Source organism: Wolbachia endosymbiont (group A) of Eristalinus aeneus (genome assembly GCF_964026915.1).
In the GTDB taxonomy this organism is placed as follows: Bacteria; Pseudomonadota; Alphaproteobacteria; order Rickettsiales; family Anaplasmataceae; genus Wolbachia; species Wolbachia pipientis.
Genome location: NZ_OZ034712.1, coordinates 1,095,756 through 1,153,426, shown reverse-complemented (window position 1 = coordinate 1,153,426; position 57,671 = coordinate 1,095,756). Strand labels below are relative to the sequence as shown.

Below are 57,671 nucleotides of genomic sequence, written 5' to 3'. Positions count from 1 at the left end.
CTCCAAGTTCATGAAACAGCTTCTTTTATGTTGGGAACTACACTTGGACATGGTTTTCTGTGTATTTTAACGTATAAAACTTTCCATTCCTCTTCAGCTAATAAGGTAGTACATGGTAATGTTGGGTTAGCTCTTGCAATTGATGTAATAAAGAAGATCCTCCAAGCAATAATACTCATAACTGTTAGATATCTCATTAGTCTTTCTGCTATTCCAAGCCTACATTCTTCAACTTTGAGACCGAATTTAAAATTTTATGTAATATCTCTATTTTCCATCTAAGGCAATTGTAAGTTAAAAACGTGATATAAAAGAGATAAGAGAGAAAGATAACCCTGCTCACTAGGAATAGCGGGCGTGCGCGACCGAAAGGAAATTGGTATTACAACCGTTGGTATCAAGGTACGCTAGCCCTATCTCTCGATACGTTTGAATAGTTGCTTGGGACATATATATGCACCCGTTTACAATCTTAAATTAACTAAAACTATCGAGGTTTATTATGGTTACATCTTATCAAAATTTTATTGGCATTGACATCGGAAAATTTAAAAATGTCGTTGCAATTCACAAACAGAAGAATGCTGTCGAATTTGATAATAATGCTTCTGGTTGGCAACAATTATTTCAAGAGTTTTCAGATATTCTACCTAATGCTTTAGTGACTTTAGAAAATACAGGGAAATATGAGCTTGGCTTATCACATTTTCTTACCGACAAAAATATTGCCGTGCATCGAGCTAATACTCGTAAAGTAAAAAGCTTTATTTTATCTCACGGAACTTTAGCAAAGTCTAGATGCAAGAGCTCTTGCTCAATATGGATTTGAACGCCATAGAACTATCTCTCTATTTGTACCTACCTCTACAGAACAATCAACTTTGGCTGCACTTTGTCAACGTCGTGATGATATTACGCAAATGAGAACTCAAGAAAAATGCAGACTTGAAGCACCGGAAAATGATCATATAAAAGAAAGCTGTCAAAAGACCATTGAGTTTTTCGATAGTCAAATAAACGAACTCAATGATACTATACAAAAGATTATTGATGAAAGCCGCGAATTACAACAACGCCAAAAAATTCTTAAAACAGTTCCTGGAATAGGTAAAAAGTTATCACAAGATTTTTTGTGTTTAATGCCAGAGCTTGGTTACTTAAACAGAAAAGAAGTAGCAAGTCTTGCCGGAGTTGCACCGCATCCAAAAGAAAGTGGTAAAGCTGTTGGTTACCGAAGGATTACAGGTGGTAGAAGTAACGTTCGTTCAAAGCTCTTTACAGCCGCTATGGCTGCTACAAGGTCGAAATCTATACTTGGCGCCTTTTATTCTAAGCTTGTTGAAAGTGGTAAGAAGAAGATGGTGGCTATAACAGCCCTAATGCGTAAAATTATAGTAATTGCTAATACAAGACTTAAAGAAGCAATTAATTTGCATACTTAAAAATCTTCACAACGGTAACTGAAATTGGCTAATGAATATGTGCGTCCACACAGACTTAAAGCACATATTCATTAGCTTAAGCAGAAATTGCTGTGGTAGCTGTTTGATATAAAATTCTATTTCTATGACAAACGGGTTTTTATTGCCCATATAATTTGCAAAATTACACAAATAAAAAAATTTTTAAAAAACATAGTTGATACCATTAATTATTAAAAATGCAATTGATGTGAAGGATACTAAAAGAACTCCTAAGAGATTTGAATAAGAAGAATATTTTACATAAGCAGTTACATTATTGTTAATTGACTGCTGCTTATTATAGAGTTTATTTCTGCACTTATCATCTAAGTATTTTTGCAATTCTTCATAACTGCGACTCCACAACTTACCGCGTAATTCTTTTATTAAATTATTTCTTTTATTGAGACCTTTCTCCAATGGCTCTATTATAAATTCTTCAAAAAATGGCTTATTTAATGCAATAACCTTAAATTTCTCCTTCGCTTCTTTATTGTTTGGGTTTTTATCTGAGTGATATTTTAACGATAATTTACGGTATTGTTGACTAAGCTTTTTCTTAATATTCTTAATGTCAGAATTTACCACATCCTCCTTTTGAATATTAAATGTTAAAAACAACTGCTTTAAAGCGTGGTACTCATTTTCATTCAAAACATTTCTAGCCACATTACACCTACAAATTAACTAAGAGGTTGTCCGGAAATAAGTAAAAGGCTATAATATCTGAAATTTTAGTACGGGGTAAAGATGAGAAAAAAGTATCCAACAGATCTAAGCGAAAGGGAATGGGCAAGAATAGAAAAACACTTCAGAGTATCATACAAGAAAGGAGGAAGGCCGCCAAAGTATAGCAAAAGAGAAATATTAGAAGCAATTTTCTATGTATTGCGTACAGGGTGTCAATGGCGGTATTTACCAAATGATTTTCCGCTATGGAAGACTGTGTATGAGCAGTTCAGGCAATGGAAGAAGCAGGGAATTTTTGAGAAAATGAATTATGAAATTACAAAATATAGTAGAAGAAAAATAGGAAGGAATGAGCAGCCGAGTGCCTGTATAGTAGATAGTCAATCTGTAAAGACTACAGAAAAGGGGGGATCAAAGGCTATGATGGAAGTAAAAAAGTAAAGGGTAGAAAAAGGCATATAATTACAGACACTCAGGGTTTTATACTAGGTTGTTACGTAGGCGCTGCTAACGAAAATGATAGAGATGGTATTAAAATAGCATTAAACAATATGAGAACAAAATATACTAAAGTTAAAAAAATGTGGGCTGACATGGGATACCAAGGAAGAAATTTAAAGAATCACATAAAGGAAGAATATGACATAGATATTGAAATTGTTAAAAGGCCTCCATGTAGATTTTGGGTGCACAAAGATACGCCACCTGAGCTACTACCAACAAGAGAACAAGGGTTTAAAGTACAGCCAAGAAGATGGGTTGTAGAAAGGACTTTTGCTTGGGTTAATAGGAATAGAAGGCTATCGAAGGAGTATGATTTACTCACAACATCCACTGAGAATTTCATATACCTAGCTATGAGTAGGGTTATGTTAAAGAGGGAATATGCTTGAATTTACTAGTTTCCGGACAACCTCTAACGCACAAAGTAGCAGACTAGATGGAGAAAGTTATCAATACACCACAAGAGACTATATGACAATTTACTTTAATAACACACTAGCAAGTTTCAGTAGATCATTGAGAGAATTTAAAGAAAAAGCGTATGGATTTATGTATGATATCGGAACTTGGTTGAAAGAAACATATGAAAATCTCACTGAACGACCTGCAACGCATAATCGCTATACCCCAAAAGAAAAACCCCTTGTTGAAGTTGAAGAAATAGAAATGAAGGAACTAAACCGTACATATAAGCCATTCCAAACTCCACTTATCCACCCAACAAGCAGAAGTTCTGGTGCCAATACCTCAAATCAAGTTGTTGTTACTCGACATACACCTGAAACTACTAAAACAAAATAGATGTAAAACCTACGTTTAAATATGTAGTACTTGAGTGAAGCATTCTTTAACTGTTCTATTCAATAAAACCTTTACAATATTTCAATCATAGGTTTAACTTTACGAAGTTATAATCTATAGGGCTACGATGAACGATTATCTCTCACTGCTAAATCCAGAACAACAATCAGCTGTAACTAACATAGATGGACCGGTTTTAATATTGGCAGGAGCCGGAACCGGAAAAACAAGAACGATTACTTCAAGAATAGCACACATAATTAGAAATGGTCACGCTTATTCTGATGAAATATTAGCTGTTACATTCACAAATAAAGCAGCAAATGAGATGGTATCAAGGGTACTTGAGCTAACGGGCACAAACATACCATGGCTTGGCACTTTCCATGCAATTGCAGCAAAAATTTTGCGCCTGCACGCAGAAATTGTGGGCTTAAACCCCAATTTTACAATCATTGGTGTGGATGACCAATTACAGGTAATAAAAAATATTATCAATGAAATAAGCCCTGATTACCTATCAGAAAAATGTAAGACCATTATGAATATTATTCAGCAATGGAAAGAGAAGTGCTTATTGCCATCTGAAGTGGAAGATATTCAATCATTTAGGCCAGTGTACGTAACTGCACTCAAAGTCTATCACCAGTATCAGGAAAGGTTGAGATTCCTTAACTCTGTCGATTTTGGTGACTTATTGCTATATAACATACAACTCTTTAATCAAAAGACCGAAGTTCTGTCCTACTACCAAAACAAGTTTAAATATGTCATGGTAGATGAATATCAAGATACAAATGCGATACAATATCTTTGGCTAAAATACCTTGCAAAAGAGCACTCAAATATTTGCTGTGTAGGAGATGATGACCAGTCGATATATAGTTGGCGTGGTGCAGAAGTTGAAAATATTTTGAAGTTTTCTGATGATTTTAAAAATGCAAAAACCGTTAAACTAGAGTGTAACTACAGGTCAACATCCCACATACTTGCAACTGCGTCATATGTTATCAATCACAATAAGACTCGCTTAGAAAAAAAATTGTGGACAACAAACATTGAAGGGGAAAAGGTAAATCTAATAAAATTATGGGACGGAAAAGCTGAAGCAAGGTTCATAAGCGAACAGATATTAAAGCTCAATAAATACAGATTTAGTGACATTGCAGTGCTGGTAAGGGCCACTTTTCAAACTAGAGTTCTCGAAGAGTATTTTATAAAATATTCAATTCCCTACAAGATTATAAGTGGCGTAAAATTCTACGAACGTCAGGAAGTCAGGGATATAATTGCATATTTAAGACTCGTTACAAACAATAACGATGACTTAGCTTTCGAAAGGATCGTAAACCGGCCAAAAAGAAGCATAGGAGCTACAACTCTAAAGAAAATATACACGACTGCTCAGGATAACAAAATTTCTTTTTTTGAGGCAGCAAAAATATTAGTTAATAGTAATCAAGTAACCGAAAGAATTAAACTCTCACTAAATGATTTTTTAAATAAAATTAAAGCTTGGGAAGAAATAGTAAGCGTAAAACCACTGCATGAATTCGTTAAAATCGTAGCAAACCAATCAGGGTATATTGAAATGCTTGAAAATGAGGAGGTAACAGGCTTAGCACGAATAGAAAATGTCAAGGAGCTCATCTCATCTTTAAAAAATTTCGATAATGCCACAACTTTCTTGGAGCACATAAGTTTGGTGATGGAAGTGGATAATATGAATAACGATGACACCGTATATGTTATGACTCTTCATGCAGCCAAAGGACTTGAATTCCCGTGCGTGTTTCTACCTGGTTGGGAAGAGGGATTATTTCCTCATCAAAGATCTTTTGATGACAAAAGTGGTAAAGCTTTAGAAGAAGAAAGGAGACTCGCATATGTTGGCATAACCAGAGCCAAAGAAAGGTTAATCATTTCATGTGCAGATAGGAGGGAAATTAACAACCAGTGGCAACCGATGCGCACTTCTCGGTTCATTAAAGAATTGCCAAGAGAAAATGTTGAGGTAATTAAAAGCAACATTGCCTACTGTTGAAGCTATAATTGCAGATAAACATATCTTACAAATCTGAATTACTTTAACTATATGTTTCTCCTGGCAAAAATTCTGTAACCGTTCACACTTAATTCTTCAATCTCATACCAATTTCTATTACATAACAAACAAATAGACAATAGAAGTGAGAAGGTTATACTAAGGCAGTATAATGATGGAGTTTTGGAATGGCATTGGTATCAGGTTGCAATTTTAGCTTACATTGTGCCAATCTTTCTTCAATTGCTGCTCGCATAAATTCTGCCTGTCTTTTAGTTCTGCAGTGCACTATCGCATCATCCACATATCTTTCAAATGGTACTGTTGGGTGATTTTGTTTCATCCATATATCAAATGCATGGTGCATAAATATGTTTGAAATGATTGGGCTTATTGAACCTCCTTGCGGAACTCCTTTTTTCCCTAACTACCTTACTGCCATCTGCTTGCTGAATAGGGGATTTCATCCACCTTTCAACATACAGTATGACCCATTTGCAGTCTGTGTGCTTCTTGATAGCCTGCAGTGCTAAATTGTGGTCCAGATTGTCGAAAAATCCTGTAACATCAACAGCTTTCTTGGTAATCGTATCCTGTCTCCAATAAACAGCGGTTTTGCTATGTATCCTTGATCAGCAAAAACTTACGTAAAGTTGGAGCCTTGTATTTAGCTTGAGTGAAAAGATTTAGAGCACCATCACGATCTTGAACACTTGCACTATGAACATCAGCCGCAATAATTAAGCCCACTGTATCTACAACAATATGACGTTTTCTACCCTTTATTTTTTTTTCAGCATCATATCCTCTGGATCCCCTTTTTGAGTGGTTTTTACTGATTGACTGTCAATTATTCCTACTGAAGGTGTTTCATTTTTACCAAACATTTTTCTTACCTCTTTTACTAGCATATTATGTATTTTTTCCAATTTGCCATTACTACGTCACCTGAGAAAATAGTCATACACCGTCTTCCATGGAGGAAAATCTTTCGGCAGCATTCTCCATTGACAACCACCTCTCATTATATACCTTATTGCATTAATAATTGTTCTGATATTGTGCTTTCTTGGCCTCCCTATCTTTCCTTGTGCAACATGTGGCTCCAAAATTTCCCATTTCTTATCACTTATATCACTTGGATACAATTTTCCCTCCTATTTTTTACTTACACTATCATATTTTTTTCCTCATTCCTTTTCAAGACATACTCTTAGACAACTGGACGTCAAGCCTATCCTAGTGCTGCATATCAAGCTCATACTCAGTATGTAAATCTTTGACTAAAGCTACAGCGCATTCTTTTTGAACAATTATACTGATTTTGATTTCAGATGTTGTGATAGCAAGTATTTCTATCTTTTTTTCGCTTAAAACCTTGAGTGTGCGGTGCATCACTTCAGTGTTAGACATAACACCAATACCAATTATTGAAATTTTAGCTACATTATCGTTTATAGCATAATTTTCATTCTTATTCAGTAACTTTTCCATTAAATCAATATCAAATTTGGAGATAACAAAACTTGACCCATGTATCATATCAATTTTAACGTTTGCTCCTGCTATATCTCTTAAAGTACGCAAGTTATTTGCAAGGTTAGTGAAAGTTACAAGAGCTTCATTAGTGCTATAAGTTATTCCAGTAATTAAGTATCTCTCTAGTACATCCCTTTTGTGTAGCACTGTGGTGCCTTCTACTTCCTTAAAAGTGGATAGCACTTGCACTTTAATGTTATGTTTCATTGCAAGTTGTACTGAACGATTATGCAGTATTTTAGCACCAGATGACGACATTTCCAACATTTCATCGTAAGAGATAAATTTGAGCTTGCGTGCCTTTGGAACAATTCTCGGGTCTGCTGTATATATTCCATCAATATCAGTAAAAATTTCGCAAATTCTAACACCAAAGGCTACCGCGAAGGCAACTGCTGATATATCAGAGCCTCCTCTTCCAAAAGTAGTGATTCTATCATCATTTATACCCTGAAAACCAGCAATGATCGCAGCAGTATAACCCTCAGCAAAAGATCTTTTCACACGGTCAATCTTTATTGTTTTTATTTTAGACTCAGAATAAAAATCATCAGTTACAATTGGTAACTGCCAGGCAAGCCACGATTTAGCATTAACTCCGATCGATTGGAGAGTGATAGCTAATAGACCGCAAGAGATTTGTTCTCCTGCTGAAAGCATAACGTCATACTCTGATAACTCTTGTCTGCAACTTAAATTTGAGATTTGCCTAGCCTGAAAAGCCATTTGGTCAGTAAATCCTGCAACAGCAGATACAACAACGATTACATTACAACCTTTCTCAATATCGTTTTTTATCAAATTTGCAACTCGGTTTAAATCAGTTAGCGAAGTCCCACCAAATTTTTTTATGATTATTTTGTCCATAGTTACAATATAACTCTCTTCTGAAGAAAAACATAGTTTTTGTAGAGATAGCAGCTTGCAAGCCATTCAGAAAAGGGAAGATAAAACTATAAAAAACCATAGGCGCCAGTTGGTTTTTAGCTAAAGTCAAGTGTCTGGAATTTTAGGCATAGAATCCCCCATATGAACAAGATTCAGAAAAAATGCAACGCACATTGGGCAGAGATTAAGTATGCGTGTGCACCCACATACACTGAAGAAGATACGCCACATTTTTAACTGAAATTTAAATGAAAAGTCTGCAGACGGAGACAAATTTTGAGCTCGAGAAACATCTCTAATTGTCATTATAATGAGGTTTCAAGTATGCGGAAGTAATTTTTTTAGCTAAAGTCAAAATTTTCTACCATGACATGAGCCCACCACTAAGCAGCAGGAGACCTTGCATGACCTCCAAAAAATGCTTTTACTCTTTCAAGATAAGTAGGTGGTTCTGCAGGGATTTCTATATTATACATTGAATAATACACTGCTTCCTTTATACTATCATCTGTAACTAATTCCCTTAATTTTTGCTTTATGGCACCTCTTTGAATACTTTTTCCATACTCTTCGTAAAATTTTATGTAAAGCTCTTTAAAGACAAATTCTCTTATTTCTATTATTGATTGGTTAATGTTGCTCTTCACCTCATCGCTTATATTATTTTTATCCGCATAATCTTCGGAGTAAAAATCTTCAAACTTGTCTACCAAAATTTTTAATTTTTTATAATTGCAATATTCTTTTAAAAATCTTTCAGTAAATTTAGGTGTTAATACGTTCACTGCTCCATTTATTTGAACCAAGAAATTATTTTTCGCTTCAAGACAACTAAGCGAATAAATAATACGATCGAACATTCCCAGAGTACATAAACCAAGTCCATCCTTTAAATTCATTAGTAATAGTGAATTCACATCTGATTTTTGATTCTTAGCAGCAGTTGAAACTAAGTTTGCAGCTTGTGTGAGAGTTAGTCCAGTTTTTGATTCTTGCCAAGCTGCTTCATTGGAACCATTAAAGTTAAGATAAAGTTTTAATTGCTCTTTTTGCTCAGTTGTAAGCTCATCTGAATTATTTATGTAGTCTTCAAACTCTTTATTGAGTACATTTGGTTGAGTTCCAAATTTCTGTTTTAGTTCTTCAGCGCAGTTTATGACACTTTCCTCAAAACTTCTAGTATGAACACTTTGACTACCAGTGCCCACATCACTTACATTAAACAAAAAGCTTAGCTGCTTTACATTCAAACCCAAAGGTGAAAAGAGTTTTACTGATGGATATTTTATTAACTCAAGAAGTGCTACTGGAATTAGCAGTGCATAATTTAACAATAATAAACCAAAATTAAATATAAGAAACCCACGTAGAGCTGATACCTTTGATGCAATATACAAAAATGGAAGCTGTAGGTAATATATCAAGTGTATACTGAAGAATAAGATTTTGTCCTTTAATTTTATTGTTGGATCTTTATAAACCTCAAACAACATGCTATTGCTATCAATATTGTTGTTTTTAAAGGAGGTATAGTTGTTTATGATCTTCTCTTGCAAGGGAAGAAGCATTTTATTCAGGCAAATAAACGCAGCAATAACAATAAAACCTGTAGCCAAAAATGCTAGTGCAGGGCTAGAAGTGCTTGTAGATAAATAGGCATCAAGACCATCAACAATTAAGTTTTTGTATAATCTTTCAAAGGGACGAACTAGAATCGGGTCAAGGATATAGTTAGAGGTTGTCCGGAAATAAGTAAAAGGCTATAATATCTGAAATTTTAGTACGGGGTAAAGATGAGAAAAAAGTATCCAACAGATCTAAGCGAAAGGGAATGGGCAAGAATAGAAAAACACTTCAGAGTATCATACAAGAAAGGAGGAAGGCCGCCAAAGTATAGCAAAAGAGAAATATTAGAAGCAATTTTCTATGTATTGCGTACAGGGTGTCAATGGCGGTATTTACCAAATGATTTTCCGCTATGGAAGACTGTGTATGAGCAGTTCAGGCAATGGAAGAAGCAGGGAATTTTTGAGAAAATGAATTATGAAATTACAAAATATAGTAGAAGAAAAATAGGAAGGAATGAGCAGCCGAGTGCCTGTATAGTAGATAGTCAATCTGTAAAGACTACAGAAAAGGGAGGATCAAAGGCTATGATGGAAGTAAAAAAGTAAAGGGTAGAAAAAGGCATATAATTACAGACACTCAGGGTTTTATACTAGGTTGTTACGTAGGCGCTGCTAACGAAAATGATAGAGATGGTATTAAAATAGCATTAAACAATATGAGAACAAAATATACTAAAGTTAAAAAAATGTGGGCTGACATGGGATACCAAGGAAGAAATTTAAAGAATCACATAAAGGAAGAATATGACATAGATATTGAAATTGTTAAAAGGCCTCCATGTAGATTTTGGGTGCACAAAGATACGCCACCTGAGCTACTACCAACAAGAGAACAAGGGTTTAAAGTACAGCCAAGAAGATGGGTTGTAGAAAGGACTTTTGCTTGGGTTAATAGGAATAGAAGGCTATCGAAGGAGTATGATTTACTCACAACATCCACTGAGAATTTCATATACCTAGCTATGAGTAGGGTTATGTTAAAGAGGGAATATGCTTGAATTTACTAGTTTCCGGACAACCTCTTAACAAGAAGATTTAAATAATACACGAGAAACAAAAGTGCAATCAAAAATGCAATAATACTACAAACAACCAAAAATGCTTTTAATCTCGGATTCATAACCCCCTCTTAATAATCTGTTAATATAATCTATTTTAGGAATAAATTGAAAAAAATGCAAGTTTTTATGTTAAAAGATCAATTGAAATTTCTGAGTTTAGGGTATATTGTTAATCTATTTAGATAAGAATTATTGTGTCAAATAAAATAGGTTTTTGGGCTATTTTTGCCTTAGTGATTAGCAGCCAAATTGGCTCTGGAATTTTTATGCTTCCAATTAGCCTTGCTCCATATGGCATGTATAGCCTTATAAGCTGGATAATATCAGGGCTTGGTGCTATATCTCTTGCTTTAGTTTTTGCCTCACTCTGCGCAAAATTTCCGGAAACGGGTGGCCCTCACGTCTATGTAAAGCATGCTTTTGGCCCTGCTGCAGCTTTTTTTGTTGGTTGGACGTATTGGGTGATCTCATGGGTTAGCACAACAGCCGTAATAGTTGTGGGTGTTGGTTATCTTACACCATTTTTCCATGAAGATATTCAAAACGTACATCTGTTTTTAGAGATGTTATTACTTACAATTATTACACTAATAAATTTTAGAGGAGTAGCTACTGCTGGACGTGTTGAGTTTTTATTGACGGTGATAAAAATTTCTGTATTGCTTGTAATACCTATAGCAGCATTGTTTTTTTTTGATAGAAATAACTTCATCATAAGTGAAGAAATATCAAATCTTACAACATCGCAGATTCTTGCCCGTTCTACACTTATTACTCTATGGGGTTTTATTGGAGTTGAATTGGCAACAGCACCTGCAGGGTCAGTTGATAATCCAGCTAGAACAATACCAAGAGCTGTGGTACTTGGAACAATCTCTGTTGCTGTTGTGTATTTTATCAACAATCTTGCAATTATGGGATTAATAAATGGCAATGATTTAGCAAGTTCAAGAGCACCATATGTTGACGCAATAAAAATTATGGCCTCTGGCAATTGGCACTTGATTATTTCTATAACTGCGTTCATTTTTTGTGTTGGTACTTTAAACGCTTGGGTACTAGCTAGTGGACAAGTGGCCCTTGGCCTTGCAAAAGATAAACTGATGCCACAGTTTTTTGCTCAAAGAAACAAGCACGGTTCTCCTTTCTGGGGCATAACAACTAGCTCAGTTGGAACTGCAACTTTACTAATCCTCACTTCAAGCAACAATTTTGCTAAGCAGATCACATCAATTATCGACTTTTCTGTAGTTTCATTTTTATTTGTTTACCTTGCATGCAGTCTTGCTTTTCTCAAAGTTATTGTGCAAGAAAAGAGTTGTTACAAATTTTTAATTGGCAGTATAGCAACAACCTTTTGCTGCTGGGTAATATTTGAAACTTCTGTGAATACCTTGCTGATCGCAAGCTTATTCACTGCAAGTGGCGTACCTCTTTATTTATTTTGGTATCGCAGAGTTTCTGTATAGCAAATGTTATGTATCTGTTCAGCAGAGTGGCAAAATAAGGTAGACGAGAAAAGACAACTATAGGAAGAAATGGGTGTCATGCCAGTGCGTGACACTGGCATCCAGTTCTTTCGCGCAGTTCCATCAAAAACGTTGTAAAGGATTAATCGCTTTCGTGTTTACCAACTTAGTGCCCAATCTGGATCCCAGATACTGTCTCTGCTGTCAAACAAATTATCCAACAAAATTACAATTAAATGGTTGATTATTTTTAAGAATACCAAAAAAGACATGCATTAATTTTCGCATTAACGCAAGAACTATGACTTTTGGACATTTGCCTTTACTTGCTAGACGCTGACAAAACTTTTGAAAATGATTATTATGGTTTTTGACTACTATAGCTGGCATATAAAGAGCTTTTCGAATACGCTCAGATCCTATTTTGCATATGCAACTTCTCTTACTTACTGACGATCCCGATTGATAATGTCCTGGATTTAGACCAGCAAAAGCTGTAAATTGTTTAGCATTGTCAAAGTTATCAACTGATGGCATTTCTGCGACAACAGCAACAGCAACAGCAGTAAGATATCCTATACCTTTTATAGTCTTAAGGTTTTCCACCATATTTTTTAGATGTGGATAGTTATTTATATGCTCATTAATTTCTTTTTCGAGAACAATAATTTGCTCCTCTATTGCCAAAATTACTTTAGATATAGCTTCTTTGCAACTGGAATGCATATTTTTGTTTTCCAAGCGATTTGTCTGTTGCACCTTATCATCTTTTAGCGATTGCATGCAACGGTAAAGCTCCCTCAAATGCCTCATTTCAGGTGCAATGGGCTTCCAAAGAGCAGGTTTGTTGGCGATACAAAATCTAGCTATCATAGCTGCATCTGATTTATCTGTCTTATTTCTGAGAGGTTGTCCGGAAATAAGTAAAAGGCTATAATATCTGAAATTTTAGTACGGGGTAAAGATGAGAAAAAAGTATCCAACAGATCTAAGCGAAAGGGAATGGGCAAGAATAGAAAAACACTTCAGAGTATCATACAAGAAAGGAGGAAGGCCGCCAAAGTATAGCAAAAGAGAAATATTAGAAGCAATTTTCTATGTATTGCGTACAGGGTGTCAATGGCGGTATTTACCAAATGATTTTCCGCTATGGAAGACTGTGTATGAGCAGTTCAGGCAATGGAAGAAGCAGGGAATTTTTGAGAAAATGAATTATGAAATTACAAAATATAGTAGAAGAAAAATAGGAAGGAATGAGCAGCCGAGTGCCTGTATAGTAGATAGTCAATCTGTAAAGACTACAGAAAAGGGAGGATCAAAGGCTATGATGGAAGTAAAAAAGTAAAGGGTAGAAAAAGGCATATAATTACAGACACTCAGGGTTTTATACTAGGTTGTTACGTAGGCGCTGCTAACGAAAATGATAGAGATGGTATTAAAATAGCATTAAACAATATGAGAACAAAATATACTAAAGTTAAAAAAATGTGGGCTGACATGGGATACCAAGGAAGAAATTTAAAGAATCACATAAAGGAAGAATATGACATAGATATTGAAATTGTTAAAAGGCCTCCATGTAGATTTTGGGTGCACAAAGATACGCCACCTGAGCTACTACCAACAAGAGAACAAGGGTTTAAAGTACAGCCAAGAAGATGGGTTGTAGAAAGGACTTTTGCTTGGGTTAATAGGAATAGAAGGCTATCGAAGGAGTATGATTTACTCACAACATCCACTGAGAATTTCATATACCTAGCTATGAGTAGGGTTATGTTAAAGAGGGAATATGCTTGAATTTACTAGTTTCCGGACAACCTCTAACTTACGCTGCAAATGTTTAAGAAGTTTACTAAGCAGAAAAAAAGACAAAGAATCCCCGAGTTAGCTAGTCTTTTACTATCTCTGTCGAGTATTGGCATTTTTTGATGTCTTGTAACGCTTTATAAGCGCGTTCAGCTTATTTAGATAAAAATCTAGATGTAGATGAAGTTTTGTAAAGACATACAGTATCTATATACTGCAAAAAATTGAACATAAGACGCCGATACATTAAGTAATCCTTACCTTTTAATCTGCAGATTGGCGAAAGCAAATACAATAGCTTCACTATCATGATAAGGGGGCTGGCGAAGGGTGTCAAGTAAGTTTTTTCGTTTCATCCGATGCGCTGCCAAAAGCTATGCAAAAAGTCCAATGAGTTAACTCCCATATATCCTGAGTAATTCTTGTGCATTAGCTTTGATTAGGATAGGGCATTTTCTATCATTTAATAGGGAACGCAATATTTCAGTTGCACCCTTAACGTCGTTATTGTGTATCTTTACTACAGCAATAGCTTCTTGGCTTGAATAAGGATACACTGTGCTTGATTCTAAATTATCAATTTTATCTTTATTTATTTTTTCACCGTTGGAGTGAAGTAAGCTCATTACTTCTAAATATTGTGCTAACTCACGCAAAACATTAGGAGCATCTTTATCATCTGCCAAATCATTATAAATAGATGCTGTGTCTGTTGGCATTGAATCTGAGATATGATTGAATGCGCGTTCAAAATTTGCTAAATACTCCCAATTTGAATCTATTTCTTCTAGCAGCGGCTTATTATCTTTTTTTAAGAATAATACTTCGTAAAACTTGTCACCTGCAGTTATAGATTGTTTTGTGTTATCAATGTTGCGCAATAAGTATAATGTGATGCCAACTAACATTGGCGCGAGTGCAAGCAGAAAGATGTATTTTTTCATGGTAATATTCCAAATAGTTATATATTTATACATTAATGCTTTTGATTTGCAAAAACATATTGACATAGTGATTATATCACATAATAATATTCTTAAAGTTGTTTGAATAGTTGGAGATTAAAATATTTCTAAAGTAGAAATAAAGACAGCAGTATTAAGCTAAATTATTTTTTGTCGGATTTATCCGATGTACCCTCAACCTTTTATAGGTTGAAGTCTAAATTTGAGAGTTTGATCCTGGCTCAGAATGAACGCTGGCGGCAGGCCTAACACATGCAAGTCGAACGGAGTTATATTGTAGCTTGCTATGGTATAACTTAGTGGCAGACGGGTGAGTAATGTATAGGAATCTACCTAGTAGTACGGAATAATTGTTGGAAACGGCAACTAATACCGTATACGCCCTACGGGGGAAAAATTTATTGCTATTAGATGAGCCTATATTAGATTAGCTAGTTGGTGGAGTAATAGCCTACCAAGGCAATGATCTATAGCTGATCTGAGAGGATGATCAGCCACACTGGAACTGAGATACGGTCCAGACTCCTACGGGAGGCAGCAGTGGGGAATATTGGACAATGGGCGAAAGCCTGATCCAGCCATGCCGCATGAGTGAAGAAGGCCTTTGGGTTGTAAAGCTCTTTTAGTGAGGAAGATAATGACGGTACTCACAGAAGAAGTCCTGGCTAACTCCGTGCCAGCAGCCGCGGTAATACGGAGAGGGCTAGCGTTATTCGGAATTATTGGGCGTAAAGGGCGCGTAGGCGGATTAGTAAGTTAAAAGTGAAATCCCAAGGCTCAACCTTGGAATTGCTTTTAAAACTGCTAATCTAGAGATTGAAAGAGGATAGAGGAATTCCTAGTGTAGAGGTGAAATTCGTAAATATTAGGAGGAACACCAGTGGCGAAGGCGTCTATCTGGTTCAAATCTGACGCTGAGGCGCGAAGGCGTGGGGAGCAAACAGGATTAGATACCCTGGTAGTCCACGCTGTAAACGATGAATGTTAAATATGGGAAGTTTTACTTTCTGTATTACAGCTAACGCGTTAAACATTCCGCCTGGGGACTACGGTCGCAAGATTAAAACTCAAAGGAATTGACGGGGACCCGCACAAGCGGTGGAGCATGTGGTTTAATTCGATGCAACGCGAAAAACCTTACCACTCCTTGACATGGAAATTATACCTATTCGAAGGGATAGGGTCGGTTCGGCCGGGTTTCACACAGGTGTTGCATGGCTGTCGTCAGCTCGTGTCGTGAGATGTTGGGTTAAGTCCCGCAACGAGCGCAACCCTCATCCTTAGTTACCATCAGGTAATGCTGGGGACTTTAAGGAAACTGCCAGTGATAAACTGGAGGAAGGTGGGGATGATGTCAAGTCATCATGGCCCTTATGGAGTGGGCTACACACGTGCTACAATGGTGGCTACAATGGGCTGCAAAGTCGCGAGGCTAAGCTAATCCCTTAAAAGCCATCTCAGTTCGGATTGTACTCTGCAACTCGAGTGCATGAAGTTGGAATCGCTAGTAATCGTGGATCAGCACGCCACGGTGAATACGTTCTCGGGTCTTGTACACACTGCCCGTCACGCCATGGGAATTGGTTTCACTCGAAGCTAACGACCTAACCGCAAGGAGGGAGTTATTTAAAGTGGGATCGGTGACTGGGGTGAAGTCGTAACAAGGTAGCAGTAGGGGAATCTGCAGCTGGATTACCTCCTTAGGCTTTGCGCATAACTTACCATTTTTAATGATGGTGTTGTTATGTGCTATACTGCTGTCTTTACTTCTACTTTATTTTAATTTCCCGATAACGGAATTTTATGAGTGATAGACCTCTTTCTCCACATTTACAAATATATAAAGTACAAGTTACTAGTTTTTTCTCTATTATGCATAGATTGACTGGTATCTTGCTATTCCTTTTATTAATGATACTTTCTTGGTATTTCATATTACATGTTTACTTTCCTGAGTTACTTATAGTAAGGTACTTAAATGCATTATTATTCACTCCTGTTGCTAAATTAGCTTATGTCTTATGTTTTATAAGTTTTGTATATCATTTTCTTAATGGTATTCGTCATTTATTGTGGGATGCTGGGCTTAATTTAGAAATTACTGGCGTTTCAAGGAGTGCTATACTGCTGACAGTAACGCTACTTCTTTCTACTATGGCTTTTTTATTTATGTTTATATGAGTCAGTCTGGAAATTCAGTACATCATTGGTGGGTTCAGCGTGTTTCTGCGGTAATTTTACTGTTCCTGTTTTCTTGGTTTATCTATTCATTTTCTTGCACATTTTATACTGATAGCTCTTTGTCTTTTAGTGAAAAATTTATTAATCACCCTCTAGAGCTTTTATTTTTTGTTGTATTGTTGTTTTGCATTTTTTGGCACGCAGTTCTTGGAATGCAGGTAGTATGCGAAGATTATATACACAGCGTACCTTTGAGGATTTTTACAATTACATGCATAAAGTACTTATCAAGCATTACTTATATAACCCTCGCTTTTACAATCTTTATCTTCTACAGGCATATTTTCTTGTAAAATCACCGGTGCTGTGTTAATATATTATTAGTGTACTAGTTTTATTATTGAACTATAGCATTATAGCGATTTTGGTTTGACAATATGTTTGAAGCATTAAAAAAGGGAGCAATAGATCTTACACTTAAAGCAAAAGGTCTGCTTACTTCACCTGAATCTCAAGTTTACGTCGAAGACCTTAGAAAGGTAATGATGTATGATGGAAGGAAATGCCAGTATCCAAAAAATTATGATCAAATTGTACAGTCTGCTAAAATCATAGAAAACAGGGATATGCATGGAAATGCTATACTAGATAAAGATAAAAATCCAACCTATAAACTTTTGTATGGTCAAAAAGATGAGAATGGAGAACAACCAAGTTTCAGATTATCTTTAGTTACCAAAGATAAAGATAATGATAGATCTTATTTTACTATCAATTATATAGACAATCAGGGTAAGCAAATTCCGATAAATGAGTTGCATAAGTCATATTTTGAGCCATTAGGCTTTTCGAGAATGGATTTGAAAAAACACGTGCCAATTTTTGAAGCTGAAAAAACTAAGGATCCTCAATATCCATTTGAATTAACTAATTCTTCTGTGCTAACTAAAGAGGTAAAAAATAAAGAAGGTAAAGTTCAGGAAGTTGTTGATGAAAAAGGAAGAAATGGAGAATTATTATACACTAGTGATTACAAGAAGCTAAGCACCCATTTTTCAGAAATTAGAGATCAGAATGGTAATCTAGAGCTAGATAAAAGTCTTATATCTGTTCCTATCGTTTTTGCTACAAGCTTGGCTAAAGTTTGTACTAAATTGTTGACTTCTCTTCCTATAAAGTTAGGGGAGCATTTAATAAGCAAACAAAACCCAATTGCAAAGTCTTTTGGTTATCTTTTATTCACTCCTGCAGCGGCAGTAAAAAATTTAGTGGATATGGGAGCTACCATACTTAAGGCTCCAATTTTATTGTTTGTAGCAAATGAGAAAAAATATGGTGATGCTTACTTCACTATGTGGAAACACCAATTGAAAGGATGTTGGGAAGAAGCAAAAAGTGACTTTAATGTTATTAAGGGTGGAGAAAGGCTAAAGCCAGGGCAAAAGGATCATAAGCCACTTAGTATAGTGGGCACATGGGATGAGCTTAACGCTAGAAGGCCAAAGAAACAAGGGAATGATAAAGAAGTTAGCAAGAGTAATGAAATACTAAAGAGTCCTGAGGAAGAACAAAATAAGGGTAATGAAATATTAAGTGATAAAAGAAAAGGTCATGTTGAGGAATTACAAAATAGAAGAAATTCACAGCAAGGGCAAGGCGCTACACATGATCACTCTCATTAGCAATTACTTTAAATCAACATTTACTTTCTTTATTAACTATTCCACAACAAAAACTTGCATGTATTTTGCCCTCAGTATAAGATATTAATTATTTAATTAATATCTTAACTAAATGCGCCCTGTAATATTGTGTGGTGGTAGTGGTAGCAGACTTTGGCCTTTATCTAAGCCAAAGCAATTTCAGAAAATATTTAGTCAGAACACTATGTTTCACAACACTTTGTTGAGGCTGAAAAGCGATTATATGCCGCCCATAATTGCTACAAATATACAGTACGAGTCATTAGTGATGGAGGAATTGCATGCACTGCAAGAATATAAAGTGATTTTCGAACCAGTGAAAATTGGAACAGCAGCGGCAATATTAATTGCTGCGCTTCTCTGCAATGAAAACGAGACAATGTTAATTCTGCCTTCAGATCATTTCATAGGTGATTTGAATAGTTTTTATGCTTCTACTCAAAAAGCGTCTAAGTTAGCCTCTGAAACTAACTCTATAGTCACTTTTGGGGTTAAGCCTAATGAATTCAATTCTGAATACGGTTATATAAATGCAGTTTATGATCAGAAAGAAAAATATCATATAGTGAAAGATTTTACAGAAAAACCCGAGCGTAAGTTAAGTAACGATCATTATTGGAACTCTGGAATATTTGTGTTTAAAGCAAAACGCTACATAGATGAGATCAAAAAATCTGCCCTGAATCTTTACAATTCATGTTTTAAACATTTCACACCGCAAGAGAGATTTCTATATTTAAAACAACAAGATTTTGCAGGAATTAAAGACATATCCATTGATTATTTGGTGATGGAGAAAGCAAAAAACGTTGCAATGATAGAAGCTAATTTCGATTGGTTGGATGTTGGAACTTGGAATTCAGTTTTAGAATTGAGTGAGAAGTTTAGTAAAGAACCGGTGCCATTTCAGCATGTGATTAGAGAAAAAGAACCAGTTTCAACGACAGAAAGTAATAAAAATTTATTGGGTGGAGCTTGTAAGCAACCAAATAAAAGTCTAATTTCATTTATTCATAAAGTTAAGAAAGTAAAGGCGATAAGGAAAGAAGTTAAACCATGGGGATTTTGTAGTATAATTTTAATGAGCGAAAATTTTCTCATAAAATATCTTTTTATAAATCCATTAAGCTGCACTTCTAAGCAATTCCATCACTATAGAGATGAATACCATATGGTACTATCAGGAGTTGGGTATGTTAGTTTAGACGACAAAGAATATGCTATAGTAAAAGACCATATGATAGAAATCCCAAGGGAAGTTTCCCATAGGATTGAAAATAGAAGCACAAGCTTTCCACTTGAAATAGTTGAATTTCAGATAGGAGAGCATTTATCTGATAATGATATAGTGAGGTTGGATGATGTATATGGAAGATTTTGAAATTCTAATGTTAAAGATACTCTATAAGTCTGCTAAATTTAAGGAAGCAAAAATCTCTAGTTTTCAAATAAAGAAAAGTCTACAATTATACGAAGTTTCAAAAATATAATGTCTAACCTCAAAATATTTTGTAATGTCCATTGCCTTTGAAATTACTATGGCTGCTTGCTATTTGCGAGCGAAAAATGCCAGATTTTGCTCTATAATGACTTTGTTCTCTATTATCGGCATTGCCCTTGGAGTTGCAACACTAATAGTGGTGATGTCTGTGATGAACGGATTCAGAGCAAAGTTGCTTGACTCAATACTTGGCATTGATGGCCATATTAACGTTTATTTTGATAGGAACATAAATTCAGATTACTACGCAGTTTCAAAATCTATTGAGAGAATTCCTGGTATATTAAAAGCTACTCCTATGACCAATGATCAAGTCATTATTGCAGCAAATGGTAAAATTGCAGGTAGCGTAGTGCGAGGTGTGTCAACTAAAGACTTGCTTGATAGTACTGCCGTTACAAATAATGTAATTATAGGTGATGTAAAAAAATTTGATGAAGGGATAATAATAGGAGCACGATTGGCAGAAGCTTTGAACATTGACTATGGCGACGAAATTACGTTTATATCATCTGAAGAATTTGATGCATTACTTGGTGAAATGCCACGAATGAAAAAATATAAAGTTATAGCAATATTTGATATGGGTATGTTTGAGTATGATAATACCTTGATATATATGCCTCTAAAATCAGCACAAGCCTTTTTTAATTATGAAAATAGCATAAAAAATATAGAAGTACTTGTAGACGACGTTACTAGAGCTGATAAGCTGGCAGATGCTATAGAAAAAGAAATAGGAATGGAAGCTGAAAGTTGGCAATCACAGCAAAGCCATTATTTTAGTGCTTTAAAAACTGAAAGAAATGTGATGTTTTTAATTCTTACTTTGATTATAGTTGTAGCAGCGTTTAATATTATCTCAAATTTAATGATGATAGTGCAAGAAAAGAAATCCGCGATTGCAATTATGCGTACATTTGGTGCAACAAGTGGAAGCATTATGCGCATATTTTGTGCTTGTGGTCTATTAATCGGTTTTACGGGAACTTGTCTTGGCTGTATTATAGGTGTCGTTTTTTCTCTCAATATCGAAAGCATTAGAGTGTTTTTAGAAAACATTACTAATGTCAAGCTGTTTGATCCTATGATATACTTTTTTTCAAGTTTGCCAGTAATATTAGTTCCTCAAGATGTAGTGAACATTTCTGCACTTGCATTATTCTTATCATTTTTAGCGACAATTGCTCCTGCATTACAGGCAGCTGCACAAGATCCTGCGGAGATATTACGTTATGAATGATACTCAGCAAAAGTACATAGGTTGGTTCTTAATTGTATTGTTATTTACCGGTTACATCACAATAAATAACATAATCTTTTTAAAAATAAATCAGCAAGAGAGTGAAAACAATGTGAAAGCTTTAACGGAAAACATGGATGAATTTAGAATGTTGCTTGAAGTTAATCAATCTAGAATAGAAAAAAAGATATTTGACCTCAAGAGAAGTCAGCATACTCAATGTGAGCAAGGTGATAATAACTCAAGATGTAAGAACCTTGCAAAATTGCTATTACTTGTGGTTAAAATGAAGAATTCGTTATTGCGAGAAGCAAAATTTGATAACCATATAAATTCAATAAAGCCTTTGATATCAGAGCTTGACGATCCAGAGATAGAAAATGCAGTAGATGAATTAGAAAATTTGAAAGAGATAAATACCTTACACGAATTGAAGTTATCTTTTGAAAAAACTATTGATACTATCGATTACAACAAAAGTACATTGTCTAAAAAAATCATTTCAAACTGGATAAAGGTAGACGACCGAAATGATCCATTAAGAGTAAAATTCGCAGAAATTGAGGAGTCAATAAATGATAATGATTGGCAAAATATAACTGTTACAGTAAGCAATTTAACGCATTCAGAATTCAAGCCATGGCTGAATAAATTGAATGGTTTTATTGTAGCTTCTAAGAATATTTCAACAATATATCATCACTTATTACAATATATCTCATGATTTATTTTATAATTTTCGCTTTTTCGTTTTTATTTGGTATATGGGTCAAGGTAAGTGGTGAAGTAATAAAATTGGAATTAGGCAATTACACTATAAGTATTGATCTATATTTCATTATTTTTACTTGTGTAGTTTTATTATTTTTATTAATTACACTTGTACGCTTTTTTTCCTCCATTTCATCAACATTTGCCAACATAAGAAATAGAAGAAGGGATAGGGAAGAATTGCTTCTCTTTGAAGCTTTCTTTAGCATAGACTTAGACAATATAGAGAATGCCCAAAAGCTAGTTAAAAGTCTGAGTGAGGAGAGCGATAGGTTGTCTTTAATAAAGCTCTTTAACTCAGGTAAGACGGGAAATTACAGCTTTTTCAGTAACGGTTTAACAAATATTGCAAATAAAAATCGTAACTTAGCTCTACTTCTAGCCAATAAGCTGATTGTCCACCTCAAACAAGAAAAAGTAGTCTTTCAAAAATTTATAGAATATTGCTCTAGTTCAATTAACGATAAAATGCTATCTATTCCCTTTCAAATAGAGCATTGCATATTGAAAGAAGATTGGATTAATGCAATTTTGAGGTTGAAGGAAGCAGTTAAGTCCAATATTTTTCTCCCCTTTGATCATAAAGAAATGTTTGCAGTGTTTTATTGCGCTTTAGCAAAGCAATATGAAAGTAAAGGAAATTTTAAGGAGGCTATAAAGTCTTTATTTAGAGCACAACGTTATAGTGCAATTTTTCAGCCCATCAATTATTTAAAGGCAGAATTATATATTAAACTTGGAAAAATCAGAAAAGCTTCTGCAGTGCTAGAGGCAGAGTATACAGTAAATCCTACTCCTCAGTCAGCTAAAATGTACATCAATTTAAATAGTAAAGGTGCTGAAAGACTATACAACTTACGCCCTGATTATTATTTTAGTTACTGTTTACTTGCTTTGTCCTCAATGAGTTCAGGTAAATATGATCTTGCAAGTCAATATTTAGACACTGCTATGAAAAAAGCTAATTACATGTCAATCTACTTTATTGTAATACAACTCAAGGTTACATTGCAAGAACACGACAAGGTAATTTATTGGCTAAACAAGATGGACTCAGAAGCTTTGCCTGATCCAGGCTGGAAATGTAAAAATTGTAACAGGGAACTAGAACAATGGGATCATAAGTGTTCAAGTTGTAATAGTTTTAATTGTGTTTATTATATATTATAAAATTCCACAAAGTGTAGAAATTACCATTAGGCTACTTTCACATTGATATTGCTGAAGTTAGAGCACTTTCTTAATATAATCCTTATCTCCAAACAATAAACCTGCAAGTTTCTTAGCTAGACTTGGTTTTAATGTCAAAAAAACTTGCTTTTAGACACTAACAGTTATATATTTTAATAAATCAGGGTTGTATACAAAATGAAGAGCTTAAAGGAATTATCCTTAAGAATTAAGAATATTAGGTCTGTACAGAAAACCACGAAAATAATGCAAATGGTTTCTGCAGCAAAGTTGTTACAAAGCCAAAAGAAGTTATTAAATTCAAAATTATATGTATCTAAGCTGCATAACATTATTTTTTCATTAATGCTATCAGTTGATCAAGAATTACTGGCAAAAATTCTAAATGTCAGTAACGACGGTTCTTACCTAGTATTCATTATTGCGTCTGATCGTGGCTTGTGCGGCAACTTTAACTCTTCTATTGTCAAATTTAGTCAAGAGCGTGTAAATAAGTCAATCGCAAATGGCAAAAAAGTAGATATTGTATTTCTTGGTAAAAAAGCTTTTGATGTAGGTAAAAATAGATTTGACTCTAAAAGTATCTTAAAAATTGAAAATAGTAAGGGAATCACGTTAAAGCACGTAGAAGCTTTGGTTGATGGTATAGATTTAAGTAAATACGATAAAGTTAAAGTTTTTTATAGTAAATTCTATAATACCTTCACGCAAAAACCAATGTTGGAAACAATAAAACCATGGAGTAAAGACTCATCCTTGATTGATAGCTCTCTGGCTGGTCCAACAACAGATTACGGCTATGAGTATGAACCACAAAATATTGAATTTATTTTAAAATCTTTAGTTCAAGATTACGTTGTAATTGCTCTTTACTCTGCTTTACTTGAAAGTGCAACGAGTGAGAATAGTGCTAGAATGGTTGCTATGGAATCAGCAAACAGAAACACTAAAGAGATACTGAACAAATTAGCATTGCTTTATAATCGTTCTCGTCAAGCAGCGATTACGACTGATTTAATTGAAGTTATAGGTGGTGCAGAATCTTTATAGAAATCTAAGGAATAGAAAATGAATATATTAAATATTGCAGCAGATATTACTAAACTAATAAAAAAGCAAAATCAAGATGCGGAAGTTACAATATATGAAACTAATAAGACTTCAGTTTCTCAGCGTCTATCAAAAATTGAGCAAATATCACAATCTAAAAATTGCACTGTAGGAATCAGAGCTATAGCAGGTAAAAACAAAGCTGCGTATATTTCTACAAACGATTTGAATAATCTGAGTGATACAGTAAGCCAAGTGGTAGAAATGGCAAAGAATGCGCCAGAAGATCCTTGCATTAATTTTGCTGTAAATGGTAGTAATTATATCTCTTCTGCAGATTTAAGTATCTCAGATAATAATGTTGTAACCGTTGATAACCTAAAAGAAATTGCTGAAGCTGCAGAAAATTCAGCCCTTGCACATAAGAGTATCACTAATTCTGAAGGAGCCTCTTCTTCATACGCTTTAGTGAATACAGTATTATCGACTGTTTCTGGTTTTATTGGCTCGTTTAGTAAATCAACCTTTGCTAATCAGGTTTCTGTTGTTGCTGGAAGAGAAAGTGAAATGAAGGTTGGTTACGATTATGATATAGCATGTAATTTTAGTGATTTAAAGTTGCCAGAGTTAATGGGAAAAGAAGCAGCAAAAAGAGCAGTTGATCAATTGAATTCACGTACAATGAAAACTGGTAAATTTCCAGTTATTTTTGAAAAAAGAGCAGCAAAAGGGCTAGTAAAAAGTTTTGCTTCTGCTATAAATGGGAGCAGTATTATAAGCAACAGTTCTTTCTTGAGGGGTAGTTTAAACGCTCAGATTTTCAACGATAGAATTAATATTATCGATGATCCATTGTTGCCAAGAGGCATAGCATCGAGACCATTTGATGGAGAAGGGATAACTAGCAAGAAAAATATATTTGTAAAAAACGGAATATTACAAAATTGGATTTTAGACTTATACTCGGCTAGAAAATTAGACTCAGAAACAACCGGAAGTGCAACTCGTGCAAGTAATGCTGCAGTTATTCCTGCAGCTAGTAACCTCTACATTGAGAATGGTGATGTATCGTTTGAAGAATTAATTCAGGAAGTGAAAGAGGGAATATATGTAACTGATTTATTTGGTTTTGGTGTCAATTTAATCAATGGCGATTACAGCCAAGGCGCTTCCGGATTTTTTATAGAAAATGGAAAAATAACGTATCCAATACATGAGATTACCATTGCTAGCAATTTGAAGGATATGTTTAGCAATTTAGTCGTTGCAGATGATCTAACTTTTTGTGGGCAATTTAATTCACCAACGATTAAAGTTAGCGAAATGACGGTTGCAGGTTCGCTTAACGATTAAAAAATTTATTTGCATCAAGTACAACAATTGTGTATTATTGTCATGTAATGTTAAGAATAGACTATGGAGTATAAAGGTTTAGTTTCAATAGCTAAGCTTAAAGCATTCTCAATCGTAATTTCAAAGTTTTTCATCACATTAGTAATGTTAGTTAATAATTTAGGAGTTGTTTAAATGGAATTTGGTAATGTAAAATGGTTTAATGCCGAAAAAGGCTATGGTTTCATCAAGCCAGAAGGTAAAGGGGGTGACGTTTTTGTACATATTAGCACATTGGAACGTTCGGGAATAAGACCTGAGGCACTTAAAGGAGAGAATAAAGAGAAGGGAATAAAAGGAGAAAGGGTGAGTTATGAGGTTAAAGAGGAGCGCGGTAGAAACGGAGAAGATAAAAAATCTGCAATAAATTTAAGATTGGAAGATTAATCTATTATGAAGTCTTTTAACAGGATTAACGTATTGTGAATAATTTTCATGAGATGGGTCTCCCAGCTTCGCTTAGACAAGCTCTAGATAAAAATAATCTTTTCGTCCCAACTCCGATTCAAATACAAGCGATTCCCTTAGCGCTACAAGGTAAAGATATTCTCGGATCTGCTCAAACGGGGACTGGAAAAACTTTAGCATTTGCTATTCCGTTGGTTGCTAAGTTGCTGAATGAGCCTAACACTGGTTCAGCTTTAGTCATCGTGCCAACCAGAGAGCTTGCGCATCAGGTAACAAATGAGATAAGAAAACTCTTATCTCAAAATTCTGCACTAAGGGTCGCTTTGTTGATTGGTGGTGAGCCTATTTTTAGGCAGCTAAATCAGCTTCAGAAAAAACCACAAATTGTAATAGGTACTCCTGGTCGTATTATAGACCATATTGAGCGTAAAACTTTGATTACTCGCAATGTTAGCGTTCTTGTGCTTGATGAAACGGATCGTATGTTTGATATGGGCTTTGGAGTTCAGATTGAAGAAATTATGAAGCATTTGCCTAAAATAAGGCAAACTCTTATGTTTTCTGCAACTCTTCCTGGAGATATAGTAAAACTTGCTGAGAAGTACCTTAATCGACCAGAACGTATTTCTGTTGATTGTGAGGTTACAACTTCTGTAAAAATTAAGCAAGAAATTGTTTATGCATCAGAATCAGAAAAATATGAAAAGCTTGTTACACAACTATGTCAGCGCGAAGGATCAATCATTATCTTTGTCAAAACAAAGCGAGGAGCGGATCAGCTAGCTAACAGATTGCACAAAGATGACTATAGCGCTTTAGCAATTCATGGTGATTTAAGGCAGCACAAGCGCGAAAGGGTCATTAATTCTTTTCGTCGTGGCCGTAATCAAATCATGGTTGCAACAGATGTTGCTTCTCGCGGCCTTGATATTCCCCACATTCAACATGTTATCAATTATGATGCACCACAATCGCAAGCTGACTATATTCATCGTATAGGTAGAACTGCACGCGCTGGAGCTGAAGGGTATGCGCTATCTTTTGTTACACCTCAAGATAAGAGAAGACTGCCTGCACTGGCAGACAAAGAAGGAGAGCTAAATTTTGATTGTAGTGTGCAATTTAAAAAACGTAACAGCAAAAAGGTCTTTAAAAGGCCAAGTACGTTAAAGACTAAATACGGTAGAAAAAAGATCAATGCATTTAAGAAGAAAAGCAGAGTACTAGAAAAAGCGTATTAAATAGGATTTACCTACAATTTGATAAGCGTAAAACTCGTCATTCCGCTACTCATTAGCGGAATCTATGCTGAGATATTGCGGTGCTATGACGTAGATCCAGAGTGGGATTCAAATTGGCTACAGCGAACTGCTGGATTTCAATTTTTTTAATAATTGTGTGCTATTCATTATATATGAGTTCCCACTTTTAAAGAGAATAGGAGATGATTTCCAAAAACTTAGAGGCAAGTTTGAATAGAGCACTATTCATTGCTTCTAATTTTAATCTTAAATATGCGAAAGTAGAACATTTATTGCTGGCGTTAACTAAAGACGTGGATGTAAATTACGTTTTATCAAGATGTAATATCAGAGCCGATGAAATCATCAGTATGGATAACATTCTATCAAGATGCAATATTAAGGCTAATGATTATAATAATAATATAAAAGGGTTTTTACAAAGCAGTTCTGAATTGATTATCAGTGGAGTTAAACCTAGCTCAATGTTTCAATGCATAATACACAGAGCAATAATACGGGCTCATAGCTTGGGGAAAAAAGAAATAAATGGAGCAAGTGTTCTAGTAGAAATTTTGTCTGGGCAAGATTTATACGTTGAAGATCTATTGCAGAAACAAAGTGCGAAAGATTCCAATTTGATTTACCACATATCTAACATGAAATACTCTAACGATATAGATGAATACACCACTAATCATAAAGTAAAACTTGATAAAAATAATGATGCTCCTACTACAGTAAATAAAGGTGAGCTACTAAAAGATGAGGAAATTCTACAAAGTTATTGTAAAAATTTAAATGACTATGCAAGAAGCAAAAAAATAGATTATGTTATTGGTCGTGATTATGAATTAAATCGCACTATAGAAATATTATTGAGGCGTAGAAAAAACAACCCTTTATATGTTGGAGATCCAGGTGTTGGCAAAACCACAATAGTTGAGGGTTTGGTACTCAAAATCATTGAAAACAGTGTTCCAAGTGCGCTCAGGTCCAGTATAATTTATGCTTTGGATTTAGGGTCACTCCTTGCAGGGACACGCTATAGAGGTGATTTTGAAGAGAGAATAAAATCTATAATAAAAGCGATTGAGGCAAAACCAGGTGCTATCCTTTTTATTGACGAAATACACACTATCATTGGAGCAGGTTCTACAAGTGGTAGCTTTCTTGATGCAGGTAACCTACTCAAACCTGCGCTTGCAAGAGGTACACTGCGTTGTATAGGTGCAACTACATATAGAGAATACAGCAATAGTTTTGAAAAAGATAAAGCATTAGCGAGGAGGTTTCAAAAAATTAATGTTAAGGAATCTTCTGTTAACGAAACGATAAAGATACTAGATGGTATAAAGCACTACTATGAAGGGTATCATGGAGTATATTATACAAAGAATGCCATTAGGTCTGCGGCTGAACTTTCGCATAAGTATATTACTGGGCGAATATTACCTGATAAAGCGGTTGATGTTATTGATGAGGCAGGGGCATATTGTAAATTGCTAAGAAACAGGGGTAAAATTGTAAATAGTAGAGATATTAAGAATACTATTACTAGAATTACAAATGTGCCTTGCGGATCTGAATCTGATGATTTGCAGAAAGTAAAGTCTTTAAAAGCTAATCTAGAGAAGGTGATTTTTGGCCAAGAGCAGGCAATAGAATCTCTTGTTAATTCTATTAAAATTGCTAAATCTGGGTTGAGAAATTACAATAAGCCTTTAGCAAATTATCTTTTTGCAGGGCCAACCGGTGTTGGTAAAACCGAGCTAGCAAAACAATTAGCAGAAAGCATGGGCATGAATCTTATACGCTTTGATATGTCCGAATATATTGAGTCTCATACGATATCAAGGATGATTGGTTCTCCTCCTGGATATGTAGGTTATGATCAGGGTGGATTACTCACAGAGTCTGTATCTAATAATCAATATAGTGTTGTGCTGCTTGATGAAATTGAAAAGGCTCATAGCGATATCTATAATATATTGCTACAAATTATGGATTATGGTTGCGTTACAGACACTTACGGACGTAAAGTTAACTTTTCCAATATAATCTTAATTATGACAACTAATGCAGGAGCAGCTGAACGCAGCAAAAGTTTTGTTGGCTTTGGGCATAAAAAATTTAACACTGGTGATAGTGAAAAAGCGATAGAACAGGTTTTTAGCCCTGAATTTCGTAATCGTCTTGATGCGATTATTTCTTTTTCTGACTTAAATGCGGATATAATTCTGCATATTGTAGATAAATTTATTCAGGAACTGAAAAAGCAGCTGACGCAAAAAGGCATAAACTGCTTGGTAGAGGATGAAGTGAAATCTTATCTTGTACAAATGGGTTATAGTAAGGAAATGGGAGCACGTCCGATAGAGAGACTTATTGAAAAAGAGATAAAAAGTTACTTAGCGGAAGAAATACTGAATCGTAAATTAATAAAAGGAAAGAAATTAAGAATCTATATGAATAAAGTAGAAAATAAAATTGCTTTTGATATAGTTTAAAATCCTTGTATTGAACTTCATCTTTGTTACAATCTATAACTTAAATTCAATTTGAATTATAGTGATAAGTGATAAAGTAAAACAAGTCCTAAGCTACTACGAAAGTGAAAACCCTGGGGTAAAAGCAAATCTTACTCGTATTCTCATGCATGGAAAGCTTGGCGGCACTGGCAAATTAGTAATTCTCCCTGTAGACCAAGGGTTTGAACACGGGCCAATAAAAAGTTTTGAAGTTAACCCTGATGCTTATGACCCACATTATCATTTTCAGCTTGCAGTTGATTCGGGAGTAAGTGCATATGCTGCTCCACTTGGTATGATTGAAGCTGGTGCTTCAACTTATGCTGGAATGCTCCCACTTATTTTGAAACTTAATAGTTCCAACTCCTTACATTCGAAGAATCTGACTTCTGATCAAGCAATAACCTCTTCTGTGAAAGATGCACTGCGTTTGGGCTGCTTGGCTGTTGGATTTACTATATATCCTGGTTCTGCTAAGTGTTTCGATATGATGGAAGAAGCCCGTGAAATCGTAGCTGAAGCCAAATCTTATGGGCTTGCAGTAGTGTTATGGTCTTATCCACGCGGTGAAGGAATTTCCAAAGAAGGTGAAACAGCGGTTGATGTTATTGCCTATGCTGCACACATGGCAGCTTTGCTTGGCGCTAATATAATAAAAGTAAAACTTCCAACTAAATATTTGGAAAGGGAGAAAATAGAAACAGAAAATATTGAATTATTACCTAAAAGAATTGAATATGTTAAAAGATCTTGTTTTGCAGGAAAAAGAATAGTAGTTTTTTCTGGTGGCGAGTCGAAATCAGTGAATGACATATGCAATGAAGCGAAAGAAATTAAGCAGGGTGGTGGTAATGGTTCAATCATTGGACGTAACACTTTCCAACGCAAAAGGGAGGAAGCTTTATCTATGCTAAAAGATATAATGGATATCTACACATAAAAAACGGCTGGGTGGCAGAATGGCTTATGCAGAGGACTGCAAATCCTTTTATACCGGTTCAATTCCGGTCCCGGCCTCTTTCATTTTCTATATCTTGTAAAAGTTGCTCAATTCAACAGTAGCTTTAAGTGTGTAACCTATAGAGAAAATTATTCATAAGTAAAATCAATTTCTTTTCAAGTTATGGTTATACTCTTATAGCGTTTCATGGTAAAAAATAAACTAAAAATAAGCAAAGTGTTTTACAAAATGATATTACGTGATTTATTGTTTTTACTGCCGCCCGAAGTTGCTCACTCTTTGGCAATTATGGCATTAAAGAAAATACCTTATAAGAATCCTATAGAGCTACCAGAATCTTTGAGTGTGAATTTTTTTGGTAATAAGCTCAGAAGCCCCGTGGGTCTGGCTGCAGGTTTTGACAAGAATGCAGAAGTTATAAGGCCTATGCTTTCATTTGGTTTTGGATTTATTGAAACTGGTACTGTAACTCGTAATCCACAATATGGAAACAAAAAACCAAGAATTTTTCGGTTAATTAAAGATCAAGGGGTAATTAACAGATTGGGATTTAACAATAAAGGAATAGACTACTTTCTTAAACAAATAGATAAAACCAAGCTTGATGATTGCATTTTTGGCATCAACATAGGAAAAAACAGTACATCAAAGGACCAAATCAGCGATTATGTTGACTTAATAAAGATAGTATATGGAAAAAGCAATTATATAGTGCTGAACATCTCATCCCCAAACACGCCTAATTTACGCAATCTGCACAATAAGCAAGAATTATCGGAATTGTTGAAATCCGTAACTCTAACCCGGAAATCAATTGATAATTCTAAATCCATACCAATAATATTAAAAATCTCACCAGATATAGATCAGCAAACGAAAGAAAATATCGCTGAGCTTGCGTTGGAATATAAGATTGACGGATTAACAGTGAGCAACACTACGATCAGTCGGAATAACTTACATTCCCACCAAAACGAGAGTGGTGGGTTGAGTGGCAAACCGCTGTTTAAACTTTCAACCGAGTTATTGAGCGATATGTACAAACTTACTAAGGGCAAAATATTGTTGGTAGGATGCGGAGGAATCTCAAGTGGTGCTGATGCATATAAAAAAATAAAGGCAGGAGCTTCTTTGGTGCAGTTGTACACTGCTCTCATATACCACGGACCTCAAGTTGTAAACAAAATTAATCTAGAACTTGCAGAACTAATAAGGAGAGATGGATTTAGTAACATTAGTGAGGTGGTGGGTTGTATACATTAAGCATCTTCTCTGTCACCTAAGTAGCCGACACTGGAATAACATCGATGAATCATTATTCAAATAATGGTTATGCAAGAAGTCTATTAAACTGTATATTTTGGAAGTTGTTGGTATTATTTTAATAAAACAAAACTAATTCTTTGGTATAAAGGTGTGGTAGGAAGTGTTATTCTTTTAAATAATGGGTATGAAGAGTTTGAATGATGCAATATCTAAGATCATTGATTATAAATTTACAAATTATGCAATATTAGAAGAGGCACTAACTCACCCAAGCGTAAATAAAAGGAATAGCAAAAACCAGATTGTAAGCTACGAAAGACTAGAGTTTTTGGGCGATAGTGTTTTGAATATGGTTGTATCTGCCACACTGTTTAAACTATTTCCTGAAGAAAAAGAAGGAGCATTGGCAAAAAGAAAGACGGATTTAGTTTGTGGCAACACCATTGCTAATGTTGCTAAAGAAATAAAATTAGGCAGCTTTATCATCATGAATAATAGTGAACGCTGCAATGGAGGGAGATGTAACTTAAAAAATTTAGAAAACTCGCTTGAAGCACTAATAGGTGCAATTTATATTGATGGCGGGCTTGAAAATGTTGAAAAATTTATTATCCAATATTGGGAAAAGCTAGCTAAAGGCATGCTTGACCCCCCTCAAGATCCTAAAACCTCACTGCAAGAGTGGACTCAGAAAAACAAATTGCCTTTACCAGAGTATGAGCTTGTAAAACAAACTGGACCAGCGCACAATCCTGAATTTACTATATCAGTTTGCATAGAAGATTATGGTAAAGTTTCTGCATGCGCTTCTAGTAAAAAGATTGCTGAACAAAAAGCTGCTGAGTTGATGCTAGAAAAAATTGGAAAAGACGCTTCAGTTTAGGCAAAATAGGCATTAATGTAAATTTTAAGGAAGCTAATAGCGTTTAGGGTAAATGGTCAATTTAAGGAGAAGCATAGTATTATTCATAAAAAAGTTGATCTACCAAAAATCAAGCCTTATGTAGTGGAATATCAATGGCTGTTGTCGGAGATGCGGAAAAAAAGAAGTAGCAAGTTACCAAAAGGTGTTATGCCAGATACATTTGGTCCAAGAGTTGTTTTGTGAAGTTGACAGAGTCAAGGAGAATGAAAGTTTTAAAAAATAGCATATTTTTTAATTATAAAAATTTGATATTAACTGTTGTTGGTTGATTGAGTAAAAACCAGTGAATGGTCACGTTAAAACATATTTTTAAATTTCTGCCAAAATCCTGGTTTATTATCATTAACCTTTGTAAATGTTATATTTAAACTGTATTTCGGATCATTTGGCACGTCGTATTTTATGCTAAATGTTGAAACTTTATCGTTATTGTAAATATGTACATCATCATATGATAGCTTTGTTGTGTAACACTTTACATACTTTTGCTTATCATGCACTAAATCACCTGACTCCCTTTCTAGTTCCACAAATTTCGTTTTTTTCTGACATTCCTTCATTTTTATTAAATCCTTATCTAGTGATATTGAAACTGGCAACGTATTTCCAGCATATTCTTTAGCTAAAAGTTCACTTTGAGGATACATTTTTATTTCCCTGCCAAAATGTGAGTCTATGAAATTATTACTCCAAAATTTATCGCCAGAATGCACGTACTCATCAGTAGCATACGGCACCCCACCATAATTGCATTGAACTTTGTAATCTCCAACACCGTTGTTTTGAAAAAAATCATGAATAGCAGTGTAGCTACCGGCAGCATCATTTATATAATCCATTACTTTATTCCTTAAATTTTTAGTTCATTATATCATAATCATTATGCCAATCAATCAAAAAAGCTCTCCCTTGCTGTTTTTAAAACTGATTTTGAGCAAGCGCTCTCGATTAGTTGGGAGCGTATTTGTAAGATTGTGACATTCGTGCCTCCCAGTTTTTCACATACTGCTGAATCAATTCAGGATAATCTGTAATAATTAATAAATTTTCAGCATTTCCTTTTTTAGCTGTCTTAGAGGTTGTCCGGAAACTAGTAAATTCAAGCATATTCCCTCTTTAACATAACCCTACTCATAGCTAGGTATATGAAATTCTCAGTGGATGTTGTGAGTAAATCATACTCCTTCGATAGCCTTCTATTCCTATTAACCCAAGCAAAAGTCCTTTCTACAACCCATCTTCTTGGCTGTACTTTAAACCCTTGTTCTCTTGTTGGTAGTAGCTCAGGTGGCGTATCTTTGTGCACCCAAAATCTACATGGAGGCCTTTTAACAATTTCAATATCTATGTCATATTCTTCCTTTATGTGATTCTTTAAATTTCTTCCTTGGTATCCCATGTCAGCCCACATTTTTTTAACTTTAGTATATTTTGTTCTCATATTGTTTAATGCTATTTTAATACCATCTCTATCATTTTCGTTAGCAGCGCCTACGTAACAACCTAGTATAAAACCCTGAGTGTCTGTAATTATATGCCTTTTTCTACCCTTTACTTTTTTACTTCCATCATAGCCTTTGATCCCCCCTTTTCTGTAGTCTTTACAGATTGACTATCTACTATACAGGCACTCGGCTGCTCATTCCTTCCTATTTTTCTTCTACTATATTTTGTAATTTCATAATTCATTTTCTCAAAAATTCCCTGCTTCTTCCATTGCCTGAACTGCTCATACACAGTCTTCCATAGCGGAAAATCATTTGGTAAATACCGCCATTGACACCCTGTACGCAATACATAGAAAATTGCTTCTAATATTTCTCTTTTGCTATACTTTGGCGGCCTTCCTCCTTTCTTGTATGATACTCTGAAGTGTTTTTCTATTCTTGCCCATTCCCTTTCGCTTAGATCTGTTGGATACTTTTTTCTCATCTTTACCCCGTACTAAAATTTCAGATATTATAGCCTTTTACTTATTTCCGGACAACCTCTAAGAAGTCTAATAGCAAATTTTTAAGTTCCTCTTTAACTCTTTAACCAGCGGGCTCGCATGAGGAGAGGAGAGTAAAGGTCCTCTTCCATAGATATCTTCACACTTTTTTCTTCTTCTGTAGTTGGCGGACGAGTAAGAAAGTGAATCTTTGGTGCGCCACTAATTATTGCCATTGGTGTTTGCTCCGCCCCTTCTCCCATAACTAAAACAGCAGACGTTGCCAACGCATCAAGAAGATTGACTTGTGTTACTTGCAGTGGTTGATCATAAAGATCTGGCTTGCCTATATAGGAATAAAATGGTTCAAATCCACACCAACCAAGAGCAACGCCCGTAACCCCAAGGCGCATAGGTGTTATGTTACTATCTGTAATCAAAATACCAAGATGTTTTATGCAGTGTTTTGTCTTGAGATAGTTCCATATTGACAGAGCTGTTTTCTGAACATCTTTTGGATATAGAATATACACCTCATTACCATTTGATTCATCAATACCAGCAGATGGAATTAAGATATTATCTTTAATCGTTAAACAGATACTGTGAGCCACATCAACAATTGCATCAGCTTCCCTTTTGATTAGCTCTTCTTTAGAACAAGCAGTTTTGCAAACCACTTGTTTTTGACAAATTGAAATGATTTTTGATGTGATAGCAAGAACAACTTCCTCTCTTAGCAGCTCTGAAACATAGCGATCAAGAACCTGCTCTAATACTTCTCCATATTCAATGCGGTGGGTATAAATTGCTTCAATATGCATATTAACGTGTTAGCTTGCATATAGTATAATCTTTTGTTTTGGTGAGAATAGTTTTATTCCATCCACTAAGAAGTGTTAAGTTGAAATATACATCACCTTTATAGGGTTTGTGAATTTCTGTTATGATAAATTCTGAGATTAGATCATACTCCAAAAAAAGATGCGCTATTTGTGCTCCACCAATCACAAAGATTTGAGGGTAAATCCAATTACTTTGGATTGACAAAAACTCTTGCATAGAAGAAATAATAGTGCATTTTACTCCTCTGTTAAAACAAGAATTTAATTTGTCACGAGAAAAAACAATAGGAATACGATTCCCTAATATGTCTTGAGGCATAGTTTCAAATGTCTTTCTCCCCATAACAATAACTTGTTTGTCAGTCACCTGACGAAAATGATCTAACTCACTTGGATAATGCCAGGGCAATCTATTATTTATTCCAATTACCCCCTTGGGATCAACAGCCATAATTCCGATAACTATCATCCCTGTAAAGCAGCTTGAGCTACAAAGAATCGCATGTGATCACGCACATTATGCACTCGAAGGAAATCAACCTTGTTGTGCAATGCAGATGATAAAGCAATTGTTTCTAAATCTCGGTTAAAGACAGGTTCTGTAGAAAAAGAAGAAATAAATGACTTTCTAGAATGACCAACCAGAACTTTGCAGCCAAAATTTTGTAACGTTTCTATACTGCGTAAAATCTGGATATTCTGGTACATAGATTTGCCAAAACCAATACCAGGATCAATAATGATCGAGCTTTGATCAAAACCTAGGGCAAGTAACCTGTTAATGCTCTTTTCTGCCCAATTATTTATGGTATCAATTGGATCAATGTCACTTGGGATAATGTTGTCACTATGTGGTGGTATGGAGAGTGAATGCATAATAACGATACTACATCCACTGCTAGCAATCGCTTTTAAGGTATTATCATCTAGATCTCCCTTCTGATCGTTTACCCAGGCAATGTTGTAGTGTTCCAAAACATTTAAAATAACGTCTGACCAGAAGCTATCAATGCTGACTTTAATGTCACCAACTTTCATATATTGATTAAGGTCATCAAGCACTGGTTTTAAGCGTGCATACTCTGCTTTTGGAGTTTGTATTGAGGAGCCAGGTCTTGTTGATTGAGCACCAAGTTCAACTATGCTTGCACCATCTGATAACAGCCGCAGTGCCTGCTTGGTTGCTTGATCTGCATCATAATAAAGACCACCATCTGAAAATGAATCAGGAGTAATATTGACAATACCTACAAGCTCTGGTGAAAGCGTAAAACTCCTTAAAAAGCAATCCTTAATGTTAGGGTTAACAGTACCAAACGTTTTGTTAACTACTGCCATAGGGTTCAGCATTGTCATCAAGTGAAGCAAAAATGGTCTGTTTATCAATTCTGGGTGAGGAATCTTAAGGTAGGGTGTATCAAGTGTCAGGTCATCCCATAACAAAATATCCAAATCAATAACGCGAGGTGCCCATTTTTCATAGACCTGCAGACGGCCAATGTCACATTCAATTTGTTTAAGGCCCTTTAACAGCTCTTCAGGAGAAGAAGAACAACTTCCATACACAACCATATTTAGAAATGGCCTGTCCCACCCAGGTGAAGCATCATTTGGTAAAATAGCCTTAGTTTCCAGAATAATTGAAGATTTTAAATTTTTAAAATAGCGTTCCTGCAGTAACTGAGCAGCCTTTTGTAAATGGGAAAAGCGATTCCCCATATTTGAGCCAATAGAAATGTAAATCATTCTTGCAACGCATTACGATAAGTAAAGAAAACACCTCCATGCACACTGGGGACAGGTGGTGCAACTTTGTGAATAGTTACGCCTATAGAAGAAATAATAAGCTTTTTTTGCATCACAAGGTTATTAATGGTCCTGTATATATCATGAGTTAAATGCTCGATTAAGTTGAATTGCTTGCTTTGAACGAGAGATTGAATACTCTGAACTACCTCCAAGTAGCATATAGTATCCTCAAGCCGGTCAGTTGTAAGTCCTAAAGGGGGGGATTTAAAGGTAAAATCAATATTAACACTAACTAATTGAGAATGATACTTCTCTTCTGCACTATAGCCTAAATGAACCCAAAGCCGTAAGTCAGATATAAGAAGATTACATGCAGACATTGCATTCCAACATCACTGAGTTTAAGCTACTTACAACTACTAACACACGCTAGCATTCATCATTCCATCAAGAAAACCCCACAAGAGCCTTGCTCCCTTTTGAGCACCCTGCATAACTTTATCTTGCTCTTTTTCATCTAGATCTTCAATAAGATTTGCACATTCCTCAGAATGCCATTCATCAGCATGCATATGGACCGTAAAAAATTGAAGAGAACGCTCATCACTTATTGAATAGTGTTTTTTTAAACCTTCAATTTTAGACTTGGAAACCTCTGGAGTTTGACGTTCGTAAGCGTACAAGGCTCCAAGACCTGCCGCAAAACCTGATCTTACAATATCAAAGTAACCATCAACTAACTCCTGTGTCTCTTTAATCTGTGCACTTTCACGAAGATCAGATCGCGCAACGCCAAGCCCTTCAGCAAAACGTTGCCATAATTCTGGATGATTTTCATCACCTTGTTCCTCTTCTATTAAATTACCAAGTAAAACCTGTCGCATTTTTAGATCTGGGCACAAAAAATGTATACCACTGATGTAACGAGGAAACGCAGCAACGTGGTGATAATATTCTTTAGCATAGGTTTGTAAAGCTTGCAAGCTTAAGCTTCCTGTATTCCATGACTGGTAAAATGGATGATTTAGTAAGTGCAATTCATCTAACTTGTTATTTAGAGACTTAGTAAATTCCATCATTTCCCCCATTACATTAATATATAGTTCATATACTATAGTTTTCTCATTGTTACGATCATGCTAAGATCAATACAATGGTGGGATTGGTAGGACTCGAACCTACGGCCAATTCGTTATGAGCGAACTGCTCTAACCGACTGAGCTACAATCCCTTTTATCAATATTTATAATACACACAAAAGCAAATTTGTCTATTAGCTTATTTCACTATCAACCCAACTTGACAAATCATTTGTTGCACCAATTTTGCGTGCAATTTCCTTACCATCTTGAAATATGATTAAAGTGGGTATAGATTGCACTCCATACTTACTTGGCACTTCAGTCCCTTCATCTATGTCGAATTTGCAGATCTTAATCTTGCCTTTTCTATCCTTAGCCAATTGTTCTATACGTGGCATTAGACTTTTGCATGGCCCACACCATTCTGCCCAAAAATCTACCAGCACGAACCCTTTATAGTCAGTGACTTCAGATTTGAAATTTTGATCATTTACCGATGTAATATCATCACTCATAAAATACCTAAATTTTTGTAAAATATAGCGTATCTATTAGCAGTTAATCAACTAAATTCTTACCGCAGAGCTTGAAAAATTGCCCTAAAGTGTTTTGCACAAACAAAAAACTTCTATTACATCTGGTGGTTAAAGATATCCACGTTTTCCCAACCCATTAAGTCTAACTCAATACGAGTAGGAAGAAATTCAAAGCACTTTTGGGCCAATTCTTTTCTATTTTCACGTTCCAGCATTAAGTCTAGCTTTTCCTTTATCCTGTGGAGATACAAAACATCAGATGCAGCATAACTTTTTTGTTTGTCTGTTAAATTTTCATTTCCCCAATCAGAAGATTGCTGCTGCTTATTTAGTTTGGTATCAAGCAGCTCTAAGCACAACTCTTTTAAGCTATGATTATCTGTGTAAGTGCGCACTAAACGTGAAGCTATCTTTGTGCAATAGCACGGAAGTGCCCAAGTTTCCAAGTAATAACGTATTATGCTCACATCAAATCGCGCGAAGTGAAATATTTTAGTTATATTTTTATCCTCTAATATTTTTCTCAAATTTGGCGCTGTATAATCGTTCTTGAGTTGAACTAAGTGAGCGTTGCCATCATTAAAAGAGAGCTGCACAAGGCATAATCTATCTCTGCTATGAAGTAGCCCCATTGCCTCGGTATCAACAGCTATAGACCTTACATCATCTGGTATTGAACTAGCTGGCAAGTCGTCTTTATATAAAAATATTCCCATAAAGCTTTGTGGAATAATTAAAAACTTATGATAATCAAAAATGAGCCTTAAGTATACGAAAAGATCATAGAAGGAACCACGCAAATTTATGGGCTCTCACATTTTTCATGTACACGGGGTTTACAAATCGCTGTATATGCCTATAATTAAGTAAATTTAGGTTAATTTAATTGCGGGAGTAGCTCAGTTGGTAGAGCGCAACCTTGCCAAGGTTGAGGTCGAGGGTTCGAACCCCTTCTCCCGCTCTTTGCTTTCAAAATCATTTCGTCAAAAATCCCTTGACAAACTCCGCTAGCCCCCTTATCATGAAAGTGAAGCTATTGTATTTGCTTTCGCCAATCTGCAGATTAAAAGGTAAGGATTACTTAATGTATCGGCGTCTTATGTTCAATTTTTTGCAGTATATAGATACTGTATGTCTTTACAAAACTTCATCTACATCTAGATTTTTATCTAAATAAGCTGAACGCGCTTATAAAGCGTTACAAGACATCAAAAAATGCCAATACTCGACAGAGATAGTAAAAGACTAGCTAACTCGGGGATTCTTTGTCTTTTTTTCTGCTTAGTAAATTTCTTAAACATTTGCAGCGTAGGTTAGTTGCAATTAAAAGCGGCTGAATCTCGCTTGTCAAGAGTTTAAAACATAAAAAACGCCAATATTTTAAAGCGGATAATAACCACGGGGCTTCTTTTGCCTTTTTTTTCGTTTGGTAAATTTCTTAATGTTTATGGCTAAACGACAACCGTCATCCCGCTACTTGTTAGCGGGATCTCTTGTTAGCGGCTGAGATACCGCGAATGAATCGCGGTATGACGTAGGACTGCTGTCATTCCAGCGCGTGACGCTGGAATCCAGTTCTTATTACCTGGTGTAAAGTTAAGTTTCCTGGATCCCAGTGGGCTTTGTTGCATCGCTCAAGTGAAAAGAACTGGCAGTTACTGACAAAATTCATTATAAATAGCCATTTAACTGTTGAAGAAAAAATATGCCACAAAAAATGAGAGTCAGTAACTGCCATGAATATAACAAATTTCTCCAAGAAAGAGGAAGCATTTTTTGTTATATCAATGACGCCATAGAAAATTGGTACGAGAATTGTCCAAAAATGCAGGGCGGCAACTATATTTATAGTGATAAAGTTGTGATTTTGGTGCATATAATCGTCAGTTTCTTTAGAATTGGTTTAAGACAAACAGTCGGGTTTATAAAAGGGTATTTGCAACAAATAGGAAGAGATTTGGCAGTTATCAGCTATTCACAAGCATCAAGAAGGTTTAAGAAACTTAATATTAAGATAAATGATTGCAGAATTGATAAAAATATAGCTCTTTCCATAAAAGTCCGGATGTGATAGGATAAGGGTAGATGATGATAAGGAGGTTGAATGCCAGCAGCATATAGTTATGATTTAAGAAAAAAAGCAATGGAAGCGCTAGACGAAGGAGAAAGCAGAGAAACAGTGGCAGCAAGATTTAAGATTGGACGAACTACTTTATGGGAGTGGCAGCAAAGAAGAAAAGAAACAGGAGACTTTCAATCAAAAAAACTTGGAAATGGGGGTTACAATCACAAAATTACCGACTGGGATACCTTTGCCAAATTTGCCAGAGAACACGGAGGAAAGACTCTATCGGAAATGGCTAAACTTTGGAACAACGTTAGTATCCAAACGATCTATCGAGCCCTTAAAAAAATTGGATTTACGCGCAAAAAAAGACATATGGATACAAGGAAAGAAACGAAGAAAAACGTGCTGAATTTTTGAAAATTATAGCGACAAAAGAACCTAAAAACTTAGTGTATATAGATGAGTCTGGCATTGATAACACCGAAGACTACCCCTACGGATATTGCCAGAAAGGACAGCGGTTTTATGCCTTAAAATCTGGAAAGAAAACTCAACGAATCAGTATGGTTGCAGCCTTAAGTGGAAGAAAGATAGTTGTTCCGTTAACCTTTGAAGGCCACTGTAATATGGATGTTTTTAATGGATGGGTTGAGCAATTTTTGACACCGATCTTGGAACCTGGACAGACTGACCTTACCCAGAAAAAGTGGAGAGAAAGAAAGGAGTTTTTTTGGGTAAAATAAAATTTTGGAGGATTAGAAATGGCAAGAGAATATACGGCAGAATTCAAATTGGAAGCTGTTAAGCTGGCAAATGAACAAAGAAAGGTAGGTCAACCAGTTGCAAAAGTAGCAAGAGATCTAGGAATAAGGGATAGTGTATTAGGAAAATGGATGAAGAAATATAACGAAAAAAAGTCAGCGGCAAATGCATTTCCAGGTAGAGGTAACATGGCTCCTTACGACAAAGAGAGGTTTGATTTACAAAGCAAGAGTAACAAGGGAAAGAGACATTTAAAAAAAAGCCCTGGCCAGTCAAAAAGAGTAAAATATTTTTTTATATAGTAACTGCTATAAAGTACAGGAATTATGTAGGATTTTCTGCTAGTGGCTACTATAGTACTTCCCAAAGTAAATGATAAAGGTATAATAAGCTATTTGAGTTATAATGGCGTATAGTGTGGATTTAAGGGAAAGGGCAGTATCGATGATAGAAAAAGGGAAGTCAAAGGTTGAGGTGGCAGAGCTTTTGGAGATAGGAATAGCAACTCTGTACCGCTGGTTAAGAAAGAAAGCCGCTGGTGAAAGCCTAAGGCCATCGAAAAACGGCAGCTTTATTCGAAAAATAGACCCAAAAATACTCGAAGAATATGTTAAAAAGAATCCAGATCATACGCTGGCAGAGATGAAACAAAATCTTGGATTTGGAATAAATTCAATTTGGTATAGGCTGAAACAGCTAAGAATTACTTTAAAAAAAAGTTACACTATATCAAGAGCGCAATCAAGAAGATAGGCAGCGATTTACCGATAAAATCTCAAAAATAGACCATTCCAGCATCTTATATATAGATGAAGCAGGAGTTGATAATAGGTTATACCGAGAGTATGGACGTGCTCCAATAGGAAAGAAAATTTATGCAGATATTCCAGGAAGAAAACGAGAGAGAATCAGTATAATAGGCGGGTGGATTGGAAAGAGATTTATTGCACCAATGACTTTCAAAGGTGGGTGTGACAAAGAGGTATTCAATACATGGTTAGAGAAGATGTTATTACCTAAATTGCCACATGGTACTACAATAGTTATGGACAATGCCACATTCCATAAAACTCCCAAAACAAAGGAGTTAATAGATAATGCTAGATGCCGTTTGCTCTATCTACCAACATATTCACCAGATTTGAACCCTATAGAGCATTGTTGGAATACCATCAAAAGCCGCCTCAGACCTTTAATGCATAAATATACAGACTTACAACTTTTGGTTGGTAATACCATAATGGAAATTTATCATTCATTTTAGAAAATACTATAGTGTGTTATCTTCTGCTTTCTTAGCAGGTACAACTCCATATTCAACGTACCTTCTAAAGTATCGATATACTGACATTCTTATCTCCAAATCATAAATATGCAACCTAGCCTAATATAATTAAGAAATAGTTTATAATAAATACGTTTTAAGATACCTGCCTGTAACACTTTCTGGAATTTTTACCACTTCTTCTGGAGTTCCAGTAGCAATCACTTCTCCGCCTTTTATTCCGCCCTCTGGTCCGATGTCTATTATATAATCTGCAGTTTTTATAACGTGCAAATTGTGCTCGATAACTATAACAGTGTTTCCCAGATCGACTAATCTATGGAGTATTTTTAGTAAGTTATTTATATCTTCAAAGTGTAATCCAGTTGTTGGCTCATCAAGAATATACAATGTTCTTCCGGTAAATCGTTTTGATAGCTCCTTGGACAGCTTTATTCGTTGTGCTTCACCCCCAGACAACGTTGTTGACGACTGTCCGAGTTTTATATAGCCAAGCCCCACTTCCTGCAAAGAAATCAACTTTTCTTTTACCATTGGAAGGTTTTCAAAAAAATCACAAGCTTGATCTATCGTCATATCAAGGACATCAGAGATTGATTTTTCTTTATAAGTAACTTCCAATGTTTCCCGATTATACCTTCGCCCTTTACATTGCTCACACTTCACATAAACGTCCGGTAGAAAATGCATCTCTATCTTTAAGTGCCCATCACCTTTACAAGCCTCACACCTTCCCCCTCTGGTATTAAATGAAAACCGGCCTATATTATATCCCCTTGCTTTTGACTCCGAAAGACCTGCAAACCAATTTCTTATATGAGTGAACATACCAACATATGTTGCTGGATTTGACGCAGGAGTTCTACCAATTGGCGACTGATCAACTTCTATAACTTTATCTATATATTCAAGGCCTTCTATTCTATCACACTGACCATACCTTGCAGACGAATGATGTATCTTATGTGCTGAATATTTATATAACGTTTCTATGACTAAACTTGATTTTCCCCCTCCTGATATTCCAGTAACACAAATAAGATTCCCTATAGGAAATTTAACGTTCACATTTTTTAAGTTATTTTCACATGCATTTATTACTTTTATGAACTGAGTTGCTTGCTTTCTTCTCCTTGGAATTAAAATTTTTTTCTCTCCACTCAAATATTGCCCTGTTATGCTCCCCGAATTTCTTTGCACCTGGTCTGGTGTTCCTTCTGCAACAACTTTTCCACCATTTACGCCAGCTCCAGGACCAATATCAATCGCATAATCAGCAGCCATTATTGTATCTTCATCATGCTCAACAACGATTACAGTGTTACCCATGTCTCTTAAGTTTTTTAGTGTGGCAATTAACCGATCATTATCACATTGATGAAGGCCTATCGAGGGTTCATCAAGCACGTACAGCACTCCTGTTAAACCAGAGCCAATTTGTGAAGCAAGTCTGATCCTCTGACTCTCACCGCCAGAGAGAGTGCTAGATTCTCGATCAAGCGTTAGGTAATTCAACCCTACATTCTTTAAAAATGCTAGCCTCTTGATTATTTCATTTAATATTTTACTTGAGATTTGCTTCTGTTGTTCTGTGAGCTTGTCTGGCAAATTTTCAAACCATTTAAGGGATTCATCGATGCTGAGCCCTGATATTTCACCTATATGTTTGCTATCAATTTTTACTGTAAGCGCTTCTTTTCTCAATCTATAGCCAGTGCATTCTCTGCAGTGAGTAACAGAGCAATATCGCTCAACAAGCGTTTCATCATAATCCATCTGGTTTTCTAAGATACTGACCAAACCTTGAAATTTACCGAAGCCAAAGAGTATCATATCTTTTACTTCTTGATCTATGTTCTTCCACGGAACATCAAGGCTAAATTTACAATTTTCAGCCAGTGATAGAATTGCACTTTTTAAAAATCCATAACCTGTGTGCACTTGACGGAACATTGATCCCACTGGCTTTAAAGCGCCTTCAGATATTGAAAGAGTTTCATCTGGCACTATCAGCTTCACATCAATAGCCAGCTTTTTACCAAGCCCATTACACGAACCACATGCACCGTAAGGGCTGTTAAAAGAAAATAATCTTGGTTCTATTTCCTCAAGAGTGAAACCAGACTCGGGGCATGCAAAATTCTCTGAAAAAGTCAGAATTTGACCATTTTTATACTCGGAATTATGGTTGTCAGGTAGGTTTACTATTTCTACATACATTAGACCATTACCAAGTTTTAGTGCGGATTCTATACTACTTGGCAGTCGATTTCCTATATCGCCCAATATTGATATTCTATCTGCAACCACAAAAATGTCGTGTTTCTTGTTCTTATCGAGTTTAGGCAAGTCATCTACATTGTACACTTCACCATCTATTTTGAACCTTACGTAACCTTGTCTTTTAATTTCCAATATCTCTTTAAGATGTTCTCCCTTTCTACCACGCACAACAGGGGCAAGTATATATATCTTAGTTTCTAAAGGTAACGCAATTATAGTATCTACAATTTGAGACACCGTTTGTTTTGTTATTGGTAATCCAGTTGCAGGTGAATAAGGAACTCCTATTCGTGCATATACTAAGCGCAAGTAATCGTAAATTTCGGTAACAGTTCCAACTGTTGACCTTGGATTTTTTGAGATCGATTTCTGGTTGATAGATATTGCAGGAGAGAGACCTGTAATCGACTCAACATCTGGTTTATCCTGAATGTTGAGAAATTGACGCGCGTAAGCTGACAGGCTTTCAACGTACCGGCGTTGGCCTTCTGCATAAATCGTATCAAATGCAAGGCTAGACTTGCCAGAACCACTTAGCCCAGTTATAACAACTAGCTTATTTTTCGGTATATTGACGTCTACACCTTGCAGATTATGTTCCCTTGCGCCCTTAACTCTGATAAAATCGTCCATATTATACCATATAGCGTATTAACCATTATAGCCTCAAAATACGTGAATTTATAGTGATATATTGATTTTCTATTGATTTTTTCAACTGTTACGGAAAATTAAGCAGCGTTTGATAAATCGTCATTCCGCTACTTGTTAGCGGCTGAGATACCGCGACGGTATGACGGTTAAGTAGGCCAGTGCCCCTATGATGTCATCCCAGTGTCAAGCACATAGCTGTACGAACGTTGTAGTTTAGGAGCAATTCCCACCAGTGGGCCAGTGCCCAGACACTGGTTCTATGCAACTTAATTAAAAACGTTTGTTTTAGCGTAAGACAACTACCTTTAGCTCATCAGCTCAGTTATAAGCAAAATTTCTGGATTCCAGACTGGAATGACACCATTTGCTGTGCAATTTACCTTCAAAAATGAATGTTCGTACAGCTATGTGTCAAGCACTGGGATGACACCATTCTTTTTTCTGGATTCCAGTGTCTGGGCACTGGAATGACACCCCCCTGATAGGCTCAAATCATAGTGTTTGTACAGTTGTGGGTTTAGGCTACCTATAAATTCTAAACTGTTGTTACGTATTAGGACCACCAAATACACCCCCAGGACCCAAAGTCAGTTTAGCTATATCAGAAAACAGGTTATGTGGAAATCTTAAAATACTTCTTGTTCGCCAAGCAAAATAAATACATTCCTACAAACAAGCAGATGCTCAATACTGACACATAAGAAAACTTAAAAATTAAATCTCTAATGTATATTGATAAGCATTTACCTGCAGAAAATTTGTATAGTAATCCAACACATACAACGGCACTATCAACCACTGATGCTATAATTAAAGTAATGAAATTTGCCATATGAAAATTCAACTTGGACTTCAATTTTTCAAAAATAATTATGCTTGAGAGAAGAGATACTAAAATTGCAGTATATGAAATCAATATCATCAAATTAAAACTTTGCAATTTAAAAACACAACATAGCGTTGTACACACCATTAAGCTGTACGTAGCTTTGCTTCTGCCATAAAATTCAACCATTGAATTTACAACTAAAGCAGCTCCCACAAATAAGGCAGCACATATCATCAATTTATTTGCAGTGTTGAGTAAAGAAAGACTGATAAACAGGAGTATCGATAAAATAGACATAATTACCTACCCAAAATTAATAACATACATTCATTCTAAATAAACATTACATATAGTAAAAGAGTTATTTAGCATAATAAGAAAAATATTTTATATTAGCATGCCACATCTTTCAGATCTACTTTTAAAACATCCTTTATGTTTAGCACCTTTTTCTCTGTTACTTTGCCAATACATGAATAAACTGCACCTTCAAACAATTCTTCAAACCTCTTCTGATTTTGTGGTGCAATAGTAACCAAAATTCTACTTTGCGATTCAGAAAACATTATTATCTTGTTTATTATGTCTGTATTTTGTATTTTTCCTATTGGCACTAGTGAAAGATCGATTTCAGCACCAAGGTCTCCTGCAATTAGCGATTTTGCCAGAGCAATAACTAATCCGCCTAAGTTTGGTGCAATTGCAGAGGCAATTATGCCATCTTTTATTGCCTGGTTGTAACGCTCATACAACTTCCTAGCGCTCTTTGCATCAACTTTTGGTACGTTGTTATTACCTATTCCACTATATAACTGATATTCAGATCTACCAAGTTCATCAAGTGTTTCTCCAAGCACATATATCAAGTCCCCTGGCATTTTTACATCAAGCGATACCGCATTTTCAATATTTTCTATAATTCCAATTGCTGAGATGAGTAATGAAGGTGGTGCAGAGATTATCACTTTCTCGCCATTTTCATCATATCCCTTGAAGTCATTGAACATACTGTCTTTTCCGGATATGAATGGTGTTTTAAATGCAGTTGCGAAGTCGTAACAAGCCTCTGCAGCTTTCTTTAGTTGCCACAACCTTTCTGGATTATAAGCATCACACCAGCAAAAATTGTCGAGCAACGCTAGATGATTTATATTTCCTCCTGCGGCTACATAGTTGCGTATCGCGGTGTCAATTGCACATGCTGCCATGTGGTAGGTGTCAATTTCTCCATAACTTGAGCCAAATCCTTGCGATTTTACAACACCTTTATTTGAAGAAAGAACAGGCCTTGAGACAATAGCTTCGCTGCACATTCTTCCCTTGCCTTGCAGTGGTTTTAACACTGACGATCCTTGAACCTCATGATCATATTGCACCACTATGAACTCTTTACTGCAAATGTTTGGTCTGCTTAACATTTCTTTTAATTCAATTTCTAAAGAAGGCGAACTTGTTGTCATTCCAGCGCGTGGCGCTGGAAGCCCCTTAGACCACGGCTTTGTCTGTAAATGCATTTTAGGATTACCATCATGCAGAAATTCAGTTCCGATATCCATTATTACTGTCCCTTTAGGACATTTAACAACGGCTTTACCACTCTCATTAAACTCTCCAATCACACAAACCTCCACATCATGTTTTTTCATGATTTGCTTAAACATAGGGAGATTTTCTTCTGGCACTGCTAAGGTCATTCTCTCTTGTGATTCTGATATCCATATTTCCCACGGAGCCATACCATCGTTTTTAAGGAGAACCTTGCTCAAATCAACTTCAAATCCGTCTTTTCCCATTTCACCAATAGACGACGACAGCCCACCTGCTCCATTGTCCGTTATTGCATTATAAAGACCAAGATCTCTTGCTTTTATGACGGCATTGGATAGTTTTTTTTGTGTTATAGGGTCACCAATTTGCACAATCGTTGAAGGGCTGTTTCCCGACAAAGCCTCTGAGGAAAACGTTGCGCCGTGAATTCCGTCCCTTCCAACTCTTCCACCAATAATTACGATTTTATCGCCATTTTTTGGTCCTTTAATGTGAGAAGGTGCGTTATTTATGTTGCGCGGAATAATTCCGACACTGCCAACAAAAACCAGCGGCTTGCCACAAAATCTATCGTCAAAATATACCGATCCAAGTTGTGTTGGAATACCAGAGCAATTACCAGCAACATTAACACCATGGATCACTTTTTTCATTATATATTTTGGCGGTAAGATCTCATCAGTGCGCTCTTTATCCCTATAAAATTTGCCTTTTGCTTCTTTGGCAAAGCAAAAGTAATAGGTATTCATTATAGGCTCCGCGCCTTTCCCGAAACCAACTATATCACGATTTACTCCAAGTACCCCAGTCATTGCTCCACCAAATGGATCAAGAGCTGAAGGGCTATTGTGGGTTTCAACTTTATCTACAATCAAGTAATCGTCATCAAAAATTATTCCTCCTGCGTTGTCAGAGAAAACTGACACACATATGTCAGAATTTATCTCACGCGTTGCACGCTTAATATAGTGAGCATATAGACCGTCTTTTATTTCATCAATAGGGGAGCAAAAAATATTGTGTTTACAATGTTCAGACCAAGTCTGTGCCAGAGACTCAAGTTCGATATCATATGGATTTCTGCCAAGTTTATTGAAGTAATCCTTTATATCCTTCATTGCTGCAAGGGAGAGACCTAAAGTGCCATTGCCATCGATTCCATCTCTACTAATTTTTTCAAGCTCTTGGTCACTTACATTGAGGTCAACAGACTTAGCCCCATTACTACTTGATGTCATCCCAGTGCTCTCTTCTGTCATCCCAGTGCTTGACACTGGGATCCATTCTTTTTTTTCCTGGTCACGCGCTGGAATGACACCGGAGTGGGTATCTCCAGCTCTCCCTTCTGTCATTCCTGTTTCCCCCTCTGTCATTCCAGTGCTTGACACTGGAATCCAGTTTTCATTATACAATTGCTTGAAGTTTTCTGGATCCCAGTGTCTGGGCACTGGGATGACACCTTTTAATTTACCGTAATGCCTCCAATAGCAATTGCCGTTTTCTTTATAAACAAGAATGCAATACTCAGTGATAGGATTAAATTCTTGTTTTATATCATCTTCAGTTGCTTGACTTAGAATCAATTTTGAACTTCTTGCTTTTATACAAACATTTTCATCAATGTAGTCCTTGTTTATTAAATATTCTCTAACAATTTGTTTCACTGTGTTGCCTACATTATCGGTCATGCCAGGTAAGAAGCTTATTTCCAAGCCCCACTTTGCTTGTGGTTCTATGAAATCATACGGAACTTCTTCAAGGTTTTCATTGTAGGAATAATAACGGCAGTCTTGTATGACTTTATTATAAAATAGCCCGCAAATTTCTTCATATAATTTGGATGGTAATCCTTTGCGTATGTAAATCGAGTAAACGTTGACTAACCATCTGCGGCCAATTTGCTCGCATTTATTTAAAACTTCTATTCTAATGTTTGCCATGTAATGTTATAAAAAATTTTAATATATAATAGCATACAAGCACGTTTATATTTTGAATAATTTCTATACAATAAAATATTGTATTAATTGTTACTGTTAGTGGGAAGAGTTTTTACCGTTAATGTGGATGAATCTCTTTTTGATGTGCTGGTTCAGCACATATTTTCTGAATATGAAAGAGAAAAAATTCCTGAAGTAAAAATCATACTTCCTTGCAAGAGGGATGTGATAGCGCTGCTGAGTGCATTCAAGAATCATAACGCTAAAAAATGCATAATTTTGCCAGAGATAGTTTCGCTAGAGAATATTGATGAGGAAGATTTAATATTAAATCTTGATAGGGTTAAAGTTATCAAGCCAACAAAAAGGACACTGCTACTCATTCAATTCATATTGGAGTGGAATAGAAAAAATAATGATAATTTTCCAATTGATTTAGCTTATAGCCTGCCATCACTGCTTGATAAAATTCAATCTACCCAAACAACGGATTGTTATCAATTTGATGAACATTCAAAAAAAATAGAGAATTTCATAAGCTTACTCACTGAGACTTGGAGTAAAACTTTAAAAGATTTAGAAGTAGTAGATATATTAAAACATAAGAGTGATTACATAAACAATATGATAATCTCTTTACAAAAAGACCAACATATAATCTTTGTTGGAATTGGAAAGGATAAGTCGTTAATTAAGGCTATATATGACCTGCCGTTTGGAGAAATAATTTTGCCTAACCTGAATTTGAAAATTAAAGAGAAAGACTGGAAATTGCTTGATAAAAAACACTATCAATATTGTCTGAAAGATCTGCTAGGTTATTTAAGTATAGGCAGAGAGGATGTAAGTTTTCTGCCAGAAGCGTGTTCTCCAGTGCCCAGACACTGGGATCCAGAAAACTTAACTTTAAATGAGCGCACCAGGTGGCTGTATAATGAAAACTGGATCCCAGTGTCAAGCACTGGGATGACAGAAGAAAGGGCGGGGATAACAGGAAGTCCTGAGGAATATCTAGATTACGTCTTTGATACAACTGCCGATCTAAGCAAAGTTAGTAGTGGACATGTTGGCAATATTGAAGTCATCACTTGTGATTCCAGAGAGGAAGAAGCACAAGTGACATCATTAATTATAGAAAATGAAGGTTATGAAAACATTTCTTTGGTCGTCTTTGATAAATTACTTGCAGCTCGTATAGCATGTTTATCAAGGCAACACAGTGCCATACCGGAAAATTACCCTTATATAACGCTTCTGCTTTATAGTATCGAAGTTTTGACCTCAAATTGGAGCAGTGTGTCATTACTTTCGCTCCTTAAACATAGGCTAGTGACTTTTGGTTACACTCAAGAAGAGTACACTCGGATTTTATCTGAATTTGAAATAGAGATATTACGCAACTTTAGTACAAATGGCCTGAGCGATATTATAAATGCTATCAATGCCCATAAAAAGCTAAAACATAAAGAAGATATATTACTTATTATCAATAAGTTAGAGGCTATATTTAATCCTTTGCTTAATTCTATAAATTACTCTATTTCTGATGTGGTAGCAACTCATTTGCAGTGTATTAATATATTATCTGGTATAAATTTTTCAGAGCTAAATAGTGAAATAGGTAATTTCACCTGTAATTTCTTGAATGCATGTGAGGGTGTAGAAATTAAGTGCTCCTTAGAGTTATATAGCCAAATTCTGACCTTATTTTTAGAGAAAGAGTTTTTCTCTGTAGCAAGTGACTTGAATAAATTCAGCTTATATCACAACAAAGTTGTAATACTTGCTGGATTTAATGAAGCGCCAAGCTTTCAAAATCCGCTTTTGAATGCATTTACGAGAGAAAAATTTAATCTTCCTTCCGTGCAAGAAGAGCAGGGGTATTTTTTTTATACTTTACACAATTTGTTTTGTGCAAGTAAGGTTTATATTACAAGATCGCTAAGCCATAGAAAGCCAATTCTATTGCAGCGTTTGGAAATTCTGCTCAAGGAGGGGAAGCAGCCGTATCGTGATTGGCTAAGGATATTAAATACGCCTGAATGTATTGTTCCATGTACTCAGCCTATGCCAAAACCTCAAACCGAAGTTAGAAAAGAAAAAATGCAGGTGATGTCTTGCAGTGCAATAGAAAAGCTAATTCGTAATCCTTATTCATTTTACGTTGAATATATACTGGGTCTTAAACAATTAAGAGACTTGAATTTTAAGCCATCGATATTGGAATTTGGCACTATGGTACACAACATTCTTGCAAGATATTTACGCAACAAAAAATCTCCAATGAGCATTGCACGAGAAGCATTTTCGACTAGTCAGTTTAATTTTTCAAATATGTGGTGGGTAAGACTACAAAAGATAATTCAATCTTTTGTCGAATTTGATGAAACTCGAAGCAATTATGTTGAGTTGGAAAAGAACTTTTCCTGTCCGATATTTCATATTCCAGCGCGTGACACTGGTTCTTGTGATCAGTATGAAACTGCTTGGATGACAAATAAGCCACAAGAAATTTCACTGATAGCAAGATGTGATAGAGTTGAGTATCTACCAAGTGGGCAAGTGGCAATTATAGACTATAAGCTTGGTACACCACCTTCCAATGAAGAAGTAATGTCGGGATTTTTTCCGCAATTAATTTTACAAGCCTTAGCGGTAGAACATATAACAAAAAGAGAAGTCTCAGAACTTGCTTATTGGAAACTTGATTATGATAAAATAAAAGTTATTTCTATACAAAATTATAGATACAAAATGCAAGAATTAAAAAATGATCTGCCTGGTTTTTTATCTAACTATTTAAGTAATTCCACACCCTTTATTGCCTCTCCATATTTTGATAAATTCCTGAGATTTAACAGCTATAAACAGCTAGAAAGGGTAGGAGAGTGGTTGTAAATGGTGTCATCCGAGTACCTGACACTGGTTTCCATCCAAAAGGGTGTCATCCCAGTGCTTGACACTGGGATGGCTTTGTTGCATCACACTTTATGAGATGGTGATTTATGGTAAATTCATGTAACTATCTCAAATTTAGCCATACCAATATCAGTGAATTTATTAAGCAAATAGCATTTGATTAGCAGTTCTTTTTCTCGATTTATCTCAGATTTATTCCTAAAACTAAATCCGAATATTTGCTTTAATCTTGAGAAAAACCCTTCAATATAAGATCTTTTCCCATAATTTACTTCTTTTTTCCATTCTTTCATGCCATCTTCACCGTATAATTTTATTAACCTAATAGCAGCATTCCTGTTAGACATATAATCTATTTCTGGATGTTCTGCCGCATTGTTTATTGGTGGAATTTTTGTCTTTATATCATATTCGTTACACAACTTATAAAACTTGTGCCTATCACATGCTCTATCTGCATATAGTGCTTTTATGGCATGCTGAAAATCAACTTCTTTTAGCAAATCACAAGCTCCATAGTGATCAGCCGTTACTGTATTTTACAGCTATGGCTTTTTTGTTGTTTATATTCAACATTACGTGCAATTTTCTCGTTTGCTCATAGCCACGATATTTTCTGTCAGTGCTATTTTCCTTGCTGTGTGTTGTTGTATATACTAAGAGGTTGTCCGGAAATAAGTAAAAGGCTATAATATCTGAAATTTTAGTACGGGGTAAAGATGAGAAAAAAGTATCCAACAGATCTAAGCGAAAGGGAATGGGCAAGAATAGAAAAACACTTCAGAGTATCATACAAGAAAGGAGGAAGGCCGCCAAAGTATAGCAAAAGAGAAATATTAGAAGCAATTTTCTATGTATTGCGTACAGGGTGTCAATGGCGGTATTTACCAAATGATTTTCCGCTATGGAAGACTGTGTATGAGCAGTTCAGGCAATGGAAGAAGCAGGGAATTTTTGAGAAAATGAATTATGAAATTACAAAATATAGTAGAAGAAAAATAGGAAGGAATGAGCAGCCGAGTGCCTGTATAGTAGATAGTCAATCTGTAAAGACTACAGAAAAGGGAGGATCAAAGGCTATGATGGAAGTAAAAAAGTAAAGGGTAGAAAAAGGCATATAATTACAGACACTCAGGGTTTTATACTAGGTTGTTACGTAGGCGCTGCTAACGAAAATGATAGAGATGGTATTAAAATAGCATTAAACAATATGAGAACAAAATATACTAAAGTTAAAAAAATGTGGGCTGACATGGGATACCAAGGAAGAAATTTAAAGAATCACATAAAGGAAGAATATGACATAGATATTGAAATTGTTAAAAGGCCTCCATGTAGATTTTGGGTGCACAAAGATACGCCACCTGAGCTACTACCAACAAGAGAACAAGGGTTTAAAGTACAGCCAAGAAGATGGGTTGTAGAAAGGACTTTTGCTTGGGTTAATAGGAATAGAAGGCTATCGAAGGAGTATGATTTACTCACAACATCCACTGAGAATTTCATATACCTAGCTATGAGTAGGGTTATGTTAAAGAGGGAATATGCTTGAATTTACTAGTTTCCGGACAACCTCTTACTTAGATGGTAGTCCTATTCCTCAATCTTTACTAGAAATCTTTGCTGATAATCAAGAAAATAATCCTTCCTTAGAAACTTTCCATGAAGCGTTTGGAATATTAATAAGTTACTCCATGTTAACTACCAAAAAAGATCATAGTATGTTAATACACAGCTTGGTTCAAGAAGTTATAAGGCTAAAGTCAGAGAAAAGTGGAAAAACTAAAGAAGACATAAAGACTGTTTTTCAACTATTACAAAAGGGTTTTCCTTACCACAGTGATAAACTAGAAGATTATGCTAAGAAACGACAATTATTACCACATTTAGAAGCATTTTTATCACACATGGATAATTTGCTAGAAAAAAATTCTTCAGAAAAGCAAACAATAGAAAAGGATTATCTTTTAGATTTGTTAATGTGGATTAATGATGGATACTCTGATTTAGGTAACCCTAAAAGACAAAAGGAGTTGATCGAATGGATTTTACCTATTCTTCAGAGGCATTTTATCCCTGATTATGAAATTGCTACACTGCTGGTAAGTCTTGGTATTGCTTATAATGCTTTAGACAATCCTCGGAACGCAAAAGAGTTGTTTGAATGGGCTTTACCTATTCTTGAGAAATATTATGGTTCTGATTGTCCTAAAGTTGCTGTTGCACTGACAAACCTTGGTAACGCTTATGAGGATTCGGGTAATCCTCATAAAGCAAAAAAGTTGTTTGAATGGGCTTTACCTATTTTTGAGAAACATTATGGCTCTGATCATCCTAAAGTTGCTGTCATACTGACAAACCTTGGCCACGCTTATGAGAATTTAGATAATCCCCGGAGAGCAAAAAAGTTGTTTGAGCAAGCTTTAGCAATTCAAGAGAAACATTATGGACTTGATCATTTCGAAGTTGCTAAACTACGGGCAAACCTCGGTCTTGTTTGTTATGCTTTGGGTGATCTTCAGAAAGCAAAGGAGCTGTCTGAACGGGCTTTACCTATTTTTGAGAAACATTACGGTCCTGACCATCTTGAATTTGCTAAACTGTTGTCAAACTTAGGTGTCATTTATGGGGGTCTAGGTTATCATAAGAAAAGAAAGAGGTTACTTGAACGGGCTTTAGCAATCAAAAGGAAACATTACAGGTCTGACCATTTCGAAGTTGCTATACTGCTGGTAAATCTTGGTATTGCTCATAATGCTTTAGGTAGTTCTCAGAAAGCAAGAGAGTTGCTTGAACGTGCTTTACCTATTTTTGAAAAACACTATGGCCCTGATCACCCGGAAGTTGCTAAACTACTGGTAACCCTTGGCATTACTTATGGCATTTTAGGTAAACATAAGAAAAATCAAGAGTTGCTTAAACGGGCTTTACCTGTTTTTAAGAAACATTATGGCCCTGATCATCCAGAAATTGCTATTATACTAATAAGCCTCGGCATCTCTCATGGGGACTTAGGTGACCACGAGAAACAAAAGGAGCTGTTTGAACAGGCCTTGCCTATTCTTGAAAAACATTATGGCCCTGATCACCCGGAAGTTGCTACACTACTGATAAACCTAAGCGACGCCTATGGTGCTCTAGGTAACCATAAGAAACAAAAGGAGTTGTTTGCACGGGCTTCATCCATCTTTAAGAAACATTATGGCCCTGATCATCCGGAAGTTGCTAAACTGCTGGCAGAGCTAGATGATATTTAGGCTTTTAGCAACACTAGATTAATAATCACTTATTTTATAATCACACTTCCAAAACTAACCTGTTTGGATCTTCTATATAATTTTTTATTTTAACGAGGAAAGTTACTGCTCCTTTGCCGTCAACTATTCTGTGGTCGTAAGAGAGGGCAATGTACATCATAGGTCTGATCTCAATTGAGTTGCCCACAGCAACTGGCCTGTTTTGTATTGAATGCATTCCAAGTATTCCAGATTGCGGAGGATTTATTATCGGAGTGGAAAGAAGCGAACCGTATACTCCGCCGTTTGAGATGGTAAATGTTGCACCTTCCATTTCTGATACTTGTAATTTACCCTCGCGAGCTTTTTTGCCAAGAGCAACTAAAGTCAACTCAATTTCTGCAAATGACATCTGATCGGCACTCCGAATAACAGGTACAACAAGGCCTTTGTCAGTGCCAACAGCAACACCTATGTCATAGTAATGTTTATATATGATTTCATCGCCTGAGATTTCAGCGTTAATTTCAGGAATCTCTTTCAGTGCTTGCACCGCTGCCTTTATAAAAAACGACATAAAACCAAGTTTTATTCCATATTTTTTTTCAAAGGCGTCCTTATATTTCGCTCTTAGATCCATGACATTTTTCATGTCAATTTCATTGAACGTGGTCAGTATCGCAGCAGTATTTTGCGACGCTTTCAAACGAGCGGCAATTACTTGCCTTATTTTGCTCATTTTTACTCGTTCCTCTCTTTGCTCTCCACTTACTATACTTTTTG

At 35.6% G+C, this 57,671-nt stretch carries 49 protein-coding genes, 3 tRNA genes, 1 rRNA gene and 5 pseudogenes (2 of these 58 cut by a window edge); 33 read left to right on the top strand and 25 right to left on the bottom strand.

The window, feature by feature from the left end; all coding sequences use genetic code 11:
• Positions 1-286: pseudogene (locus AAGD62_RS05945) on the bottom strand (IS4 family transposase) (its annotated part extends 122 nt beyond the left edge of the window); the annotation flags it as partial.
• Between the two features lie 216 nt (positions 287-502).
• Here AAGD62_RS05945 and AAGD62_RS05940 point away from each other — a divergent pair.
• Positions 503-1,442 (top strand): annotated as a pseudogene (locus AAGD62_RS05940) (IS110 family transposase).
• A 183-nt stretch (positions 1,443-1,625) separates the two neighbouring features.
• Here the strand turns inward: AAGD62_RS05940 and AAGD62_RS05935 are convergent.
• Positions 1,626-2,117 (bottom strand): DnaJ domain-containing protein, encoded by a 492-nt coding sequence (locus AAGD62_RS05935; RefSeq protein WP_341812708.1) that lies wholly within the window; start codon positions 2,115-2,117, stop codon positions 1,626-1,628.
• A gap of 96 nt (positions 2,118-2,213) precedes the next feature.
• Here AAGD62_RS05935 and AAGD62_RS05930 point away from each other — a divergent pair.
• From AAGD62_RS05930 to AAGD62_RS05920, 3 genes are all read left to right on the top strand, one after another.
• Positions 2,214-3,046 (top strand): IS5-like element ISWpi1 family transposase gene (locus AAGD62_RS05930; RefSeq protein ID WP_094189578.1). Its coding sequence is split into 2 segments (ribosomal slippage): positions 2,214-2,583 and positions 2,583-3,046, totalling 834 coding nucleotides; the frame shifts between segments, so codons are not numbered across the junction.
• On the top strand, positions 3,039-3,458 hold the full coding sequence (locus tag AAGD62_RS05925) for a hypothetical protein (RefSeq protein ID WP_155969321.1): 420 nt from the start codon (positions 3,039-3,041) through the stop codon (positions 3,456-3,458). Before AAGD62_RS05930 ends, AAGD62_RS05925 begins: the two co-directional genes overlap by 8 nt.
• Before the next feature lie 127 nt (positions 3,459-3,585).
• Complete coding sequence (locus AAGD62_RS05920; RefSeq protein ID WP_155969319.1) at positions 3,586-5,502, top strand: ATP-dependent helicase; 1,917 nt, start codon at positions 3,586-3,588, stop codon at positions 5,500-5,502.
• Positions 5,503-5,656: 154 nt separating this feature from the next.
• Here the strand turns inward: AAGD62_RS05920 and AAGD62_RS05915 are convergent, their stop codons facing one another.
• The 6 genes from AAGD62_RS05915 to AAGD62_RS05895 form a co-directional block, all read right to left on the bottom strand.
• A complete protein-coding gene (locus AAGD62_RS05915; RefSeq protein WP_065094389.1) occupies positions 5,657-5,869 on the bottom strand; it encodes a hypothetical protein in 213 nt (70 codons plus the stop codon).
• Between the two features lie 251 nt (positions 5,870-6,120).
• On the bottom strand, positions 6,121-6,267 hold the full coding sequence (locus AAGD62_RS06915; RefSeq protein WP_246165591.1) for a hypothetical protein: 147 nt from the start codon (positions 6,265-6,267) through the stop codon (positions 6,121-6,123).
• A 17-nt stretch (positions 6,268-6,284) separates the two neighbouring features.
• Entirely contained in the window at positions 6,285-6,413 is a 129-nt protein-coding gene (locus AAGD62_RS05910) for a hypothetical protein (RefSeq protein WP_255317429.1), read from the bottom strand.
• Between the two features lie 33 nt (positions 6,414-6,446).
• Positions 6,447-6,650: a transposase gene (locus AAGD62_RS05905; protein WP_155969026.1), complete on the bottom strand. Its 204-nt coding sequence runs from the start codon at positions 6,648-6,650 to the stop codon at positions 6,447-6,449.
• A 91-nt stretch (positions 6,651-6,741) separates the two neighbouring features.
• On the bottom strand, positions 6,742-7,908 hold the full coding sequence (locus tag AAGD62_RS05900) for an aspartate kinase (RefSeq protein ID WP_155969028.1): 1,167 nt from the start codon (positions 7,906-7,908) through the stop codon (positions 6,742-6,744).
• Between the two features lie 404 nt (positions 7,909-8,312).
• Positions 8,313-9,263 (bottom strand): hypothetical protein, encoded by a 951-nt coding sequence (locus tag AAGD62_RS05895; RefSeq protein WP_341812707.1) that lies wholly within the window; start codon positions 9,261-9,263, stop codon positions 8,313-8,315.
• A gap of 459 nt (positions 9,264-9,722) precedes the next feature.
• On the opposite strand from AAGD62_RS05895, the gene AAGD62_RS05890 reads away from it, so the two are divergent.
• Together AAGD62_RS05890 and AAGD62_RS05885 are read left to right on the top strand one after the other, a co-directional pair.
• Positions 9,723-10,555, top strand: a protein-coding gene (locus AAGD62_RS05890) for an IS5-like element ISWpi1 family transposase (RefSeq protein WP_094189578.1) whose coding sequence is annotated in 2 segments (ribosomal slippage) — positions 9,723-10,092 and positions 10,092-10,555 — 834 coding nt in all. Because the reading frame shifts where the segments join, the coding sequence is not laid out codon by codon here.
• Positions 10,556-10,812: 257 nt separating this feature from the next.
• Positions 10,813-12,087, top strand: coding sequence for an APC family permease (locus AAGD62_RS05885; protein ID WP_010082345.1), 1,275 nt, complete (start codon positions 10,813-10,815; stop codon positions 12,085-12,087).
• Positions 12,088-12,300: 213 nt separating this feature from the next.
• Here AAGD62_RS05885 and AAGD62_RS05880 read toward each other — a convergent pair whose 3' ends face one another.
• Positions 12,301-12,960, bottom strand: coding sequence for a transposase (locus tag AAGD62_RS05880; protein WP_155969032.1), 660 nt, complete (start codon positions 12,958-12,960; stop codon positions 12,301-12,303).
• Positions 12,961-13,051: 91 nt separating this feature from the next.
• On the opposite strand from AAGD62_RS05880, the gene AAGD62_RS05875 reads away from it, so the two are divergent.
• Positions 13,052-13,884, top strand: a protein-coding gene (locus AAGD62_RS05875; RefSeq protein ID WP_094189578.1) for an IS5-like element ISWpi1 family transposase whose coding sequence is annotated in 2 segments (ribosomal slippage) — positions 13,052-13,421 and positions 13,421-13,884 — 834 coding nt in all. Because the reading frame shifts where the segments join, the coding sequence is not laid out codon by codon here.
• Positions 13,885-14,288: 404 nt separating this feature from the next.
• Here AAGD62_RS05875 and AAGD62_RS05870 read toward each other — a convergent pair.
• Positions 14,289-14,903 carry a hypothetical protein gene (locus AAGD62_RS05870; protein WP_155969120.1) on the bottom strand — a complete coding sequence of 205 codons (615 nt, stop codon included), beginning with the start codon at positions 14,901-14,903 and terminating at the stop codon, positions 14,289-14,291.
• Between the two features lie 153 nt (positions 14,904-15,056).
• Between AAGD62_RS05870 and AAGD62_RS05865 the strand changes: the two genes are divergently transcribed.
• The 17 genes from AAGD62_RS05865 (at position 15,057) to rnc (ending at position 33,180) form a co-directional block, all read left to right on the top strand.
• Positions 15,057-16,561 (top strand): 16S ribosomal RNA (locus AAGD62_RS05865).
• Between the two features lie 100 nt (positions 16,562-16,661).
• Positions 16,662-17,039 carry a succinate dehydrogenase, cytochrome b556 subunit gene (sdhC, locus tag AAGD62_RS05860; protein WP_007548462.1) on the top strand — a complete coding sequence of 126 codons (378 nt, stop codon included), beginning with the start codon at positions 16,662-16,664 and terminating at the stop codon, positions 17,037-17,039.
• A complete protein-coding gene (gene sdhD / locus AAGD62_RS05855; RefSeq protein WP_155969122.1) occupies positions 17,036-17,392 on the top strand; it encodes a succinate dehydrogenase, hydrophobic membrane anchor protein in 357 nt (118 codons plus the stop codon). Before sdhC ends, sdhD begins: the two co-directional genes overlap by 4 nt.
• 84 nt (positions 17,393-17,476) lie before the next feature.
• The gene (locus AAGD62_RS05850; RefSeq protein WP_155969125.1) at positions 17,477-18,721 is read left to right on the top strand and encodes a hypothetical protein; all 1,245 of its coding nucleotides are present in this window, start codon (positions 17,477-17,479) and stop codon (positions 18,719-18,721) included.
• 112 nt (positions 18,722-18,833) lie between these two features.
• Entirely contained in the window at positions 18,834-20,123 is a 1,290-nt protein-coding gene (locus AAGD62_RS05845; RefSeq protein WP_155969127.1) for a sugar phosphate nucleotidyltransferase, read from the top strand.
• A 133-nt stretch (positions 20,124-20,256) separates the two neighbouring features.
• Entirely contained in the window at positions 20,257-21,486 is a 1,230-nt protein-coding gene (locus AAGD62_RS05840) for a lipoprotein-releasing ABC transporter permease subunit (protein ID WP_155969129.1), read from the top strand.
• Positions 21,479-22,210, top strand: a complete 732-nt coding sequence (locus AAGD62_RS05835) for a hypothetical protein (RefSeq protein WP_038250643.1) — start codon at positions 21,479-21,481, stop codon at positions 22,208-22,210. The genes AAGD62_RS05840 and AAGD62_RS05835 overlap by 8 nt, the downstream gene beginning before the upstream one ends.
• Positions 22,207-23,427, top strand: coding sequence for a heme biosynthesis protein HemY (locus AAGD62_RS05830; protein ID WP_155969131.1), 1,221 nt, complete (start codon positions 22,207-22,209; stop codon positions 23,425-23,427). The genes AAGD62_RS05835 and AAGD62_RS05830 overlap by 4 nt, the downstream gene beginning before the upstream one ends.
• 198 nt (positions 23,428-23,625) lie before the next feature.
• Positions 23,626-24,498 carry an ATP synthase F1 subunit gamma gene (gene atpG, locus AAGD62_RS05825; RefSeq protein WP_010081973.1) on the top strand — a complete coding sequence of 291 codons (873 nt, stop codon included), beginning with the start codon at positions 23,626-23,628 and terminating at the stop codon, positions 24,496-24,498.
• Between the two features lie 18 nt (positions 24,499-24,516).
• Positions 24,517-25,851, top strand: a complete 1,335-nt coding sequence (locus AAGD62_RS05820; RefSeq protein ID WP_010081974.1) for a TldD/PmbA family protein — start codon at positions 24,517-24,519, stop codon at positions 25,849-25,851.
• 174 nt (positions 25,852-26,025) lie between these two features.
• Complete coding sequence (locus AAGD62_RS05815) at positions 26,026-26,277, top strand: cold-shock protein (protein ID WP_006279919.1); 252 nt, start codon at positions 26,026-26,028, stop codon at positions 26,275-26,277.
• 35 nt (positions 26,278-26,312) lie between these two features.
• Complete coding sequence (locus AAGD62_RS05810) at positions 26,313-27,539, top strand: DEAD/DEAH box helicase (RefSeq protein ID WP_038199603.1); 1,227 nt, start codon at positions 26,313-26,315, stop codon at positions 27,537-27,539.
• A gap of 203 nt (positions 27,540-27,742) precedes the next feature.
• Positions 27,743-30,049: an AAA family ATPase gene (locus tag AAGD62_RS05805; protein ID WP_155969133.1), complete on the top strand. Its 2,307-nt coding sequence runs from the start codon at positions 27,743-27,745 to the stop codon at positions 30,047-30,049.
• Between the two features lie 64 nt (positions 30,050-30,113).
• The gene (locus tag AAGD62_RS05800; RefSeq protein WP_155969605.1) at positions 30,114-31,010 is read left to right on the top strand and encodes a class I fructose-bisphosphate aldolase; all 897 of its coding nucleotides are present in this window, start codon (positions 30,114-30,116) and stop codon (positions 31,008-31,010) included.
• 5 nt (positions 31,011-31,015) lie between these two features.
• A tRNA-Cys gene (locus AAGD62_RS05795) sits at positions 31,016-31,087 on the top strand.
• Positions 31,088-31,217: 130 nt separating this feature from the next.
• Entirely contained in the window at positions 31,218-32,294 is a 1,077-nt protein-coding gene (locus AAGD62_RS05790; RefSeq protein WP_341812706.1) for a quinone-dependent dihydroorotate dehydrogenase, read from the top strand.
• Positions 32,295-32,481: 187 nt separating this feature from the next.
• Entirely contained in the window at positions 32,482-33,180 is a 699-nt protein-coding gene (gene rnc, locus AAGD62_RS05785) for a ribonuclease III (protein WP_006279914.1), read from the top strand.
• A gap of 338 nt (positions 33,181-33,518) precedes the next feature.
• Here rnc and AAGD62_RS05775 read toward each other — a convergent pair whose 3' ends face one another.
• The 11 genes and pseudogenes from AAGD62_RS05775 to AAGD62_RS05725 form a co-directional block, all read right to left on the bottom strand.
• Positions 33,519-34,061, bottom strand: coding sequence for a hypothetical protein (locus AAGD62_RS05775; protein ID WP_006279913.1), 543 nt, complete (start codon positions 34,059-34,061; stop codon positions 33,519-33,521).
• A gap of 109 nt (positions 34,062-34,170) precedes the next feature.
• Positions 34,171-34,302 (bottom strand): annotated as a pseudogene (locus tag AAGD62_RS05770) (phospholipase D family protein); the annotation flags it as partial.
• A 19-nt stretch (positions 34,303-34,321) separates the two neighbouring features.
• Positions 34,322-35,154: pseudogene (locus AAGD62_RS05765) on the bottom strand (IS5 family transposase).
• A gap of 93 nt (positions 35,155-35,247) precedes the next feature.
• On the bottom strand, positions 35,248-35,976 hold the full coding sequence (locus AAGD62_RS05760; RefSeq protein WP_155969135.1) for a putative folate metabolism gamma-glutamate ligase: 729 nt from the start codon (positions 35,974-35,976) through the stop codon (positions 35,248-35,250).
• A gap of 1 nt (position 35,977) precedes the next feature.
• Complete coding sequence (locus tag AAGD62_RS05755) at positions 35,978-36,466, bottom strand: dihydrofolate reductase (protein ID WP_155969137.1); 489 nt, start codon at positions 36,464-36,466, stop codon at positions 35,978-35,980.
• A complete protein-coding gene (gene folP, locus AAGD62_RS05750; RefSeq protein WP_155969139.1) occupies positions 36,463-37,743 on the bottom strand; it encodes a dihydropteroate synthase in 1,281 nt (426 codons plus the stop codon). The genes AAGD62_RS05755 and folP overlap by 4 nt, the downstream gene beginning before the upstream one ends.
• On the bottom strand, positions 37,740-38,126 hold the full coding sequence (locus AAGD62_RS05745; protein WP_007548841.1) for a dihydroneopterin aldolase: 387 nt from the start codon (positions 38,124-38,126) through the stop codon (positions 37,740-37,742). The genes folP and AAGD62_RS05745 overlap by 4 nt, the downstream gene beginning before the upstream one ends.
• Before the next feature lie 39 nt (positions 38,127-38,165).
• Positions 38,166-38,822: a CADD family putative folate metabolism protein gene (locus AAGD62_RS05740; RefSeq protein ID WP_155969607.1), complete on the bottom strand. Its 657-nt coding sequence runs from the start codon at positions 38,820-38,822 to the stop codon at positions 38,166-38,168.
• A 78-nt stretch (positions 38,823-38,900) separates the two neighbouring features.
• Positions 38,901-38,977, bottom strand: a tRNA-Ile gene (locus AAGD62_RS05735).
• 42 nt (positions 38,978-39,019) lie between these two features.
• A complete protein-coding gene (gene trxA / locus AAGD62_RS05730) occupies positions 39,020-39,343 on the bottom strand; it encodes a thioredoxin (RefSeq protein ID WP_007548839.1) in 324 nt (107 codons plus the stop codon).
• Positions 39,344-39,459: 116 nt separating this feature from the next.
• Complete coding sequence (locus AAGD62_RS05725) at positions 39,460-40,080, bottom strand: ribonuclease D (protein ID WP_015589270.1); 621 nt, start codon at positions 40,078-40,080, stop codon at positions 39,460-39,462.
• A gap of 172 nt (positions 40,081-40,252) precedes the next feature.
• Here AAGD62_RS05725 and AAGD62_RS05720 point away from each other — a divergent pair.
• The 6 genes and pseudogenes from AAGD62_RS05720 to AAGD62_RS05695 all read left to right on the top strand — a co-directional run bounded on the left by AAGD62_RS05720 (position 40,253) and on the right by AAGD62_RS05695 (position 43,458).
• Positions 40,253-40,325: transfer RNA gene (locus tag AAGD62_RS05720), tRNA-Gly, on the top strand.
• Between the two features lie 744 nt (positions 40,326-41,069).
• Positions 41,070-41,435, top strand: coding sequence for a transposase (locus AAGD62_RS05715; RefSeq protein ID WP_155969141.1), 366 nt, complete (start codon positions 41,070-41,072; stop codon positions 41,433-41,435).
• A gap of 33 nt (positions 41,436-41,468) precedes the next feature.
• Positions 41,469-42,121: pseudogene (locus AAGD62_RS05710) on the top strand (IS630 family transposase); the annotation flags it as partial.
• Between the two features lie 72 nt (positions 42,122-42,193).
• Positions 42,194-42,496 carry a transposase gene (locus tag AAGD62_RS05705; protein WP_155968484.1) on the top strand — a complete coding sequence of 101 codons (303 nt, stop codon included), beginning with the start codon at positions 42,194-42,196 and terminating at the stop codon, positions 42,494-42,496.
• A gap of 103 nt (positions 42,497-42,599) precedes the next feature.
• Positions 42,600-42,947: an IS630 transposase-related protein gene (locus AAGD62_RS05700; RefSeq protein WP_155968342.1), complete on the top strand. Its 348-nt coding sequence runs from the start codon at positions 42,600-42,602 to the stop codon at positions 42,945-42,947.
• A gap of 19 nt (positions 42,948-42,966) precedes the next feature.
• Positions 42,967-43,458, top strand: a complete 492-nt coding sequence (locus AAGD62_RS05695) for an IS630 family transposase (RefSeq protein ID WP_155968340.1) — start codon at positions 42,967-42,969, stop codon at positions 43,456-43,458.
• Positions 43,459-43,599: 141 nt separating this feature from the next.
• On the opposite strand, the gene uvrA is transcribed toward AAGD62_RS05695, so the two are convergent.
• Entirely contained in the window at positions 43,600-46,395 is a 2,796-nt protein-coding gene (uvrA, locus tag AAGD62_RS05690) for an excinuclease ABC subunit UvrA (protein ID WP_155969437.1), read from the bottom strand.
• Positions 46,396-47,637: 1,242 nt separating this feature from the next.
• Complete coding sequence (locus AAGD62_RS05685) at positions 47,638-50,733, bottom strand: AIR synthase-related protein (protein ID WP_155969433.1); 3,096 nt, start codon at positions 50,731-50,733, stop codon at positions 47,638-47,640.
• Between the two features lie 99 nt (positions 50,734-50,832).
• Between AAGD62_RS05685 and AAGD62_RS05680 the strand changes: the two genes are divergently transcribed.
• Positions 50,833-53,631 (top strand): WPE palindromic element domain-containing protein, encoded by a 2,799-nt coding sequence (locus AAGD62_RS05680; RefSeq protein ID WP_196770128.1) that lies wholly within the window; start codon positions 50,833-50,835, stop codon positions 53,629-53,631.
• Between the two features lie 116 nt (positions 53,632-53,747).
• Here the strand turns inward: AAGD62_RS05680 and AAGD62_RS05675 are convergent, their stop codons facing one another.
• Positions 53,748-54,155: a transposase gene (locus tag AAGD62_RS05675; RefSeq protein ID WP_196770142.1), complete on the bottom strand. Its 408-nt coding sequence runs from the start codon at positions 54,153-54,155 to the stop codon at positions 53,748-53,750.
• 216 nt (positions 54,156-54,371) lie between these two features.
• Here AAGD62_RS05675 and AAGD62_RS05670 point away from each other — a divergent pair.
• Both AAGD62_RS05670 and AAGD62_RS05665 read left to right on the top strand, forming a co-directional pair.
• A protein-coding gene (locus AAGD62_RS05670; protein WP_094189578.1) for an IS5-like element ISWpi1 family transposase occupies positions 54,372-55,204 on the top strand; the annotation gives its coding sequence in 2 pieces (ribosomal slippage) (positions 54,372-54,741 and positions 54,741-55,204; 834 coding nt in all).
• Positions 55,197-56,909: a tetratricopeptide repeat protein gene (locus AAGD62_RS05665; protein WP_155968571.1), complete on the top strand. Its 1,713-nt coding sequence runs from the start codon at positions 55,197-55,199 to the stop codon at positions 56,907-56,909. Before AAGD62_RS05670 ends, AAGD62_RS05665 begins: the two co-directional genes overlap by 8 nt.
• Positions 56,910-56,949: 40 nt before the next feature.
• Here AAGD62_RS05665 and odhB read toward each other — a convergent pair whose 3' ends face one another.
• A protein-coding gene (odhB, locus tag AAGD62_RS05660; RefSeq protein ID WP_155968569.1) for a 2-oxoglutarate dehydrogenase complex dihydrolipoyllysine-residue succinyltransferase crosses the window boundary here: on the bottom strand, positions 56,950-57,671 show its 3' portion. The gene runs 451 nt beyond the window's last position; only the last 722 of its 1,173 coding nucleotides appear in the window; its start codon lies off the right edge, out of view; the stop codon is at positions 56,950-56,952.

Bases quoted from the DNA above. Each gene is read 5' to 3' on its own strand.
- rnc (WP_006279914.1), top strand. From the start codon at position 32,482: ATGAAGAGTTTGAATGATGCAATATCTAAGATCATTGATTATAAATTT.
- AAGD62_RS05845 (WP_155969127.1), top strand. From the start codon at position 18,834: ATGCGCCCTGTAATATTGTGTGGTGGTAGTGGTAGCAGACTTTGGCCT.
- AAGD62_RS05910 (WP_255317429.1), bottom strand. From the start codon at position 6,413: ATGCTAGTAAAAGAGGTAAGAAAAATGTTTGGTAAAAATGAAACACCT.
- AAGD62_RS05725 (WP_015589270.1), bottom strand. From the start codon at position 40,080: ATGGGAATATTTTTATATAAAGACGACTTGCCAGCTAGTTCAATACCA.
- AAGD62_RS05760 (WP_155969135.1), bottom strand. From the start codon at position 35,976: ATGCATATTGAAGCAATTTATACCCACCGCATTGAATATGGAGAAGTA.
- AAGD62_RS05715 (WP_155969141.1), top strand. From the start codon at position 41,070: ATGCCACAAAAAATGAGAGTCAGTAACTGCCATGAATATAACAAATTT.
- AAGD62_RS05705 (WP_155968484.1), top strand. From the start codon at position 42,194: ATGGCAAGAGAATATACGGCAGAATTCAAATTGGAAGCTGTTAAGCTG.
- sdhD (WP_155969122.1), top strand. From the start codon at position 17,036: ATGAGTCAGTCTGGAAATTCAGTACATCATTGGTGGGTTCAGCGTGTT.
- AAGD62_RS05920 (WP_155969319.1), top strand. From the start codon at position 3,586: ATGAACGATTATCTCTCACTGCTAAATCCAGAACAACAATCAGCTGTA.
- AAGD62_RS05740 (WP_155969607.1), bottom strand. From the start codon at position 38,822: ATGGAATTTACTAAGTCTCTAAATAACAAGTTAGATGAATTGCACTTA.
- AAGD62_RS05755 (WP_155969137.1), bottom strand. From the start codon at position 36,466: ATGATAGTTATCGGAATTATGGCTGTTGATCCCAAGGGGGTAATTGGA.
- AAGD62_RS05815 (WP_006279919.1), top strand. From the start codon at position 26,026: ATGGAATTTGGTAATGTAAAATGGTTTAATGCCGAAAAAGGCTATGGT.
- AAGD62_RS05775 (WP_006279913.1), bottom strand. From the start codon at position 34,061: ATGGATTATATAAATGATGCTGCCGGTAGCTACACTGCTATTCATGAT.
- AAGD62_RS05850 (WP_155969125.1), top strand. From the start codon at position 17,477: ATGTTTGAAGCATTAAAAAAGGGAGCAATAGATCTTACACTTAAAGCA.
- AAGD62_RS05700 (WP_155968342.1), top strand. From the start codon at position 42,600: ATGGCGTATAGTGTGGATTTAAGGGAAAGGGCAGTATCGATGATAGAA.
- AAGD62_RS05835 (WP_038250643.1), top strand. From the start codon at position 21,479: ATGAATGATACTCAGCAAAAGTACATAGGTTGGTTCTTAATTGTATTG.
- AAGD62_RS05925 (WP_155969321.1), top strand. From the start codon at position 3,039: ATGCTTGAATTTACTAGTTTCCGGACAACCTCTAACGCACAAAGTAGC.
- atpG (WP_010081973.1), top strand. From the start codon at position 23,626: ATGAAGAGCTTAAAGGAATTATCCTTAAGAATTAAGAATATTAGGTCT.
- AAGD62_RS05790 (WP_341812706.1), top strand. From the start codon at position 31,218: ATGGTAAAAAATAAACTAAAAATAAGCAAAGTGTTTTACAAAATGATA.
- AAGD62_RS05870 (WP_155969120.1), bottom strand. From the start codon at position 14,903: ATGTCAATATGTTTTTGCAAATCAAAAGCATTAATGTATAAATATATA.
- AAGD62_RS05900 (WP_155969028.1), bottom strand. From the start codon at position 7,908: ATGGACAAAATAATCATAAAAAAATTTGGTGGGACTTCGCTAACTGAT.
- AAGD62_RS05820 (WP_010081974.1), top strand. From the start codon at position 24,517: ATGAATATATTAAATATTGCAGCAGATATTACTAAACTAATAAAAAAG.
- sdhC (WP_007548462.1), top strand. From the start codon at position 16,662: ATGAGTGATAGACCTCTTTCTCCACATTTACAAATATATAAAGTACAA.
- AAGD62_RS05665 (WP_155968571.1), top strand. From the start codon at position 55,197: ATGCTTGAATTTACTAGTTTCCGGACAACCTCTTACTTAGATGGTAGT.
- AAGD62_RS05830 (WP_155969131.1), top strand. From the start codon at position 22,207: ATGATTTATTTTATAATTTTCGCTTTTTCGTTTTTATTTGGTATATGG.
- AAGD62_RS05840 (WP_155969129.1), top strand. From the start codon at position 20,257: ATGTCCATTGCCTTTGAAATTACTATGGCTGCTTGCTATTTGCGAGCG.
- AAGD62_RS05745 (WP_007548841.1), bottom strand. From the start codon at position 38,126: ATGTCTGCATGTAATCTTCTTATATCTGACTTACGGCTTTGGGTTCAT.
- AAGD62_RS05805 (WP_155969133.1), top strand. From the start codon at position 27,743: ATGATTTCCAAAAACTTAGAGGCAAGTTTGAATAGAGCACTATTCATT.
- folP (WP_155969139.1), bottom strand. From the start codon at position 37,743: ATGATTTACATTTCTATTGGCTCAAATATGGGGAATCGCTTTTCCCAT.
- AAGD62_RS05915 (WP_065094389.1), bottom strand. From the start codon at position 5,869: ATGCACCATGCATTTGATATATGGATGAAACAAAATCACCCAACAGTA.
- trxA (WP_007548839.1), bottom strand. From the start codon at position 39,343: ATGAGTGATGATATTACATCGGTAAATGATCAAAATTTCAAATCTGAA.
- AAGD62_RS05685 (WP_155969433.1), bottom strand. From the start codon at position 50,733: ATGGCAAACATTAGAATAGAAGTTTTAAATAAATGCGAGCAAATTGGC.
- uvrA (WP_155969437.1), bottom strand. From the start codon at position 46,395: ATGGACGATTTTATCAGAGTTAAGGGCGCAAGGGAACATAATCTGCAA.
- AAGD62_RS05880 (WP_155969032.1), bottom strand. From the start codon at position 12,960: ATGATAGCTAGATTTTGTATCGCCAACAAACCTGCTCTTTGGAAGCCC.